Source organism: Mesorhizobium sp. AA23, from assembly GCF_001672435.1.
In the GTDB taxonomy this organism is placed as follows: Bacteria; Pseudomonadota; Alphaproteobacteria; order Rhizobiales; family Rhizobiaceae; genus Mesorhizobium.
Map to the genome: position 1 here is coordinate 1 of NZ_LYTP01000031.1, position 56785 is coordinate 56785.

The 56785-nt window shown below is 64.2% G+C and carries 53 protein-coding genes, 1 tRNA gene and 2 riboswitches (1 of these 56 cut by a window edge); of the genes, 35 read left to right on the forward strand and 19 right to left on the reverse strand.

Annotated features, from left to right (window positions below; all coding sequences use genetic code 11):
* The 5 genes from cobG to A9K66_RS25655 all read right to left on the reverse strand — a co-directional run.
* On the reverse strand, positions 1–932 hold a 932-nt coding region (gene cobG / locus A9K66_RS25635; protein WP_067329604.1), incomplete at its 3' end, for a precorrin-3B synthase.
* A complete protein-coding gene (gene cobN, locus A9K66_RS25640) occupies positions 929–4525 on the reverse strand; it encodes a cobaltochelatase subunit CobN (RefSeq protein ID WP_067329160.1) in 3597 nt (1198 codons plus the stop codon). The genes cobN and cobG, both read right to left, overlap by 4 nt.
* 17 nt (positions 4526–4542) lie before the next feature.
* Positions 4543–5580, reverse strand: coding sequence for a cobalamin biosynthesis protein CobW (cobW, locus tag A9K66_RS25645; protein ID WP_067329163.1), 1038 nt, complete (start codon positions 5578–5580; stop codon positions 4543–4545).
* Position 5581: 1 nt separating this feature from the next.
* Positions 5582–6010, reverse strand: coding sequence for a DUF1636 family protein (locus A9K66_RS25650; RefSeq protein WP_067329165.1), 429 nt, complete (start codon positions 6008–6010; stop codon positions 5582–5584).
* 38 nt (positions 6011–6048) lie between these two features.
* Positions 6049–6247: riboswitch (cobalamin riboswitch) on the reverse strand.
* A gap of 29 nt (positions 6248–6276) precedes the next feature.
* A complete protein-coding gene (locus A9K66_RS25655) occupies positions 6277–7476 on the reverse strand; it encodes a winged helix-turn-helix domain-containing protein (RefSeq protein ID WP_067329167.1) in 1200 nt (399 codons plus the stop codon).
* A gap of 334 nt (positions 7477–7810) precedes the next feature.
* Here A9K66_RS25655 and A9K66_RS25660 point away from each other — a divergent pair, with 334 nt between their 5' ends.
* From A9K66_RS25660 to A9K66_RS25770, 23 genes are all read left to right on the forward strand, one after another.
* Positions 7811–8176 (forward strand): NADH-quinone oxidoreductase subunit A, encoded by a 366-nt coding sequence (locus A9K66_RS25660; RefSeq protein ID WP_027169002.1) that lies wholly within the window; start codon positions 7811–7813, stop codon positions 8174–8176.
* Positions 8167–8748, forward strand: coding sequence for an NADH-quinone oxidoreductase subunit B (locus A9K66_RS25665; RefSeq protein WP_013531090.1), 582 nt, complete (start codon positions 8167–8169; stop codon positions 8746–8748). Before A9K66_RS25660 ends, A9K66_RS25665 begins: the two co-directional genes overlap by 10 nt.
* A gap of 4 nt (positions 8749–8752) precedes the next feature.
* Entirely contained in the window at positions 8753–9358 is a 606-nt protein-coding gene (locus A9K66_RS25670; protein WP_066998762.1) for an NADH-quinone oxidoreductase subunit C, read from the forward strand.
* Between the two features lie 9 nt (positions 9359–9367).
* The gene (locus A9K66_RS25675; protein WP_067329169.1) at positions 9368–10558 is read left to right on the forward strand and encodes an NADH-quinone oxidoreductase subunit D; all 1191 of its coding nucleotides are present in this window, start codon (positions 9368–9370) and stop codon (positions 10556–10558) included.
* Positions 10559–11863, forward strand: coding sequence for an NADH-quinone oxidoreductase subunit E (locus A9K66_RS25680; protein ID WP_067329171.1), 1305 nt, complete (start codon positions 10559–10561; stop codon positions 11861–11863).
* A 10-nt stretch (positions 11864–11873) separates the two neighbouring features.
* Positions 11874–13178, forward strand: coding sequence for an NADH-quinone oxidoreductase subunit NuoF (gene nuoF / locus A9K66_RS25685; protein WP_066998771.1), 1305 nt, complete (start codon positions 11874–11876; stop codon positions 13176–13178).
* Positions 13179–13250: 72 nt separating this feature from the next.
* Positions 13251–13931 (forward strand): NADH-ubiquinone dehydrogenase, encoded by a 681-nt coding sequence (locus A9K66_RS25690; protein ID WP_067329173.1) that lies wholly within the window; start codon positions 13251–13253, stop codon positions 13929–13931.
* A gap of 72 nt (positions 13932–14003) precedes the next feature.
* On the forward strand, positions 14004–16085 hold the full coding sequence (gene nuoG / locus A9K66_RS25695) for an NADH-quinone oxidoreductase subunit NuoG (RefSeq protein ID WP_067329175.1): 2082 nt from the start codon (positions 14004–14006) through the stop codon (positions 16083–16085).
* Positions 16086–16087: 2 nt separating this feature from the next.
* The gene (gene nuoH / locus A9K66_RS25700; protein ID WP_066998780.1) at positions 16088–17131 is read left to right on the forward strand and encodes an NADH-quinone oxidoreductase subunit NuoH; all 1044 of its coding nucleotides are present in this window, start codon (positions 16088–16090) and stop codon (positions 17129–17131) included.
* Positions 17131–17622 (forward strand): NADH-quinone oxidoreductase subunit NuoI, encoded by a 492-nt coding sequence (gene nuoI, locus A9K66_RS25705; protein ID WP_066998784.1) that lies wholly within the window; start codon positions 17131–17133, stop codon positions 17620–17622. Before nuoH ends, nuoI begins: the two co-directional genes overlap by 1 nt.
* 236 nt (positions 17623–17858) lie before the next feature.
* On the forward strand, positions 17859–18479 hold the full coding sequence (locus tag A9K66_RS25710) for an NADH-quinone oxidoreductase subunit J (protein ID WP_067329177.1): 621 nt from the start codon (positions 17859–17861) through the stop codon (positions 18477–18479).
* A gap of 1 nt (position 18480) precedes the next feature.
* Complete coding sequence (gene nuoK / locus A9K66_RS25715) at positions 18481–18789, forward strand: NADH-quinone oxidoreductase subunit NuoK (protein ID WP_066998791.1); 309 nt, start codon at positions 18481–18483, stop codon at positions 18787–18789.
* An 11-nt stretch (positions 18790–18800) separates the two neighbouring features.
* Complete coding sequence (gene nuoL / locus A9K66_RS25720; protein WP_067329179.1) at positions 18801–20774, forward strand: NADH-quinone oxidoreductase subunit L; 1974 nt, start codon at positions 18801–18803, stop codon at positions 20772–20774.
* Complete coding sequence (locus A9K66_RS25725; protein ID WP_067329181.1) at positions 20774–22279, forward strand: NADH-quinone oxidoreductase subunit M; 1506 nt, start codon at positions 20774–20776, stop codon at positions 22277–22279. The genes nuoL and A9K66_RS25725 overlap by 1 nt, the downstream gene beginning before the upstream one ends.
* Before the next feature lie 13 nt (positions 22280–22292).
* Positions 22293–23729, forward strand: a complete 1437-nt coding sequence (nuoN, locus tag A9K66_RS25730; RefSeq protein ID WP_067329183.1) for an NADH-quinone oxidoreductase subunit NuoN — start codon at positions 22293–22295, stop codon at positions 23727–23729.
* 4 nt (positions 23730–23733) lie between these two features.
* On the forward strand, positions 23734–24555 hold the full coding sequence (locus tag A9K66_RS25735) for a biotin--[acetyl-CoA-carboxylase] ligase (protein ID WP_067329185.1): 822 nt from the start codon (positions 23734–23736) through the stop codon (positions 24553–24555).
* 49 nt (positions 24556–24604) lie between these two features.
* On the forward strand, positions 24605–26275 hold the full coding sequence (locus tag A9K66_RS25740; RefSeq protein WP_067329187.1) for a ribonuclease J: 1671 nt from the start codon (positions 24605–24607) through the stop codon (positions 26273–26275).
* Positions 26276–26367: 92 nt separating this feature from the next.
* Positions 26368–26772, forward strand: a complete 405-nt coding sequence (gene mce, locus A9K66_RS25745) for a methylmalonyl-CoA epimerase (RefSeq protein WP_067329189.1) — start codon at positions 26368–26370, stop codon at positions 26770–26772.
* Positions 26769–27053, forward strand: coding sequence for a DUF1467 family protein (locus tag A9K66_RS25750; protein ID WP_067329192.1), 285 nt, complete (start codon positions 26769–26771; stop codon positions 27051–27053). Before mce ends, A9K66_RS25750 begins: the two co-directional genes overlap by 4 nt.
* A gap of 577 nt (positions 27054–27630) precedes the next feature.
* A complete protein-coding gene (gene proS, locus A9K66_RS25755; protein WP_067329194.1) occupies positions 27631–28956 on the forward strand; it encodes a proline--tRNA ligase in 1326 nt (441 codons plus the stop codon).
* On the forward strand, positions 28956–30239 hold the full coding sequence (locus A9K66_RS25760) for a lipoprotein-releasing ABC transporter permease subunit (protein WP_067001237.1): 1284 nt from the start codon (positions 28956–28958) through the stop codon (positions 30237–30239). Before proS ends, A9K66_RS25760 begins: the two co-directional genes overlap by 1 nt.
* Entirely contained in the window at positions 30236–30919 is a 684-nt protein-coding gene (locus A9K66_RS25765; RefSeq protein ID WP_197507520.1) for an ABC transporter ATP-binding protein, read from the forward strand. The genes A9K66_RS25760 and A9K66_RS25765 overlap by 4 nt, the downstream gene beginning before the upstream one ends.
* A gap of 513 nt (positions 30920–31432) precedes the next feature.
* Positions 31433–32683, forward strand: a complete 1251-nt coding sequence (locus tag A9K66_RS25770; protein ID WP_067329198.1) for an SRPBCC family protein — start codon at positions 31433–31435, stop codon at positions 32681–32683.
* Positions 32684–32693: 10 nt separating this feature from the next.
* Here A9K66_RS25770 and lipB read toward each other — a convergent pair whose 3' ends face one another.
* Positions 32694–33437: a lipoyl(octanoyl) transferase LipB gene (lipB, locus tag A9K66_RS25775; protein ID WP_067329200.1), complete on the reverse strand. Its 744-nt coding sequence runs from the start codon at positions 33435–33437 to the stop codon at positions 32694–32696.
* A 240-nt stretch (positions 33438–33677) separates the two neighbouring features.
* Here lipB and A9K66_RS25780 point away from each other — a divergent pair.
* Positions 33678–33762, forward strand: a tRNA-Leu gene (locus A9K66_RS25780).
* 146 nt (positions 33763–33908) lie between these two features.
* On the opposite strand, the gene A9K66_RS25785 is transcribed toward A9K66_RS25780, so the two are convergent.
* The 7 genes from A9K66_RS25785 to A9K66_RS25815 all read right to left on the reverse strand — a co-directional run bounded on the left by A9K66_RS25785 (position 33909) and on the right by A9K66_RS25815 (position 42726).
* Positions 33909–36575, reverse strand: a complete 2667-nt coding sequence (locus A9K66_RS25785) for a phosphoenolpyruvate carboxylase (protein ID WP_067329202.1) — start codon at positions 36573–36575, stop codon at positions 33909–33911.
* A 66-nt stretch (positions 36576–36641) separates the two neighbouring features.
* The gene (locus tag A9K66_RS25790; protein ID WP_067329204.1) at positions 36642–37610 is read right to left on the reverse strand and encodes a D-glycerate dehydrogenase; all 969 of its coding nucleotides are present in this window, start codon (positions 37608–37610) and stop codon (positions 36642–36644) included.
* Between the two features lie 88 nt (positions 37611–37698).
* Positions 37699–38598: a succinate--CoA ligase subunit alpha gene (sucD, locus tag A9K66_RS25795; protein ID WP_067001220.1), complete on the reverse strand. Its 900-nt coding sequence runs from the start codon at positions 38596–38598 to the stop codon at positions 37699–37701.
* Between the two features lie 13 nt (positions 38599–38611).
* Positions 38612–39799, reverse strand: coding sequence for a malate--CoA ligase subunit beta (locus A9K66_RS25800; protein ID WP_067001218.1), 1188 nt, complete (start codon positions 39797–39799; stop codon positions 38612–38614).
* Between the two features lie 17 nt (positions 39800–39816).
* Positions 39817–40779, reverse strand: a complete 963-nt coding sequence (locus tag A9K66_RS25805; RefSeq protein ID WP_067329206.1) for a CoA ester lyase — start codon at positions 40777–40779, stop codon at positions 39817–39819.
* 10 nt (positions 40780–40789) lie between these two features.
* Positions 40790–41980, reverse strand: coding sequence for an aminotransferase class V-fold PLP-dependent enzyme (locus A9K66_RS25810; protein WP_067329209.1), 1191 nt, complete (start codon positions 41978–41980; stop codon positions 40790–40792).
* A 122-nt stretch (positions 41981–42102) separates the two neighbouring features.
* Positions 42103–42726, reverse strand: a complete 624-nt coding sequence (locus tag A9K66_RS25815; RefSeq protein WP_067329607.1) for a response regulator transcription factor — start codon at positions 42724–42726, stop codon at positions 42103–42105.
* Between the two features lie 385 nt (positions 42727–43111).
* Here A9K66_RS25815 and mgtE point away from each other — a divergent pair, with 385 nt between their 5' ends.
* On the forward strand, positions 43112–44530 hold the full coding sequence (gene mgtE, locus A9K66_RS25820; protein ID WP_067329211.1) for a magnesium transporter: 1419 nt from the start codon (positions 43112–43114) through the stop codon (positions 44528–44530).
* Positions 44531–44674: 144 nt separating this feature from the next.
* Positions 44675–45061 carry a MerR family DNA-binding transcriptional regulator gene (locus A9K66_RS25825; protein ID WP_040969921.1) on the forward strand — a complete coding sequence of 129 codons (387 nt, stop codon included), beginning with the start codon at positions 44675–44677 and terminating at the stop codon, positions 45059–45061.
* 204 nt (positions 45062–45265) lie between these two features.
* Here A9K66_RS25825 and A9K66_RS25830 read toward each other — a convergent pair whose 3' ends face one another.
* Both A9K66_RS25830 and A9K66_RS25835 read right to left on the reverse strand, forming a co-directional pair.
* Positions 45266–45745: an isoprenylcysteine carboxylmethyltransferase family protein gene (locus tag A9K66_RS25830; RefSeq protein WP_067329213.1), complete on the reverse strand. Its 480-nt coding sequence runs from the start codon at positions 45743–45745 to the stop codon at positions 45266–45268.
* The gene (locus tag A9K66_RS25835; protein ID WP_067329215.1) at positions 45742–46743 is read right to left on the reverse strand and encodes a DUF1624 domain-containing protein; all 1002 of its coding nucleotides are present in this window, start codon (positions 46741–46743) and stop codon (positions 45742–45744) included. Before A9K66_RS25835 ends, A9K66_RS25830 begins: the two co-directional genes overlap by 4 nt.
* A gap of 226 nt (positions 46744–46969) precedes the next feature.
* Here A9K66_RS25835 and A9K66_RS25840 point away from each other — a divergent pair, with 226 nt between their 5' ends.
* Positions 46970–48169 carry an MFS transporter gene (locus A9K66_RS25840; RefSeq protein WP_067329217.1) on the forward strand — a complete coding sequence of 400 codons (1200 nt, stop codon included), beginning with the start codon at positions 46970–46972 and terminating at the stop codon, positions 48167–48169.
* Here the strand turns inward: A9K66_RS25840 and A9K66_RS25845 are convergent.
* On the reverse strand, positions 48138–49337 hold the full coding sequence (locus tag A9K66_RS25845) for an aromatic ring-hydroxylating dioxygenase subunit alpha (RefSeq protein WP_067329611.1): 1200 nt from the start codon (positions 49335–49337) through the stop codon (positions 48138–48140). The genes A9K66_RS25840 and A9K66_RS25845 overlap by 32 nt on opposite strands.
* Positions 49338–49478: 141 nt before the next feature.
* On the opposite strand from A9K66_RS25845, the gene A9K66_RS25850 reads away from it, so the two are divergent.
* The 5 genes from A9K66_RS25850 (at position 49479) to cobO (ending at position 52608) form a co-directional block, all read left to right on the forward strand.
* On the forward strand, positions 49479–50165 hold the full coding sequence (locus A9K66_RS25850; RefSeq protein WP_067329219.1) for a gamma-glutamylcyclotransferase: 687 nt from the start codon (positions 49479–49481) through the stop codon (positions 50163–50165).
* A 70-nt stretch (positions 50166–50235) separates the two neighbouring features.
* Positions 50236–50434: riboswitch (cobalamin riboswitch) on the forward strand.
* A 36-nt stretch (positions 50435–50470) separates the two neighbouring features.
* Positions 50471–50650, forward strand: a complete 180-nt coding sequence (locus tag A9K66_RS25855) for a CbtB domain-containing protein (RefSeq protein ID WP_067329221.1) — start codon at positions 50471–50473, stop codon at positions 50648–50650.
* 15 nt (positions 50651–50665) lie between these two features.
* The gene (locus tag A9K66_RS25860; RefSeq protein ID WP_067329223.1) at positions 50666–51463 is read left to right on the forward strand and encodes a CbtA family protein; all 798 of its coding nucleotides are present in this window, start codon (positions 50666–50668) and stop codon (positions 51461–51463) included.
* Positions 51456–51977 (forward strand): bifunctional adenosylcobinamide kinase/adenosylcobinamide-phosphate guanylyltransferase, encoded by a 522-nt coding sequence (cobU, locus tag A9K66_RS25865; RefSeq protein WP_067329225.1) that lies wholly within the window; start codon positions 51456–51458, stop codon positions 51975–51977. The genes A9K66_RS25860 and cobU overlap by 8 nt, the downstream gene beginning before the upstream one ends.
* Before the next feature lies 1 nt (position 51978).
* Positions 51979–52608 (forward strand): cob(I)yrinic acid a,c-diamide adenosyltransferase, encoded by a 630-nt coding sequence (gene cobO, locus A9K66_RS25870; protein WP_066999565.1) that lies wholly within the window; start codon positions 51979–51981, stop codon positions 52606–52608.
* A 6-nt stretch (positions 52609–52614) separates the two neighbouring features.
* Here the strand turns inward: cobO and cbiB are convergent, their stop codons facing one another.
* Positions 52615–53604, reverse strand: coding sequence for an adenosylcobinamide-phosphate synthase CbiB (gene cbiB / locus A9K66_RS25875; RefSeq protein ID WP_067329227.1), 990 nt, complete (start codon positions 53602–53604; stop codon positions 52615–52617).
* Between cbiB and cobD the strand changes: the two genes are divergently transcribed.
* Both cobD and A9K66_RS25885 read left to right on the forward strand, forming a co-directional pair.
* Positions 53603–54652 carry a threonine-phosphate decarboxylase CobD gene (gene cobD / locus A9K66_RS25880; protein ID WP_067329229.1) on the forward strand — a complete coding sequence of 350 codons (1050 nt, stop codon included), beginning with the start codon at positions 53603–53605 and terminating at the stop codon, positions 54650–54652. The two genes, cbiB and cobD, sit on opposite strands and share 2 nt — an antisense overlap.
* Before the next feature lie 2 nt (positions 54653–54654).
* Positions 54655–55164, forward strand: coding sequence for a tyrosine phosphatase family protein (locus A9K66_RS25885; protein ID WP_067329232.1), 510 nt, complete (start codon positions 54655–54657; stop codon positions 55162–55164).
* Positions 55165–55179: 15 nt separating this feature from the next.
* Here A9K66_RS25885 and A9K66_RS25890 read toward each other — a convergent pair whose 3' ends face one another.
* A complete protein-coding gene (locus A9K66_RS25890; RefSeq protein ID WP_067329234.1) occupies positions 55180–55977 on the reverse strand; it encodes a creatininase family protein in 798 nt (265 codons plus the stop codon).
* A gap of 65 nt (positions 55978–56042) precedes the next feature.
* Entirely contained in the window at positions 56043–56426 is a 384-nt protein-coding gene (locus A9K66_RS25895; protein WP_067329236.1) for a RidA family protein, read from the reverse strand.
* 254 nt (positions 56427–56680) lie between these two features.
* On the opposite strand from A9K66_RS25895, the gene A9K66_RS25900 reads away from it, so the two are divergent.
* Positions 56681–56785, forward strand: partial view of an ABC transporter substrate-binding protein gene (locus tag A9K66_RS25900; protein ID WP_067329238.1) — the beginning only. It continues 900 nt past the right edge of the window; 105 of the gene's 1005 nt are visible here — the first part of the coding sequence; its start codon is at positions 56681–56683; its stop codon lies off the right edge, out of view.

Here is a 56785-nt window from a genome sequence, read left to right on the forward strand (position 1 = left end):
GCTTGGAGGGGAGGGCAGGCGGATGCGGTGAGGCCGAGGAAAAGCAGGGCGCGGCCTGGGGCCAGGCGGATTTCGGTCGAGTCCAGATCTGAGGCCCGGGCGACGAGGCCGATGAGGTTCTGGGCCGGCATGCTGCCGAAGGGCAAGCCGAAGCCGAGGGCTTGACCTTCGCGTAGGTCAAAGAGGCCGATCGGTGAGCGATGGCGCTCTAAGGCGCCCCCCTCTGTCCTGCCGGACATGTCCGGCAGGACAGAGGGGGGCGCGAAGGAATGCCAGCCTGCGAGAGAAGCCAATTGCCGCTCCGACAAATCCCGTGTGTGCGCCTCGCGGCCTTTCTCGGCGACCATCCTGAGCGCTGCGAGGGCGATGTCGCGTGCGGCATCCGCATCGACTGTCGCGAGCGGTCTTGCATCGTGCGCGTCGCCCGCAACGGACATGCCCCATTTCACGCCAGCAGCAGTGTGCACTGCCTTCAACCGCACATCAGCTGTCACTGCGTCCAACGTCAACTGCCCGCCGCCGTCGACGACCACGGACACCTTCGGCCCCAACCGTCGAGTCAGCCCGGCCTCTTCAACCGCCGCCCTGATCCGTTCCGCCAGCGGGCGCGAATCTGCAATCTCCTGCGGGTCGATACCCGCGAGCGGCCCGGTCTCCACCGGCACGCCCGTCCGCACGGCGATGCCCAGCGCATCCACTTCCGCCGCCAGCAGCCCAGCGCTGTCTGCTGTCAGGCCCCGGATCTGCAGGCTACCGCGAGCGGTCACTTCCATGATGCCGTTGCCGTGGCGCAAGGCGGATTCGCAAAGACCGATCAGCGACTTGGGTGCAAGCCCTCCAGCAACCGGATTGAGCCGCACCAGCAGGCCATCGCCGGTCTGCATCGGCGCGCTCAACGCGGGGCAGGCGCCGCGGCGCGAGAAGGCGTTCATGCCGCCACCTCGCTTGCCTGTGCCTCGGCGATCAAGGCCGTGAGATCGTCGTCGATGGAATTCCTGAGTGGATGCCAGAGACCGCGCCGTCGCGCAGCAAGGAATCGCTCGGCGATGACCTTCGCGGCGGCGGGATTTTCGCGCAGCAGGAAGGCTCGGACTTCCGTGTCGCCGACGTAGGCGTCGTGCACCGCCTCGATCAGCGCGCCCGATATGGCATGCGTGGTCTCGGCGAAGCCGACCAGGCGGTCGACCGTCTCGGCGAATTCCGAGGCGCCGCGGGGGCCGTGGCGCATCTGCCCGGCAATGAAGCGTGGATTGACGGCGCGGGCCCGCACCACGCGCGACACGGCTTCGCCGACCGATCGCGGCTTCGGCTTCTTAGGGTCAGTCGTGTCGAGCACTATGACATCGGCATTCCTGCCAAGCGCGGCCAGTGCGGCCGAAAACCCGCCGATGAAGGCGACATCGGCCGAACCTTCGAGGATGTCGCGGCCCGGGTCGTCGCCGGTGTGGACAAGCAGGTCCGCCTCGGCGATGCGGCCCTCGAAGACGCCGGGCGCGGAGATGGCCTCACCTTCGGCGCCGCCATAGGCATGCGAGGTTGCTTCGAGATAGGCGCGGCCGATCTCTTCGCGCGCGCTCCACTCGCCGCGCGACAGCAATTCCTCGACCCCGGCGCCGTAAGTGCCGGGCGAGGTGCCGAAAATGCGCAGACCGATTTTGCCTTGGGCACGGGTCGCGGCGGCAAGCGGATTTTCCGAATCGTCCTCGTCGCGGCCGGCGACGGCGCTGGCGGCGGCGTCGATCAGCGCAATCTGGGTCGGGAACATGTCGCGGAACAGGCCGGAGATGCGCCAGGTGACGTCGACGCGCGGGCGGCCGAGCGAAGCCGGCGGCAGCACCTCGATGCCGGTGACGCGACCCGTGGCGGCATCCCATTGCGGCCGGCAGCCCATCAGCGCGAGGCCTTGCGCGATCTCCTCGCCGCCGGTGCGCAACGACGCCGAGCCCCAGAGGTCGATGACCAGCGAGCGCGGCCAATCGCCATGGCTCTGCATGTAGCTGCGCACGACTTCTTCCGCCGCCGCCTGCCCGAGATCGCAGGCCGTCGGCGTCGGCATGGTGCGCGGATCTGAGGTGAAAAGGTTGCGGCCGGTGGGCAGCACGTCGGAACGGCCGCGCGCCGGCGCGCCTGCCGGTCCGGCTTTGATGTGACGGCCGTCGAGCGCAGCGAGCAGGGCGCTTTTTTCGGTCTCGGCGCTTTGGCGGCGCAGCGGATCGGCTTCGTCATCGGGCGCGCGGCCATAGACATGCAGCCCGTCCTTGACGGCAAAATCCTTGAGGTCGCACAGCCACGCGTCGATGCGGCGCAGCGCCTCGTCCGGCGCATCGGTTCCGGCAACTCCGGCTTCAGAAGCAAGGCCTGTCTTCTGCGCCGTTTCGACGATCAGCCTTGCAAGTCGGTCGCGGCGGCGGCGGTCGAGCCCGTCGGCTTGTGCGTATTCGTCGACCAGCCGCTCAAGCTTCTGTTGCGCCTCGTCGAGCCCGGCGCCGGTCAGCGGCGGCGGCAGATGACCGAGCGTGACGGCCGCGATGCGGCGTTTGGCCTGCGCCGCCTCGCCGGGATTGGAGACGATGAAGGGATAGATGACGGGCAGCGAGCCGGTGACGATCTCAGGGAAGCAGTTGTCGGAGAGCGCGACCGTCTTGCCGGGAAGCCATTCGAGCGTGCCATGCGCGCCGACATGGACGATGGCGTGGACGCCGAGCGACTTTTGCAACCACAGGCCGAAGGCGATCAGCTCGTGGCGCGGGGGAAGGGTCGGGTCATGGTAGTCGGCGCGGCGGTCTGCGGAGCGACCACGGTCGGGGGCCAGCGCCACGGTGACGTTGCCGAAGGCGGCGGCGCGGAAGGGGAAGCTTGCGGAAGGAGGCGCTTGAACACCCCCCTCTGTCCTGCCGGACATCTCCTCCTCAAGGGGGGAGATTGGCAGTTTCGCTGACGGCGCTTCTCCTCCAGCGTTGATGATTGGCGAAAGCATCGATGCAGGCGCAATCTCCCCCCTAGAGGGGGAGATGTCCGGCAGGACAGAGGGGGGCGCATTGACGTGAGCTTTGTCGTTGGCTCTCCCCCACGCTGCCTCAACCGTGTCGCGTGCACCTTCGGGAAGCGCTGCCGAAAAGGCGAGATATTCCTGTAAGGTGAGACCAAGTCCACCCACCTCCAACACATCCAGCAATCCGCGTGGCGATTGTGGAATCCCATCAACCGCATAGCCCTGTTCCTTGAGGTCGTGCAGCATGGCGAGCACGCTCGACGGCACATCCAGGCCGACAGCATAGCCGGTGCGTCCGGGCGCGCCTGGATAATCCGGAATCAGAATCGCCAGCTTGCGTTCCGCCCGTTGCGTCCGTTGAAGGCGGAGGAATGCGGCGATGCGGGCGGCGACCTGGGCGACGCGATCCGTTTCCGGTCGGTTGGCGAAGGCGCGGAAGGCCAGCGCCGGATCGGCGTCGATCTCGCCCTTGAAGGAGATCGCGCCGGCGAGGATACGGCCATCGAGCTCGGGCAGCACGACATGCATGGCAAGGTCGGCGGGCGCCAGGCCGCGCTGGTTTTTCTCCCAGACTTCGCGCCGCGTCGTGGCGACGATGACCTGGAACACGGGCACGCCGGCACGGTCGAAGAGCGTTTCGGCACCCGGCTCGGCACCGGAGGCGAAGGCGGTTGCAGTGACGATGGCGGACGGGTTCAGCGAGGTGATGGCGGTTTCGACGAAAGCCAGCGATACCGGGTCCTTGAGGCTCGAAACGAAGATCGGCACGGGCATGATGCCCTGCGACCGCAACGCCTCCGTCAGGGCATCGATTGGGGCGACGTCGGCGGCGAGCAGCATCGAACGGTAGAAGAGGATGGGGATGACGGGGGCACCGACGCTGTCGATGTTGAGCTCTGTCACACCCCCCTCTGTCCGGCAGGACAGAGGGGGGTGTGAAGGACCGCCGACATCGATGATCTCAGGCTCCTCTACAACCCCCAATCCAGCCTGGTAATACCCCGCCTTCGGCACGCTCACCGGCTCGGCCACGGCCGTATCCGACCCGGCGAGCCTTGCCAGGCTTTGCACCAGCGCGCTCATGTTCGCTGGGCCGCCTTCGCGGAAATAGCCGAGCAGGGCGTCGAGTTCGGCGCGCGGCAGGGTCGAGCCTTCGATCAGCCGCAGATCCTCGTCGTGGCTTTCGCCCGGCAGCAGCGCCAGTTTGATATTTCGCTCGCGCGCAACCGCTGCGAGCTGGTCGCAGCCGTAGCGCCACCAGTCGTAGCCGCCGAGAATGCGGACCAGGACGACCCTGGCATGGCGCGCGACACTGTCGATCCAGAGATCGACCGACATCGGATGGCGGAGATCGCGAAGTGCTGCCAGCCGCATCGACGGCAGCCGAGCGGCGTCGGCCTTCCAGGCAGCGGCGAGGCCGGCGAGATCGCTGTCGGTGAAGGACAGGGCCACGACATCCGCAGGCGTCTGCCTGAGGTCGATCGGCTCGGCGAGATCGTCGAGCGAGGCGGATGTCGTGGTGAGGATGTGCATCGCGGTTCGGTCTTGCCTCAGCCGGCGAGGATACGCTCGATCGCCGGGCGGTTCAGCCCCTTGAGGCCGATGACGACGAGCCGCGATCGGCGGTCGTCGTCCGGCGTCCAGGCGCGGTCGTAATAGTGGTTGACGCGCGGGCCGACGGCCTGGAGCAGCAGCCGCATCGGCTTGCCACCCACCTCGACAAAGCCTTTGACGCGCAGAACGTTTTCCTGCTCGGCGGCGAGAGCGACGCGCTTTGCCAGCTCATCCGGACTGGCGATGGACGGGATATCGAGGACGAAGGAGTCGAAATCGTCATGCTCATGGTCGAGCTCGTCATCGTGATGGGTCTTGCGGTTCTCGATGTCGTCCTCGACGGCGAGGCCAAGACCGAGCAGCACCGACGGGTCGACCTTGCCCTGTGCGGTCGGCACGACCTTGACCGCGCGCGCCACGTGCTCGCCGATGACGGCATTGGCGCGCTCCGAGCCGGCCGCGTCCATCAGATCGCTCTTCGACAGGATGATGAGGTCGGCGCAAGCGATCTGGTCCTGGAACACCTCTTCGACCGGATCATCGTGGTCGAGCGAGTCGTCGGCGGCGCGCTGCGCCTGCAAGGCGTCTAGGTCGGAGGCGACGCGGCCGTCGGCCAGCGCCGGACCGTCGACCACGGCGATGACGCCATCGACCGTGACGCGGCTCTTCACCGTCGGCCACTGGAAGGCCTGGACGAGCGGCTTCGGCAAAGCGAGGCCGGAGGTTTCGATCAGGATGTGGTCGACCTTCGGCGTGCGCGACAGGATCCGGTCGAGCGCCGGCACGAAATCGTCGGCGACGGTGCAGCAGATGCAGCCATTGGCGAGCTCGACGATATTTTCCTCTGGGCAGGTGTCGATGCCGCAGCCTTTCAGGATCTCACCGTCGATGCCGACATCGCCGAATTCGTTAACGATGATCGCCAGCCGCTTGCCCTTGGCGTTTTCGAGCAGGTTGCGGATCAGCGTGGTCTTGCCGGCGCCGAGAAAGCCGGTGACGACAGTGCAGGGAACACGGGAGAGGGATGCGGTCATGTCAGTCCTTCAGCAGGTCGAGGGGAGGGAGGCGGGCAACCAGGCCGCGCTTGAGGGAATCGGGCCGGCCTCGCCAGGGGATGAGGCCGTCGGTCGAGGTGGCAAAGAGCTTTGCGCCGGTGACGAGGTCGGCCCCGCTGGTCGTTTCCAGGTCACCGAAGACATAGCTCCAGCAGCCGTCGCGCAGCAGCGCCGCGCTCAGGCGGCGTTTGCAATTGCCGAGACACTCGACGGTGCGGATGCGGATTTTCTCGTCCGGCGCGGCGCGGCGCGCGTCTTCGGCAAGGAGGGCGCCGGCGCGCGGATGCGCGTCCGAACCGGTCTCATCGCGGCAGGAGGAGCAGACGATGACGGTCACTTCCGATAGCGCGTCGCGGGGTTCGGACGAAATGTCCGCGGTACTAGCCGGAAAACTGACGTTGCAATCCAAAACCAGGCTCCTTGCCCGGAAAACCCGCCGAGCGATCGGATTCTCATGTCTCAGACGGCAGGTCTCCTGGCTCGCGGGTCGTCGCCTTACGCCGCCTTCCCGGGAACATCCCAGTGGTTTTCGGCTGAGGCTCGTCGCTCACAGTTGCGGGGACAGCCGCGGATTTGGGTTTTCCCGCACCGCATTCCCTCTGGCTCCTCCCCTTGCCGGGAGGAGACCGTCTGCGGCGGATTTAGGCTTAGAGGTGCTGGCATGTCAACGCGCGGCTACGACACCGAAATGTCGGTCAACGCCGGCCCAAGGTCGCCGGCCGGCGTCACCTCGATGGTTTCCAAGCCGAGCCATGCCTGCATCTGTTTCAACTCACCGAAGAGCTGTGCGGCCGTTTCGGCGGGAGCGCCGGCTTCGGCAAAAGCCGCATGGACGCGCAGCACGCCGGCCGGCCGGTCAGCTCTCAAATCGACCCGGGCAACGATCCGGTCGCCGAGCAGGAAAGGCAGCACGTAGTAGCCGTACTGGCGCTTCTCGGCCGGCGTGTAGATCTCGATGCGGTAGCGGAAGCCGAAGAGTTTTTCCGTCCGGGTGCGTTCGAATACCACCGGATCGAAGGGCGCGAGCAGGGCGCGGGCCTCGATGCGGCGCGGAAAGCGGGCGTCCTTGTGGAGATAGGCGGGCTTGTCCCAGCCTTCGACCTTCACCGGCAGCAGTTCGCCCATCTCGACCAGTTCCTCGATTCTGGCTCTCGTATCGCCAGGCGCCAGGCGGAAATAGTCACGCAGATCGCCATAGGTGGCGATGCCATGGGCGCGGGCGGAAATGCGCAGCAATTGGCGATGCGCGTCCTCGACCGAGGGCACCGGCAGGTCGAGGATGGCCGGCGGCAGAACCCGCTCGGGCAGGTCGTAATAGCGCTCGAATCCTCGCCGGTAGGCGGTGGTGATGCGCCCGGCCCAGAACAGCCATTCGAAAGCGTGCTTGGCCTCGCTCCAGCCCCACCATCCGCCATTGCCCTTGTGGCCTTCGATGTCGGAGGCGGCGATCGGCCCGCGTTCCGCGACTTGCCCGTAGATCTCCTCGATCATCGCCTTGCGCTCGCGGCCCCATTTGGCGAGGCCGAGATACATTTCCTCGCCTTTCTCGGCCCGCTGCATGCGCCAGCGCATCAACGGATAGGTCTCGACGGGCAGGAAGGAAGCCTCATGGGCCCAGTATTCGAAGACGGTTCGCTTGCGCGTGACGGCCGCGTTGTCGAGCAGCGCAAGGGGGTAGGGGCCGAGGCGCGAGTAGAGCGGCATATAGTGGGCGCGCACCACGGCGCTGACGGAATCGATCTGCAGCAGGCCAGTTCGGGAAAGCACACGGGCGAGATGGCGACGATCGGGCGTGCCGGCCGGCCGCGCATCGGTAAAACCCTGCGCGCCGAGCGCAATGCGCCTTGCTGCGGCGAGCGAGATCTTTTCTTTCATCCAGCTACCTTGCCCTGATCCTTTGCCGGGATTTCCAGTCGGTGATTCCGGCCATGCTAACAGGCAAATGGCGGGAGATATGTCAGGATAGAAAAGTGGAGTGAAACATGAAGGAAATCAAACAGGAGCGGATCGGACCAGTTTCTTCCGATATGGCGTCCAGGGCCGGATTTTGAACAAGGTTTGACTTGCGTCGCCGAAACCGCTGCGCTAACCCTCGCCGCGTCGCAGCATAGGCCACCTAAAACGGTTCAGCGGGTTAAACTGTCACGCTTCCGCCTTAGAGTCCGTTGCTGTAATCAAAGTGAACTGGCCGCCGAAGGAAAGTCGCCGCATGAGCGCACTCCTAAGTTCGTATCTGCCCATCGTGCTCTTCATCGCAGTGGCGATGGTTGTCGGCCTGGCGCTGATCGTTGCGCCGTTCCTGGTTGCCTACCGCAATCCCGATCCGGAAAAGCTTTCCGCCTATGAATGCGGGTTCAACTCATTCGACGACGCCCGCATGAAGTTCGACATCCGCTTCTACCTGGTGTCGATCCTGTTCATCATCTTCGATCTCGAGGTCGCCTTCCTGTTCCCGTGGGCGGTGTCCTTCTCCAAGCTCGGCATGCTCGGCTTCTGGTCGATGATGGTGTTCCTGGCGGTGCTGACCATCGGCTTTGCCTATGAATGGAAAAAAGGAGCGCTGGAATGGGATTGAACGACAGTTCAGGCACCCTCGTCGCGCCGAAGCCCAAGGGCATCATCGATCCCAACACCGGCAGGCCGGTGGGGGAGGACGATCCCTTCTTCCTCGAGATCAATAATGAGCTGGCCGACAAGGGCTTCCTTGTCACCTCGACCGAGGCGCTGATCACTTGGGCGCGCAGCGGCTCGCTGATGTTCATGACCTTCGGTCTCGCCTGCTGCGCGGTCGAGATGATCCACACCTCGATGCCGCGCTATGACTCGGAGAGGTTCGGCGTCGCGCCGCGCGCGTCTCCGCGCCAGTCCGATATCATGATCGTCGCGGGTACACTGACCAACAAGATGGCGCCGGCGCTGCGCAAGGTCTACGACCAGATGCCGGAGCCGCGCTACGTCATCTCGATGGGTTCGTGCGCCAATGGCGGCGGCTATTATCACTATTCCTATTCGGTGGTGCGCGGCTGCGACCGCATCGTGCCGGTCGACATCTATGTCCCCGGCTGCCCGCCGAGCGCCGAAGCGCTGCTCTACGGCATTCTCCTGTTGCAGAAGAAGATCCGCCGCACCGGCACGATCGAACGGTGAACCAATGGCCTTGGCGTTGCACGAACTCTCCACCTATCTCGGCGAGAAGCTCTCCGGCCGCATCGGCGAAACGGTGCTTGCTTATGGCGAACTGACGGTTTGCGTCGAGCCGGGCAACTTGACCGAGGTCGCGACCTTCCTGCGCGACGACCCGCGCTGCCAGTTCGTCTCGATCATCGACATTTGCGGCGCCGACTATCCGTCGCGTGCCAAGCGCTTCGACGTCGTCTACCACCTGTTGTCGCCGAAGCAGAACGTCCGCATCCGCCTCAAGGTCCAGGCCGACGAGGAGACGCTGGTGCCGTCGCTGACCGGCGTCTATCCCGGCGCCGACTGGTTCGAGCGCGAGACCTATGATCTCTACGGCGTGCTCTTCTCCGGCCATCCGGACCTGCGCCGCATCCTCACCGACTACGGCTTTGAAGGGCATCCGCTGCGCAAGGATTTCCCGCTGACCGGCTTCGTCGAGGTTCGATACGACGACGAGGCCAAGCGAGTCATCTATGAGCCGGTGGAATTGAAGCAGGAATTTAGAAACTTTGACTTTTTGAGCCCATGGGAGGGAACGGATTACGTCCTTCCGGGCGATGAAAAGGCGAAGCCAAATTGAGGCGCCACAATGGCTGAAACCTCCGTCCGCAATTTTAACATTAACTTTGGGCCTCAACACCCTGCTGCCCACGGCGTTTTGCGTCTCGTGCTGGAGCTGGACGGCGAGGTGGTCGATCGCGTCGATCCGCATATCGGCCTGCTGCATCGCGGTACCGAGAAGCTGATCGAGGCCAAGACCTATCTGCAGGCGGTGCCCTATCTCGACCGGCTCGACTATTGCGCGCCGATGAACCAGGAGCATGCCTTCGCGCTCGCGGCCGAGCGCCTGCTCGGCATCGAGGTGCCGAAGCGCGGCCAGCTGATCCGCGTGCTCTATTCCGAAATGGGCCGCATCATGTCGCACATCCTCAATGTGACGACGCAGGCGATGGACGTCGGCGCGCTGACGCCGCCGCTGTGGGGCTTCGTCGAGCGCGAGAAGCTGATGGTGTTTTATGAGCGCGCCTCCGGCTCGCGCATGCATGCGGCCTACTTCCGGCCAGGCGGCGTGCATCAGGACCTGCCGCAGAAGCTGATCGAGGATATCGGCAAGTGGATCGATCCGTTCCTGAAGTCGGTCGACGACCTTGACGCCTTGCTCACCGGCAACCGCATCTTCAAGCAGCGCAATGTCGACATCGGCACGGTGTCGCTCGCCGACGCCTGGGCCTGGGGTTTTTCGGGCGTGATGGTGCGCGGCTCGGGTGCCGCCTGGGACCTGCGCAAGGCGCAGCCCTATGAATGCTATTCCGAGATGGATTTCGACATCCCGATCGGCAAGAACGGCGACTGCTACGACCGTTATCTCGTGCGCATGGAAGAGATGCGCCAATCGGCCAAGATCATGCGCCAGTGCGTCGATCTTCTGCTCGGCAAGGAGAGCGCCGGACCGGTGTCGAACCTCGACGGCAAGGTGGTGCCGCCGAAGCGCGCGGCGATGAAGCGCTCGATGGAAGCGCTCATCCATCATTTCAAGCTCTATACCGAGGGCTATCGCGTGCCGGCCGGCGAGGTCTATGCGGCTGTCGAGGCGCCGAAGGGCGAGTTCGGCGTCTATCTCGTCTCCGACGGCACCAACAAGCCCTATCGCTGCAAGCTGCGCGCGCCGGGTTTTGCGCATCTGCAGGCCATGGATTTCCTGTGCCGCGGCCACATGCTGGCCGACGTCACCGCCGTGCTTGGCTCCCTCGACATCGTGTTTGGTGAGGTCGATCGCTAAATGTCAGTCCGCCGTCTCGCAGATGCCAGCGTCCAGCCAGCCTCCTTCGCCTTCAACGAGGCGAACGCCGCGGCGGCGCAGCAGTGGATCGCCAAATACCCGAAGGGACGCGAGCAGTCGGCCATCATCCCATTGCTCATGATCGCTCAGGAACAGGAAGGCTGGGTAACGAAGGCGGCGATCGAGACGATCTCGGATATGCTCGGCATGCCGCGCATCCGCGGCCTCGAGGTGGCCACCTTCTACACGCAATACCAGCTCAATCCGGTCGGCACCCGCGCCCATATCCAGGTCTGCGGCACCACGCCCTGCATGCTGCGCGGCTCGGAAGCGCTGATGGATGTGTGCCGCTCGAAGATCCATCACGACCAGTTCCATACCAACGACAAGGGTACGCTGTCGTGGGAGGAGGTCGAATGCCTCGGCGCCTGCGTCAACGCGCCGATGGTCATGATCTTCAAGGACACGTTCGAAGACCTGACGCCGGAGCGCCTTGCCGAGATCATCGATCTCTATGAAGCCGGCAAAGGCGCCGAGGTGAAGCCCGGTCCGCAGAACGGCCGCATCGGTTCGGAGCCGGCCACGGGCCTGACGACGCTGAAGAGCGAGAAGGCAATCCTGAAATCCACCCGCGACAAGGAAGCCAAGGCCGCCGCGAAGGCAGCCAGGCAAGCCGCTGCCGCAGCGCCGGCTACTGCCTCCGCCGCCGTCGTCTCGCAAGCGCCTGCCGCGCCGCCCTCGGCCCCTGTCGGGCCATCGAAATCCGGCAAGCCGAAAACCGACGCGCCCGAAACCAGTCCGGCACTAAGGACACCATCGCCGGTCAAGGTTTCGCCCGCGACCGAGAAGGCGGCCAGCGTCAGGGCGCCGCGCCACTCCGCAGCCAATGCCAACCAGGCTTCTCCGGAAGTCGAGGCGGTTTCGAAGCCGCGCAGCGGGCCGAAGGCCAAGGCCGAGCCGGCGTCCGCCTTCAAGTCGCCGGAAGCGAAGCAACCTGCGACCAAGACGGCCAAGCCTTCGCTAGAGGACAAGAACCGCCCGGCCGGGATCGCGCGTCCGGCAACGGTCGACGATCTGAAGCTGATCTCCGGTGTCGGTCCGAAGATCGAAGGCGTCCTGCATTCGCTTGGCATTTATACTTTCGCGCAGGTCTCTGCGTGGAGGAAGGCCGAGCGCGAATGGGTCGACGGCTATCTCAATTTCCGCGGCCGTATCGAGCGCGACGACTGGGTGAAGCAGGCCAAGGCGCTCGCCAAGGGCGGCGTCGCCGAGTACATCCGCGTCTTCGGCAAGAAGCCGGTCTGAGGGACGAACAATGCTTCAGGACAAAGACCGCATCTTCACCAACATCTACGGCCTCTTCGACAAGTCGCTGGCCGGAGCGCAGGCGCGCGGCATGTGGGACGATACACCCGGCCTGATCGCCAAGGGACGCGACTGGATCATCAACGAAATGAAGGCAAGCGGCCTGCGCGGCCGTGGCGGCGCCGGCTTCCCGACCGGCCTGAAATGGTCGTTCATGCCCAAGCAGAGCGATGGCCGGCCGAGCTATCTGGTCATCAATGCCGACGAATCCGAGCCTGGCACCTGCAAGGACCGTGACATTCTGCGCAACGATCCGCATACGCTGGTCGAGGGCGCGCTGGTCGCCGGTTTCGCCATGGGCGCGGTCGCTGCTTACATCTATGTGCGCGGCGAGTTCATCCGCGAGCGCGAGGCGCTGCAGCGCGCCATCGACGAGGCTTATGCGGCCAAGCTCATCGGCAAGAACAACACCTCCGGCTACGACTTCGACGTCTATATGCACCACGGCGCCGGCGCCTATATTTGCGGCGAGGAGACGGCGCTGCTCGAAAGCCTCGAGGGCAAGAAGGGCCAGCCGCGACTGAAGCCGCCATTCCCGGCCAATGTCGGCCTTTATGGCTGCCCGACCACGGTCAACAACGTCGAATCCATCGCCGTGGCGCCGACGATCCTGCGCCGGGGTGCTGCCTGGTTCTCGTCCTTCGGCCGGCCGAACAATGCCGGCACCAAGCTCTTCTGCGTGTCCGGGCACGTCAACAATCCGTGCACCTTCGAAGAGGCGATGTCGATCCCGTTCCGCGAACTGATCGAGACGCATTGCGGCGGCATTCGCGGCGGCTGGGACAATCTGCTCGCGGTCATCCCGGGCGGCGCTTCGGTGCCGCTGGTGCCGGCCGAGCAGATCATCGACGCGCCGATGGATTTCGATGCATTGCGCGACCTCAAATCCGGCCTCGGCACTGCGGCTGTCATCGTCATGGACAAGTCGACCGATATCGTGAAGGCGATCGCCAGGCTTTCCTACTTCTACAAGCATGAGAGCTGCGGCCAGTGCACGCCGTGCCGCGAAGGCACCGGCTGGATGTGGCGGGTGATGGAACGGCTGGTGCGCGGCGAAGCGCAGAAGCGCGAGATCGACATGCTGCTCGATGTCACCAAGCAGGTGGAAGGTCACACGATCTGCGCGCTGGGCGATGCCGCGGCCTGGCCGATCCAGGGCCTGATGCGGCATTTCCGTGGCGAGGTGGAGCGCCGCATCGACGAGTTTTCGCGCAACGCGCACCGGGTCGAGCCGGTGATGGCGGCGGCGGAATAGATTTGCAAGACGGGCATTGCCCGGGACGGAAAGCAGGGGCGGGGCGTACGAAGAAACGACCAGGAGATGTCTATGGCGCCGTATTCGATAGCCTACCCGCTGATGCCTTATTTGGACGAACTCGAGAAGATGAACCCGGACCTGACCAAGATGATGCCGAGGGAGATGGCCAGCGCCGTCAACCTGATGGCGCATCCTGTCGCGGGCGTGGCTGCACTATCGGCGGTAGGCATCGGTTTCGCCAACCATGCCCTGGGTGTCTGGATGGGCGCGTTCTCCGGCGCCGTCGAAGCCTCGCAGCGCATGCTCCAGCCGTTCCTCGACGATCTCGAGGCGCGGACCGAAGCCGCCAACAATTCGTCCAAGGCGCGCAAAGCGACCGAGACGCTGATCGCCGAGGCGCAGACCTTCGCCAGGGATGTGACCGACATCGCGGCGAACGCCAGCGCTGAGAAGGCGCTCGACGCGAGAGGTGACACGGTAGCCGGAACGGCCGCGACCGGTCTGATGCCGGAAGATTTCAGGCAGCCCAAGGCGATCGACAAGCCGGCAAAGCCGTCCGACCTGAAGGCGATATCGGGCATCGGGCCGAAGCTGGAGAAGGTGCTGAATGGTCTTGGCATCTGGTCCTACGACCAGATCGCTGCCTGGACCGCGGAAGAGATCGCCTGGGTCGAGGATTACCTGTCGCTCGCCGGCCGCGTCGGCCGCGACGACTGGACTGGCCAAGCGGCGGCGCTGGCCGCCAAGTAGTGAGATGAAATGCCGGGCGCAGTCGCGCCCCGGAACGAAAGATTGCGGGAAATCCGCGAGGGTTTGAGGCGAATGGCAAAGCTCAAGGTCGACGGGAAAGAGATCACGGTACCCGACCATTACACGCTGCTGCAGGCGGCCGAGGACGCCGGCGCGGAAGTGCCGCGCTTCTGCTTCCATGAGCGGTTGTCCATCGCCGGCAATTGCCGCATGTGCCTGATCGAGGTGAAGGGTGGCCCGCCCAAGCCGCAGGCCTCCTGCGCCATGGGCGTGCGCGACCTGCGCCCCGGCCCGAACGGCGAAGCGCCGGAAATCTTCACCAACACGCCGATGGTCAAGAAGGCCCGCGAAGGCGTGATGGAGTTCCTGCTGATCAACCATCCGCTGGATTGCCCGATCTGCGACCAGGGCGGCGAGTGCGACCTGCAGGACCAGGCGATGGCCTTCGGCGTCGACTCCTCGCGCTACCATGAGAACAAGCGGGCGGTCGAAGACAAGTATATCGGTCCGCTGGTCAAGACGGTGATGAACCGCTGCATCCACTGCACGCGCTGCGTCCGCTTCACCACCGAGGTCGCCGGCATCTCCGAACTCGGCCTGATCGGCCGCGGCGAGGATGCCGAGATCACCACCTATCTCGAACAGGCGATGACCTCGGAGCTCCAGGGCAACGTCATCGACCTTTGCCCGGTCGGCGCGCTGACCTCCAAGCCGTTCGCCTTCCAGGCGCGGCCGTGGGAGCTGACCAAGACGGAGTCGATCGACGTCATGGACGCCGTCGGCTCGGCGATCCGCGTCGATAGCCGCGGCCGCGAGGTGATGCGCATCCTGCCGCGCGTCAACGAGGCCGTGAACGAGGAGTGGATCTCGGACAAGACGCGCTTCATCTGGGATGGCCTGCGCACCCAGCGCCTCGATCGTCCCTACGTTCGCAAGAACGGCAAGCTTGCTCCGGCAAGCTGGGCGGAAGCCTTCGCGGCGATCAAGGACGAGGTGTCGAAGACCGCCCCTGAGCGCGTCGGCGCCATCGCCGGCGACCTCGCCGCGGTCGAGGAAATCTATGCGCTCAAGCTTTTGATGGCGGCGCTCGGCTCCAAGAACATCGACTGCCGCCAGGACGGCGCTGCGCTCGATCCATCGCTCGGCCGTGCCAGCTACATCTTCAATCCGACCATCGAAGGCATCGAGCAGGCCGACGCGGTGCTGATCGTCGGCGCCAATCCGCGCTTCGAGGCCTCGGTGCTCAACGCCCGCATCCGCAAGCGCTGGCGCGTCGGCAACCTGCCGATCGGCGTCATCGGCGAGATCGGCGACACGCGTTATGACTACGAGCTAATCGGCGCCGGCCCAGAGTCCTTGAAGGACTTGGCCGACGGCAACGGCAAGTTCTTCGAGGTGCTGAAGAATGCAGCGCATCCGCTGATCATCGTCGGCCAGGGCGCCCTGGCGCGCTCGGACGGCGCGGCAGTGCTCGGCCAGGCGGCAAGGCTGGCGGTGGCCGTCAATGCCGTCACGGCCGAGTGGAACGGCTTCGCGGTGCTGCACAACGCGGCGGCCAGAGTCGGCGGGCTCGACGTCGGCTTCGTGCCGGGCGAGGGCGGCAAGAATGTCGCCGGCATGCTGGGCGCGACGGATCTCCTGTTCCTGCTTGGCGCCGACGAGATCGACATGGCCAAGACCGGCGGCGCCTTCGTCGTCTATATCGGCACGCATGGCGATGCGGGCGCGCACCGCGCCAATGTCATCCTGCCGGCTGCTGCCTACACCGAAAAGTCCGGCACCTATGTGAACACGGAAGGCCGCGTGCAGCAGACCAACCGCGCCGGTTTCGCCCCGGGCGAAGCGCGCGAGGACTGGGCGATCCTGCGGGCGCTGTCGGATGTGCTCGGCAAGAAGCTGCCGTTCGATTCGCTGGCGCAGCTGCGCGCGAAGCTCTATGGCGAATACCCCCATCTTGCCCGCGTCGATCATGTCGCGGCGGGCAGCGCCGACGGCGTTGCCAGGGCGGCGAAGCTCGGCGGACGCTTGAACAAGGGCACCTTCACCTCGCCGGTGAAGGACTTCTATCTCACCAACCCGATCGCGCGGGCCTCGGCCGTGATGGCTGAGTGCTCGGCGCTGGCCAAGAGCGGCTTCAAGCAGGCGGCGGAATAAGCATGGACACCTTCTTTTCCTTCTACGTGCTGCCGGCGCTGCTGATCCTGTTGAAGTCGGTCGTGCTGATCGTCGTTCTTTTGATCTTTGTGGCTTACGTGCTTTATGCCGACCGCAAGATCTGGGCTGCGGTGCAGCTGCGCCGCGGCCCGAACGTGGTCGGTCCCTGGGGCACGCTGCAGGCCTTCGCCGACCTTTTGAAATTCGTCTTCAAGGAGCCGGTGATCCCGTCGGGCGCCAACAAGGGCGTCTTCCTGCTGGCGCCGCTGGTCTCAGCCGTGCTCGCGATCTCGGCCTGGGCGGTCATTCCGGTCAATCAAGGCTGGGCTATCGCTAACATCAATGTCGGCATCCTTTATGTTTTCGCCATCTCCTCGCTCGAGGTCTACGGCGTGATCATGGGCGGCTGGGCGTCGAACTCGAAATATCCGTTCCTGGGCGCGCTGCGCTCAGCCGCGCAGATGGTGTCCTACGAGGTGTCGATCGGCTTCGTCATCGTCACCGTGCTGCTTTGCGTCGGCTCGCTCAACCTCTCCGACATCGTGCTCTCGCAGCAGGATGGCCTCGGCACCAAGCTCGGCCTGCCCAACACCTTCCTCGACTGGCACTGGCTGTCGCTGTTCCCGATGTTCATCGTGTTCTTCATCTCGGCGCTGGCCGAGACGAACCGTCCGCCCTTCGATCTGGTGGAAGCGGAATCGGAACTCGTCGCCGGACACATGGTCGAATATTCGTCGACGCCGTTCCTGCTCTTCTTCCTGGGCGAGTACGTCGCCGTCGTCCTGATGTGCGCGCTGGCCACCATCCTGTTCCTCGGCGGCTGGCTGCCACCGTTCGATTTCGCGCCCTTCACCTGGGTGCCGGGCCTGATCTGGTTCGTGCTCAAGGTCTGCCTGGTGTTCTTCATGTTCTCGATGGTGAAGGCGTTTGTGCCGCGCTACCGCTATGATCAGCTGATGCGGCTAGGCTGGAAGGTCTTCCTGCCGATCTCGCTGTTCATGGTCGTCGCCACCGCGGCCTTCCTCAAGATCACGGGGTTTGCGTGATGTCCGCTCTTGCCCAAGCCGCAAAGGCCCTGTTGCTGAAGGATTTCGTCAGCGCCTTCTTCCTGTCGATGCGCCAGTTCGTTGCGCCGAAGGAGACGATCAACTATCCGCACGAGAAGGGACCGACCAGCCCGCGCTTCCGCGGCGAGCACGCGCTGCGCCGCTACCCCAATGGGGAGGAGCGCTGCATCGCCTGCAAGCTTTGCGAGGCGATCTGTCCGGCACAGGCGATCACCATCGAAGCCGGCCCGCGCCGCAACGACGGTACGCGGCGCACCGTGCGCTACGATATCGACATGGTGAAGTGCATCTATTGCGGCTTCTGCCAGGAAGCCTGCCCGGTTGACGCCATCGTCGAGGGGCCGAATTTCGAATTCGCGACCGAGACGCGCGAGGAGCTTTACTACAACAAGGAAAAGCTGCTCGCGAACGGCGATCGCTGGGAGCGTGAGCTGGCGCGCAACATCGCGTTGGACGCGCCCTATCGCTGACATTTGACGCATGGACGGGGCGAGGGCCTCGTCCAAAGGATGGTCCCCGAAAAGTTGCAGACTTTCGGACCAGATCATCCTCCGGAATGAAAAGAGTGTCGCATGTTTCTTTCGATCGGGTCTTTCAACCCGATCGGAACATGCGATAGGAACACGCAACTTTGCCAGCCGGAGGCGGCGGCGACATCGAGCAGGGGCGCTGAGCCAGTGTTCGGACAGGAACCCGAGGGAACCCCATGCTGAGTGGACTAGAGGCGGTCTTTTTCTACCTCTTCGCCTTTATCGCCGTGGCGTCGGCTTTCATGGTCATTTCGTCGCGCAACCCTGTGCATTCCGTGCTGTTCCTGATCCTCACCTTCTTCAATGCCGCTGGCCTGTTCATGCTGACCGGCGCCGAGTTCCTGGCGATGATCCTGCTCGTCGTCTATGTCGGCGCGGTGATGGTGCTGTTCCTGTTCGTCGTCATGATGCTCGACGTCGACTTCGCGGAGATGAAGCAGGGCGCGCTGCAATATGCGCCGATCGGCGCGCTGGTCGGGCTGATCCTGGCGGCGGAGCTGATCGTCGTGCTCGGCGGCTACAGCTTCGCGCCGCAGCTTGCCTCGACGGTGGCCAAGGCAACGCCGGACCTCGCCGCGCGCTCCAACACGGCGGCGCTCGGCGACGTCCTCTACACGGACTATCTCTATTATTTCCAGATCGCCGGCCTCGTGCTTCTGGTCGCCATGATCGGTGCCATCGTGCTGACGCTGCGCCACAAGGAAGGCGTCAAGCGGCAGTCGATCGCCGCGCAGGTCGGCCGCACGCCGGCAACGGGCATGGAAATCCGCAAGGTCAAGTCGGGCGAGGGTATCTGAGATGGTCGTCGGCATCGCGCATTATCTGACCGTATCGGCGATCCTGTTCACGCTCGGCGTGTTCGGCATCTTTTTGAACCGCCGCAACATCATCGTCATCCTGATGTCGATCGAGCTGATCCTGCTCGCGGTCAACATCAACTTCGTCGCCTTCTCGGCGGCGCTGCATGACCTCGTAGGGCAGGTATTCGCCCTGTTCGTGCTGACGGTCGCCGCGGCGGAAGCCGCGATCGGACTTGCCATTCTTGTCGTCTTCTTCCGCAACCGCGGCTCGATAGCGGTCGAAGACGTGAACCAGATGAAGGGTTGACGGGAACAACCATGTACCAGGCCATCGTCTTCCTTCCGCTGCTCGGCTTCCTGATTGTCGGTCTGTTCGGCAATTCGCTCGGCGCCAAGGCATCCGAATACATCACTTCCGGCTTCCTGGTGATCGCGGCGGTGCTGTCGTGGATCGCCTTCTTCACCGTCGGCTTCGGCCATGGCGAAGTGTTCACCGTGCCGGTGCTGCGCTGGATCCAGGCGGGCGGGCTCGACGTCGCCTGGGCGCTCAGGATCGACACACTGACGGTGGTGATGCTGGTCGTCGTCAACACCGTGTCGGCGCTGGTCCATATCTATTCGATCGGCTACATGCACCACGATCCGAACCGGCCGCGCTTCTTCGCCTATCTGTCGCTGTTCACCTTCGCGATGCTGATGCTGGTGACGGCCGACAATCTGGTGCAGATGTTCTTCGGCTGGGAAGGCGTCGGCCTCGCCTCCTATCTGCTGATCGGCTTCTGGTACAAGAAGCCCTCCGCCAACGCCGCGGCGATCAAGGCCTTCGTCGTCAACCGCGTCGGCGACTTCGGCTTCGCGCTCGGCATCTTCGGCGTCTTCGTGCTGTTCGGCTCGGTCAATCTCGGCACAGTCTTTGCCAACGCAGCCTCCTTCCTTCCGGCCGAAGGCGCGCCGGAGGGCGCCGCGGTGCTCACCTTCCTCGGCCATGCGCTCGACAAGCACACGGGGCTAACGGTGGTCTGCCTGCTGCTGTTCATGGGCGCCATGGGCAAGTCGGCGCAGGTGCCGCTGCACACCTGGCTGCCCGATGCCATGGAAGGCCCGACGCCCGTCTCGGCGCTGATCCATGCCGCGACCATGGTGACGGCCGGCGTGTTCATGCTGGCGAGGCTCTCGCCGCTGTTCGAGCTGTCGCATTCGGCGCTGACCGTCGTCACCTTCATCGGCGCCTTCACCGCCTTCTTCGCTGCCACCGTCGGCCTTGTCCAGAACGATATCAAGCGCGTCATCGCCTATTCGACCTGCTCGCAGCTCGGCTATATGTTCGTGGCGCTCGGCGTCGGCGCCTATGGCGCGGCGATCTTCCATCTGTTCACGCATGCCTTCTTCAAGGCGCTGCTCTTCCTCGGCTCGGGCTCGGTCATCCACGCCGTCTCCGACGAGCAGGACATGCGCCTGATGGGCGGGTTGAGGACGCTCATCCCCAAGACCTACTGGATGATGGTGATCGGCACCCTGGCGCTGACCGGCGTCGGCATCCCGGCGACGGTGATCGGCACCGCCGGCTTCTTCTCCAAGGACGCCATCATCGAAGCGTCCTTTGCCAGCCACAACGCGGTCGCGGGCTTTGCCTTCGTGCTGCTCGTGATCGCCGCCGCCTTCACAAGCTTCTATTCCTGGCGACTGATCTTCATGACCTTCCACGGCGAGCCGCGCGCCAGCCACGAGGTCATGCATCACGTGCATGAATCGCCGCCGGTGATGCTGGTGCCGCTCTACGTGCTGGCTGCCGGCGCGCTGTTTGCCGGCATCATCTTCCACGGCGCCTTCATCGGCGAGGGCTATGCCGAGTTCTGGAAGGCCTCGCTGTTCACGCTGCCGGACAACCACATCCTGCACGAGATCCACGAATTGCCGTTGTGGGTGGAACTGGCTCCGTTCATCGCCATGGTCATCGGCTTTGCGGTCGCGTGGAAGTTCTACATCCGCTCGCCGGAACTGCCCCGGAGCGTCGCCGCCAACCATCGCCTGCTCTACGGCTTCCTGCTCAACAAATGGTATTTCGACGAGCTCTACGACTTCCTTTTCGTGCGGCCGGCGAAGCGCCTCGGCCGGTTCCTATGGAAGACGGGTGACGGCGCCATCATCGATGGGCTCGGCCCCGACGGCATCTCGGCGCGCGTCGTCGACGTCACCAACCGCGTCGTCAAATTGCAGACCGGCTACCTCTACCACTATGCCTTCGCCATGCTGATCGGCGTGGCCGCTCTCGTCACCTGGATGATGCTCTGATGACCGACTGGCCAATCCTCTCGCTGGTCACCTTCCTGCCGCTGGTTGGTGTTCTGCTCATTCTGCCGATCAGCGACGACAGCGAAAACGCGCGCCGCAACATCCGCTCGATCGCCTTCATCACGACGGCGTTCACCTTCGTGGTGTCGCTGTTCATCTGGAAGGGCTTCGATAATTCGCAGGCCGGCTTCCAGTTCGTCGAGAAGCACGACTGGCTGGATTCGGGCATCTCCTACCATATGGGCGTCGACGGCATCTCGATGCTGTTCGTCATCCTGACCACCTTCCTGATGCCGCTCTGCATCCTGGCCTCGTGGGATGCGATCGAGAAGCGCGTCAAGGCCTACATGATCGCCTTCCTGATCCTCGAGACGCTGATGATCGGCGTGTTCTGCGCGCTCGACATCGTGCTCTTCTACGTCTTCTTCGAGGGCGGCCTGATTCCGATGTTCATCATCATCGGTGTCTGGGGCGGCAAGCGGCGCGTCTATGCCTCGTTCAAGTTCTTCCTTTATACGCTTGCCGGCTCGGTGCTGATGCTGCTCGCCATCATGGCGATGTTCTTCCAGTCCGGCACGACCGACATCACCACGCTGCTGACGCATAACTTCCCGGCCGACATGCAGACCTGGCTGTGGCTCGCCTTCTTCGCCTCCTTCGCGGTGAAGATGCCGATGTGGCCGGTGCACACCTGGCTGCCCGACGCGCATGTCGAGGCGCCGACGGCGGGTTCGGTCATCCTGGCCGGCATCCTGTTGAAGATGGGCGGATACGGCTTCCTGCGCTTCTCGCTGCCGATGTTCCCGCTGGCGTCGGAGATGTTCGCGCCGCTGATCTTCACGCTCTCGGTCGTCGCCATCATCTACACCTCGCTGGTGGCGCTGATGCAGGAGGACATGAAGAAGCTCATCGCCTATTCGTCGGTCGCCCATATGGGCTTCGTCACCATGGGCATCTTCGCGATGAATCAGGAGGGCGTGCAGGGCGCGATGTTCCAGATGCTCAGCCATGGGCTCGTCTCCGGCGCGCTGTTCCTGTGCGTCGGCGTCATCTATGACCGCATGCATACGCGCGAAATCGACGCCTATGGCGGGCTGGTCAACAACATGCCGAAATACGCGACCGCGTTCATGATCTTCACCATGGCCAATGTCGGCCTGCCGGGCACCAGCGGCTTCGTCGGCGAGTTCCTGACCATGCTCGGCGTGTTTCGGGTCAACACCTGGGTGGCGTTCTTCGCCGCTACCGGCGTGATCCTGTCGGCAGCCTATGCGCTCTGGCTCTACCGCCGCGTGATCTTCGGCGCGCTGACCAAGGAGAGCCTGAAGAACCTGCTCGATCTGTCGACGCGCGAGAAGGCGATCATCTACCCGCTGGTGGTGCTGGTGATCTTCTTCGGCGTCTATCCGGCGCCTGTGTTCGATGCCACCACGCAGTCGGTCAAGGCGCTCGTCACCAACGTCACCGCATCCATCAATTCCGCGCAGACCGCGGCGGCGAACTGACCGGGGAAATACCATGACGCCGGACCTTCTCTCCAGCCTTTCGCTCTCGACGCCGGAACTGATCCTCGCCATCGGCGCGCTGGCGCTTCTGATGGTGGGTGCCTATTCGCGCTCCAACAACACCACGACGGTGACCGGGCTCGCGGTCGCGGTGCTTGTGATCGCCGGCCTCTGGCTGGCTTTCTCCGGCGGCGAGGGGTCTGCCTATGGCAGCGCTTTCGTCCAGGACTCCTTCGGCCGCTTCATGAAGATGCTGGCGCTGATCGGCTCGGCCGTCACGCTCGTCATGTCGATGCGGTTTGCCAGGCAGGAGCATTTCGACAAGTTCGAATATCCGGTGCTGATCGTGCTGTGCACGCTCGGCATGATGCTGATGATCTCGGCCAACGGCATGATCGGCCTTTATCTCGGGCTCGAGCTGCAGTCGCTGGCGATCTATGTGCTGGCGGCGATCAACCGTGACAATGTCCGCTCGACCGAGGCCGGCCTCAAATATTTTGTTCTCGGAGCGCTGTCGTCGGGCATGCTGCTCTACGGCATCTCGCTGGTCTACGGTTATACCGGCAACACCGGCTTTCACGAGATCGCGACGGCGCTGGGCAGCGGCGAACGTCAGCTCGGCCTTGTTTTCGGCCTGGTCTTCGTGCTCGCCGGCCTCGCCTTCAAGATCTCGGCGGTGCCGTTCCACATGTGGACGCCGGACGTCTATGAGGGCGCACCGACGCCGATCACCGCCTTCCTAGCCGCCGCCCCGAAGATGGCGGCGATGGCGCTGATCGTGCGCGTCACCATGGGCGCCTTCAAGCCGATCGCCGCCGACTGGCAGCAGATCGTCGTCTTCATCTCGATCGCCTCGATGGCGCTCGGCGCCTTCGCCGCGATCGGCCAGACCAACATCAAACGGCTGATGGCCTATTCCTCGATCGGTCATATGGGCTACGCGCTGGTCGGCCTTGCCGCGAACAGCCAGGCCGGCGTGCGCGGCGTGGCGATCTACATGCTGATCTATCTGGTGATGACGCTCGGCACCTTCGCCTTCATCCTCGCCATGCGGCGCAAGGAGGGCAATGTCGAGCAGATCGGCGATCTGGCGGGCCTCGCCTCGATCAATCCCATCATGGCCACCATCCTCACCATCCTGATGTTCTCGCTGGCCGGCATTCCGCCGCTCGCCGGCTTCTGGGGGAAATGGTACGTGTTCCTCGCCGCCATCAACGCGCATCTCTATGCCCTGGCGATCATCGGCGTGCTGGCTTCGGTGGTGGGCGCCTACTATTACCTGCGCATCATCAAGATCATGTGGTTCGACGAGCCTGTCGGCGGCTTTGTGCCGATGGCCAGCGAATTGCGCCTCGTGCTCGGCGTCAGCGGCGCCTTCGTGCTGTTCTATGTGCTGATCGGCGGGCCGATCGGCAGCTATGCCGAAGCCGCCGCCAAGACCTTCTTCTGACGGGATGGCATTTCGGCTGGCTCCAACCGCGGCGTCGGAGGGGTTCCGGCTCGAGGCCCATGACAGCGTCGGCTCGACCAACGCGCTGGCGCTGGAGCACGCGCGCGCGGGCGATCCGGGAAAACTCTGGGTCGTCTCGAAGAAGCAGGAAAGCGGACGCGGTCGGCGCGGCCGCGCCTGGGCGACGCCTGAAGGCAATCTGGCGGCGACGCTGCTTCTGGTTCCGAATGGCGAGCTGCGGCTCGCCGCGACGCTTGGCTTCGTCGCCGGGCTTGCATTGGCCGACGCGCTCGATGCCGTCGTCCCGCAAGGCCGGATCGCCGTTGGCCTGGACGGAGCCAGCGAAGGACGCAACCGCTTCGAGCTGAAATGGCCGAACGACGTGCTCGCCACCGGCGCCAAGCTTGCCGGCATCCTGCTGGAATCGACCCTGCTCGAAGGCGGCCGTTTCGCGGTTGCCGTCGGCATCGGCGTCAACGTCGTGGCATACCCCGAGGATCTGCCTTATCCGGCGACGTCGCTGCAGGCACTTGGCGCCAATTGCGATGCCGAGATGCTGTTCCTGGCGCTCTCGGATGCCTGGAGCGAGAATTTCAGATTGTGGGATGACGGGCGGGGACTTAGCGCGATTAGGAAACGCTGGTTGGCTCGCGCCGCGGGGCTCGGCGGCGAGGTTGCTGTCAGAATTGACGGCAATGTGGTGCGCGGCGTCTTCGAAACCATTGACGAGGACTGCCGTTTCGTGATCCGCGACGATGACGGAACTGTTTTGACGATCGCGGCCGGCGACGTGCATTTCGGCGCGGTCGCGTCGGCCCGTCTTTGACGACTTGATTTGATTGGCTTGGCCTGACTGGCCAGGAAGGAAAGGATTTATGGCGAATACTGAGAACGCCGAACTCGTCTTCGCGCCGCTCGGCGGCGTCGGCGAGATCGGCATGAACTTCGCCCTCTATGGCTACGGGCCCGCGGACGCGCGCGAATGGATCGTAGTCGATGTCGGAGTCACATTTCCGGACAGCGCGCATCCGGGCGTCGATCTGATCCTGCCCGACACACGCTTCATCGAGGAGAACCTCGACGGCTTGCGCGGCGTGGTCATAACCCATGCGCATGAGGACCATTACGGCGCGCTGCTCGATATCTGGCCGAAGCTCAAAGTGCCGGTCTGGATGACGCCGTTCACCGCCGGCTTGCTGGAGGCCAAACGGCAGGGCGAGCAGAACGCGCCAAAAATCCCGGCAATGATCTACAGGGCCGGCGAGACGTTCACTATCGGGCCGTTCGAGATCGAAGCCATCCCGGTTGCGCATTCCATTCCCGAGCCGATGTCGCTGGCGATCGCTACGCCCGCCGGCACGGTAATCCACACCGGCGACTGGAAGATCGATCCGGCGCCGACGATCGGCCCCAAGACGGATGAGGCGCGCTTCCGCGCTTATGGCGACAAGGGCGTGCTGGCGCTGATCTGCGATTCCACCAATGCGCTGCGGGAAGGGGAGTCGCCGTCGGAAGTGGCGGTCGGCGAGGGTCTTAAAGGCGTCATCGAAAACGCCAAGGGCCGCGTCGCGGTCACCACCTTTTCCTCCAATGTCGGGCGCATCATTTCGATCGCCGAGGCTGCGCGCGATGCAGGCCGGCAGTGCCTTGTGCTCGGCCGCTCGCTGAAGCGCGTGATCGATGTCGCGACCGAACTCGGCTACATGGACGGCCTGCCGGAATTCATTGCCGAGGAGGATTACGGCTACATCCCGCGCGAGAATCTGGTGGTCATCTGCACCGGCAGCCAGGGCGAACCGCTGGCCGCACTTGCGAAGCTGTCGCGCGACGAGATGAAGTCGGTGGCGCTGACGGCCGGCGACACGGTGGTGTTTTCCTCGCGCACCATTCCCGGCAACGAGAAGGCGATCCTAGAGATCAAGAACCGGCTGATCGACCTCGGCATGAAGATCATCGAGGACGGCGACGCGCTGGTGCATGTCTCCGGCCATCCGCGCCGCAGCGAATTGCGCAAGATGTATGAATGGGTGAGGCCGCAGATCGGCGTGCCGGTGCACGGCGAGGCGGCGCATCTGGTGGCGCAGGGCTCCCTGATGTCGATGTCGGGCATCGGGCAGGTGGCGCAGGTGCGCGACGGCGACATGCTGAGGCTCTGGCCCGGTCCGGCCACGATCATCGACCAGGTGCCGTTCGGCCGCCTCTACAAGGATGGATACTTGATCGGAACCGACCAGGCGATGGGCATACGCGACCGGCGCAAGCTGTCCTATGCCGGGCATGTCGCGGTCAACGTCGTGCTCGACGAGAAATACGAGCTAGCCGGCGATCCCGATCTGGTGGCGATCGGTGTCGCCGAGGCCGATGCCAGCGGCGAGGCGCTGGAGGACTTGATGCTCGATGCGGCAATCGGCGCGGTGGACTCGATCCCCCGCCAGCGCAGAAAAGACCTCGACCTTGTGCAGGAGGCCGTGCGCCGCGCCGTCCGCGGCGCCGCCAACGAAGCCTGGGGCAAGAAGCCGCTGGTGACGGTGTTTGTCACTAGATAAGGGAGTAGGGGAGTATGGGAATAAGGGAGTAGGGAATAGCAAATAGCTCGGAGTTTTTCCTACCCCCTACTCCCCTAACTTTCGGAACGCTTATGCTCGGACGCCTAAATCATGTCGCGCTTGCCGTGCCGAACCTGGCTGCGGCGACAGCTGCGTACCGCGATACGCTGGGCGCTCGGCTGAGCGAGCCGCAGGCGCTGCCGGAACATGGCGTCACGGTTGTGTTCGTCGATGTCGGCAACACCAAGATCGAGCTGCTGGAGCCGCTGGGCGACGCTTCGCCGATCGCAGCTTTCCTCGCGAAGAACCCGTCGGGCGGCATGCATCATGTCTGCTACGAGGTCGACGATATCCTCGTCGCGCGCGACCATCTCGAGGCGAGCGGCGCGCGTGTTCTCGGCGACGGCAATCCGAAGATCGGCGCGCATGGCAAGCCGGTGCTGTTCCTGCATCCCAAGGATTTCTTCGGCACGCTGGTCGAATTGGAGCAGGCATGAACTGGGTTTCCTTTGTCGCACTGTTCTTCGTCACCTGGTGGCTGGTGCTGTTTGCGGTGCTGCCCTTCAGCCTGCGCACCCAGGATGAGGACAAGGACGTGACGCTCGGCACGGTCTCGAGCGCGCCGAAGGGACCGCACATGCTGCGCGCGGCGATCCGCACGACGATCGTCACCGCGATCGTGATCGGCATTTTTTACGGCCTGACAAGGGGGCTTGGTTTCGGCTTCGACGACATTCCGCACATCGTGCCGGACTTTGCTCATGCTGCCGGCCGCTAGCGCCCTGCCCAGTTTCCGCAAGTATTGATCAGCCCGCGCCCGTGCTGGTTGAAACTGGAAGCCGGCTTCCGATTCCAAGGGCTGGCGCAGCATAATGCTGTTTGGCAGGTTGTGACTGCTAAGCAGATGATTGCACAAAAAAAATGCAAGGCACGAGGCCTTGCAATTTAAACGCGTCCGATCTGTTTCCGGTGTCCGGCGGCAGCGAGTAACCGCGCCTAGATCGCATCCTCCCAAGACTTTGACCGCGTAGGAGAGCAGATTTTTCTCCGCCCTCTCGGTTATCGGCGCACACTAGACCAAGGCAGGTGAAAATGTCACGAAGAATTTTGCCCCCAAATAGGCAATATCGTGCTGCACTGCACAATAGTGGGGCAGGGCTTGCTTGTGAATCGATCAAAAGGCCAGATGCGGCACTTTGGTGGCCAAAACGGGCCCTTTTGATCATGCGCAGAACGCCGCAACACTTTGGAGCGCTCGGGTTTCAATTCGGTCATGAAATGGCTATGAAGCCCGGGCAAGCAGCCTCGGTTGCGCCGATTCCCGCGCCGCCATTTTTTCATTCACGGACCAGTCCATGCGTTTGTCGCGCTACTTCCTGCCCATTCTGAAAGAAAACCCCCGTGAGGCCGAAATCGTCTCGCATCGGCTGATGCTGCGCGCCGGCATGATCCGCCAGCAGGGGCAGGGCAGCTTCTCCTGGCTGCCGCTCGGCAAGCGCGTGATGGACAAGGTCTGCCAGATCATCCGCGAGGAGCAGAATCGAGCCGGCGCGCTGGAAATCCTGATGCCCACGATCCAGTCGGCGGATCTGTGGCGCGAGAGCGGCCGTTACAATGACTACGGCAAGGAGATGCTGCGCATCAAGGACCGGCAGGACCGCGACATGCTCTATGGTCCGACCAATGAGGAAATGGTCACCGAGATCTTCCGCGCCTACGTCAGGTCCTACAAGGACCTGCCGCTCAACCTCTATCACATCCAGTGGAAGTTCCGCGACGAGGTGCGCCCCCGCTTCGGCGTGATGCGCTCGCGCGAGTTCCTGATGAAGGACGCTTACTCCTTCGATCTCGATTTTGAAGGCGCCAGAGCCGCCTATAATCGCATGTTCGTCTCATACTTGAGGACGTTCGCGCGCATGGGCCTGCAGGCCATTCCGATGCGCGCCGATACCGGCCCGATCGGCGGCGACCTCAGCCACGAATTCATCATCCTGGCCGAGACCGGCGAGAGCCAGGTGTTCTGCGATCGCGCCTATCTGTCGCTCGACGTGCCCGGCGCGGACACGAACTTTTCCAACGATGCCGAGATCGGCGGCATCGTGACGAAATGGACGACTCCTTACGCCGCCACCGACGAGATGCATGACGAAGCGGCATGGGAGAAGGTGCCCGAAGGCGAGAGGCTCTCGGCGCGCGGCATCGAGGTCGGCCATATCTTCCATTTCGGCGAGAAGTATTCCAAGCCGATGAACGCGAAGGTCACCGGTCCCGACGGCAAGGACCATTATGCTTCGGGCGGCTCCTACGGCATCGGCCCGTCGCGGCTGGTCGCGGCGATCATCGAGGCGAGCCATGACGAGAACGGCATCATTTGGCCGGAAGCGGTCGCGCCGTTCGATATCGGTCTGATCAACATGAAGGTCGGCGACGCCGAATGCGACCGCGTCTGCGACGAGCTCTACGCAGCGCTGACCTCGGCCGGCAAGGACGTGCTTTATGACGACACCGACCAGCGGCCGGGCGGCAAGTTCGCAACCGCCGACCTGATCGGCCTGCCCTGGCAGGTGATCGTCGGACCGCGCGGGGTGGCTAGCGGCGAGGTCGAGATCAAGAACCGCCGGAGCGGCGAGCGCGAGACGCTGCCGATCGCGGAGGCCCAGAAACGCCTGGGTATCGCGTGATGGGCGAGGCGGCTGCAGCTCGATCGCCGGCAGGCGCCTTTTCAGGCTTCGAGCGCATGGTGGCGTGGCGCTACCTGCGTTCGCGGCGCAAGGAGACGGTCATCTCGGTCATCGCCTCGATCTCGTTCCTCGGCATCATGCTGGGCGTCGCCACGCTGATCGTGGTCATGGCAGTGATGAACGGTTTTCGCGCCGAGCTGCTCACCCGCATCCTTGGCGTCAACGGCCATCTGATCGTGCAGCCGCTCGATTCGCCGCTGGAGGACTATGCGCAGGTGGCGAGCCGCATCAACGGCGTTGCCGGCGTCAAATACGCTATCCCGCTGATCGACGGGCAGGTGCTGGCGCAAGGCAATGTCGGCGGCGGCACCGGCGCGCTGGTGCGCGGCATTCGCGCCGAGGATCTCAACAAGATCTCGATTGTGTCCAGCAACATCAAGCAGGGCACGCTCGACGGTTTCGACACCGGCGATGGCGTGGCGATCGGCAAGCGCATGGCCGAGAATCTCGGGCTGGTGCTCGGCGACACCATCACGCTGATCTCACCCGAAGGCGACGTTACCCCGCTTGGCACCACGCCGCGCATGAAGGGCTACAAGGTGGCGGCGATCTTCGAGGTCGGCATGTCGGAATATGACAGCTCGATCGTCTACATGCCGTTTTCGGAAGCGCAGCTCTATTTCAACATGGACGGACGGGCGCAGACCATCGAGATCTATGTCGACAATCCGGACAATGTGGATGCGCTGAAGCCGTTGGTCGAGCAGGCGGCACAGCGGCCGGTCGACCTCGTTGACTGGCGCCAGCGCAACGAGACCTTCTTCTCGGCGCTGCAGGTCGAGCGCAACGTCATGTTCATGATTCTCACGCTGATCGTGCTGGTGGCGGCGCTCAACATCATCTCCGGCCTCATCATGCTGGTGAAGGACAAGGGCCACGACATCGCGATCCTGCGCACCATGGGCGCGTCGCGCGGCGCGATCCTGCGCATTTTCCTGATGACGGGGGCTGCGATCGGGGTCACCGGCACTATCGCCGGCGTGCTGCTCGGCGTCGTCATCTGCCTCAACATCGAATCGATCCGCCAGTTCTTCTCCTGGATGACCGGCAGGATCCTGTTCAATCCCGAGCTCTATTTCCTCAGCCAGTTGCCTGCGAAGATGGACCCGCGCGAGACCACCTATGTCGTCATCATGGCGCTCACCCTGTCTTTCCTGGCCACGGTGTTTCCGGCTTGGCGCGCAGCCCGGCTCGATCCGGTCGAAGCCTTGAGGTACGAGTGATGGCCGAAGCCATTATCGAGCTTAAGGGCGTCGAGCGGCACTATATCCAGGGGCCGCGCAAGCTGACAATTCTGAACGGCGCCGACTTCTCGCTTAGGCGTGGCGAGATGGTGGCGCTGGTGGCGCCGTCGGGCACCGGCAAGTCGACGCTGCTGCATACGGCGGGGCTGCTCGAGCGGCCGGACGCCGGCGACGTGATCCTCAGCGGCCGCGCCTGTGGCCGGCTGTCGGATGACGAGCGCACGGCTATCCGCCGCAACGATGTCGGCTTCGTCTACCAGTTCCATCATCTGCTGCCGGAGTTCACCGCGCTCGAAAACATCATGATGCCGCAGCTGATCAAGGGGCTCGGCCGCAAGGAGGCATCCGAGCGGGCGGCGCAGCTTCTCGACTACATGCAGATCGGCAAGCGGGCGCAGCACCGGCCGGCCGAGCTATCCGGCGGCGAGCAGCAGCGCGTGGCGATCGCGCGCGCGGTCGCCAATGCGCCGCTGGTGCTGCTGGCCGACGAGCCTACCGGCAATCTCGACCCGGCCACCGCCTCTTACGTGTTCGATGCGCTGGAGGCGCTGGTCAGGCAGTCAGGGCTGGCGGCGCTGATCGCCACCCACAATCACGAACTGGCCTCGCGCATGGACCGGCGGGTCACGCTGGCAGAGGGCAAGGTGGTGCCGCTTTAAGGCAAGCCGATATTAGGCTGGGGCCGGCCTATCGACCGCAGCTTCTGCGCTTCCGTACTCACCTACGAACAAGTACCCGCCGTTCCGGTTCTCAAAAGCCGCCATCCTCGGCTCGGCCTGATCTCGACTTGCCCTCCGCGCGCTCAAAAGAGCCTATCGTCTCGTCAATCTTTCCTTAACCGTGCCCAAACGGATCGCCTGAATTCACTCGGCATGCCGTTCTTCGATCGTTGACATTCGAACAAAATTAGAACAAATTGCGAACATATTAACAACAGGAGAGAGTTATGGCCGATCTGGTTCAGGATGTCGTCTCGCTGGTCTGCATGAGCACCTTTCTCATTTCCATGGCGATATGGATTGGCGCCATGTGAGCAGGGGGCTTCGCGCCGCCGCCTTGGACGGACGAAGGGTGCGCTCTCTGTTTGGGACGGGCACGAGCCCGCCCGTTGTTAAGCTTTTCTTGGCCGCACCCCCGCTAGCTTGCCCCGCAAAGACAGGGAGCAAAGGGCAGTGTCGGTCATCGCCACGGTCACACTCGTGGCCGGAAATCTCGGACTGATCTTTCTCTTGATGACGGTGCCGCTCGGGCTGCGCACGGTTACGGTCAGCCGCGTGATCGAGGCTGACCGGAATCGCCTGTGGCAGGCGCTGTGGCCGTTGGGCAGCGACGCCGGCTGGTCGGGTGAAATCCTTTCCGTCGAACCGCTGGACGGCGAGGGGACGGCGCTGATCAAACTGTCCTGGGAAGGGCGCGACGGGCGGCCGATCGAACGCAAGGCGCGGTTCGACGATGTGGTGGAAGGCAGCCGTTTCTCGATGCGCGTCGTTGAGGACACGGCTCTCGATCCCTCGTTCTGGGCCGACTATCGCGAAACCACCGCGCTCGCGCCCGAAGGCGATGCGACGCGCGTTACGCTCACGCAAACCGACCGCTATCGCGGCGTCGCCTTCCTGATCTTCCGCTACTTCGCCATGCGCCGCGAGCTCGCCAAGTTGCAGGTCTGGGCGAGAACCGGAACGTATCGCAGGGGCGGCTGGTTCGAGCATCCGGTGAGCCAGATAGGCTTTGCCGTGCTTTCGGCCTTCATCCTGTGGCCGTTCTTCGGCCTCAACCTCGGGGGACTGGCGCTGGCTGTCATCCTAACTTCGGTGGTGGCGCTGCACGAGCTTGGCCACATGGCGGCATTCCGCCTGACGGGGCATCGCCGGGTGCGCATGATCTTCATTCCGTTGCTCGGCGGTATCGCCATGGGCGGCAGGCCGTATGACAGCCGCTTCGAGGTCGCCTTCGTGGCGCTGATGGGTGCGGGCTTCTCCGCTTTCCTGGTGCCTCTGCTGATCGCCGCCAGCGGCCTTGCCGGCAGCGAAGGACACCGCCCGGCGGCAGTGCTGCTGGCGACGCTTGCCGGCTGCGCGTCGCTGTTCAACATCGCCAATCTGGTGCCGGTGTGGAAGTTCGACGGCGGCCAAGTGCTGCGCCAAATCTGCCCGGGCCCGATCGCGCTGGCGCTGGCCTCCTTCCTGCTGCTGTTCGCGTTGCTGGCGCTCGGCTGGCGCGCCGGCTTCTCGCCAAGCTTCCTGCTCGTCGCCGGCGCGGTGTTCTCGGTCCTCAGCCTGCTCACGGTCGGCAGCGGCGTGAAACCGCGTCACGAGCTGAAGCCGATCCACGCCTTCGATCGCCTGGCCATGGCCGGCGCGCTGCTGGCGGTCTTTTCCATTCACGGCTATGGCGTGCTCTGGGCCTCCGCGCAACTGATGTAGCCGCGCCGGATTACCCTGCCTTTCGGGCCGGCTCGGCGACCGGGGCCGCGGCAGGCCCGAACACGTCCTCGAAGGCGGATTTCAGCGCGAGATCGAGATCGGCCATGGTGACCGGAAGGCCGAGATCGACGAGGCTGGTCACGCCATGGTCCGAAACGCCGCAGGGCACGATGCCACCGAAGTGGGAAAGCTCCGGCTCGACATTGATGGCAATGCCGTGAAAGCTTATCCAGCGCCTGAGCCTGATGCCGATGGCGGCGATCTTGTCCTCGGCGGGCCTGCCGTCAGGCATGGCAGGGCGATCCGGCCGCACCACCCAGACACCGACGCGATCCTCGCGGCGCTCGCCGCGCACGTTGAAGGCGGCAAGCGTGCCGATGATCCACTCTTCGAGCGCGGCAACGAAGGCGCGAACATCCTCGCGCCGGCGCTTCAAGTCGAGCATGACATAGGCGACGCGCTGGCCGGGGCCGTGATAGGTGTATTCGCCGCCGCGTCCCGCGGCAAAGACCGGAAAGCGGTCAGGGTCGATGAGGTCCTCGATACGGGCGCTGGTGCCGGCGGTGTAGAGCGGCGGATGCTCGACCAGCCAGACCATCTCGCCGGCAGCGCCATTGCGGATGGCCTCGGCGCGCGATTCCATGAAGGCGAGCGCGTCGGGATAAGACGTCAGGCCGGGCTCGATGACCCACTCGACCGGCGCCGAACCGGGAAGGGGCAGGAACGACGTGGCGATCTGGCTGCGTTCTGTCATGGAACTTTCTCGATGCTCCCCTCATATGGCGGCAATTGGCTGAAACGTCCAGTTTCGCCCGGCCCGTGTCGAGGCTGTGGAGCATTGCGCCAGGAGCTTTGTCTGAGCATGTCGTTCTCCCAAAAACCGCCACGCACTTTTGGGCGACATGCATTAGCGAATATTCCGCACGGCACCCTTGTTTCGCCGGAAACGATTTGCTACAGGCCCCGGGCCGGACGGTTCCGGCTCCTACCACGTGCGGTCGTGGCGGAATTGGTAGACGCGCAGCGTTGAGGTCGCTGTGGGGCAACCCGTGGAAGTTCGAGTCTTCTCGACCGCACCATTCTCCCCCAAAAAGGCACTGCTTGGATGAGCCCGTGAGGCGGCGCGTCCGACGTTCTGCGGGCCAAAACAAAAGCGGCGCCAGATCCTGAGGACCGCACCGCCGCTTTGGGTTTCAAGCCCTTCAGTTCTGACAAAAAACCGGGCCTATCCCGTCCAGCCAAGGCCGGCCGAGATGCAATTGATCGAGACGAGCAGAGCGTCGGTCGTCCGCCTTCGATCCGCCGTGCCGGGACTGGTCCGAACCTCGCGCAGCAGATCGACCTGCAAGCGGTGGATGTCGTCCATCTGTCGTCGCAGATTGTCGAAGCGCCGCTTGAACATCGGAAAGCGCGCGGAAAGATCGCCTCCGGTGAGGTCACCGATCAGGCGTCGCGTCAGCTCGTATTCGGCTCCGATGCGGCCGTAGATTCGCCAAGCTGCATCGGCGTCGGCTACCAGGCCGGCGTAGAGCTGCGCGATCTCCATGTCGGACTGGTAGAGCGTCTTCTCGGCCTCGTCGACGATCAGACGGAAGAAGCGCGAGCGCTCGAACATGCGGGCCAGAAGCTCGCGCCCGGCCTCGCCGCGCACCGTGACGAAGGCGTTCAGCGCGCTGCCGATGCCATACCAGCCGGTCAACAGATGACGGTTCTGGCTCCAGGCGAACACCCATGGAATGGCGCGCAGGTCGGCAATGCCGCTGGCGCCGAAACGGCGATCCGGCCGTGAGCCCATCTTCAGCAGCGCCAGTTCCGCAACGGGGCTCGCCTGGTTGAAATAATCGAGGAAGCCGGGCTCGGCCATCAACCGGGCATAGGATGCCTGCGACATGCCCGCCAGAGCCTCGAGCGCTTCGTCGAACTCCGGCGTTTCCTTCGGCCCGACATCAGCGGGCGATCCGACACTGTGGGCCAGAACGCCGGCGGCGAGAACCTCGAGCTGGTTGAGGCCGGTGCCGCGATTGGCGAATTTCGAAGAAACGACCTCGCCCTGCTCGGTTACCCGCATCCTGCCGGCGACAGTGCCCGCCGGCTGCGCCGCGATCGCCCGGCCGGTCGGCGCGCCGCCGCGACCGTGAAAGAAACTGATCCTGACCTTGTGCTTGCGCCCGATCGCGGCAAGGCGCTTTTGTGCTTTCGCCAGTTCCCAATTGGAGGCGAGGAAGCCGCCGTCCTTGTTGGAATCCGAATAGCCAAGCATGATTTCCTGGCGCGCGCCAAAATCGCGCACAGTCCGCCGCACCAGCGAAACACCGAGCAAATCATTCAGGACGGCAGGAGCGGCCTGCAGATCGGCGATGGTCTCGAACAATGGCACGATGCGCAGCCTGATCGTGCCGCTACTACCAGGGGCGGTCGAAAGTCCGCAATATTGCGCCAGCAGATACACCGCGAGCAGGTCGTCGGCCGAGCGGGTCATGCTGAGCACGAACGAGCCAACGGTGTCGGTATCCGCGCCCGAATTGTGCCTGGCGATGACAAAGAATGTCGAAAGCAGTTCGGCCGCCTCAGGCGAGAGCCGGCCTGCGCCGATCTCCGGTTGCTCGCCCTGGCTGAGGCTTGAGCGGAGGTGCGCCGACCATCGCGGCGTGCCGGGTGAGACCGGGTCGGCCGGATCTGTCAGCGCAAACAGCTCGGCCAGCACCCGGTTGACGACCGTGGAGTTCTGCCGGATGTCGAGCGAGACCGTACGGAAGCCGAAGCTTCCGGCTTGCCAGATGAGAGGCTGGACGAAGCGCCTGGCGACCGCGCGCCCACCGATCGCTTCGAGAACGGAAGACAGTGCGTTGAGATCGGCACGAAACGCCTCCGCCGAGAGATATGCCGCCGCGCCGCCGTCGCGCGTCGCCGCCAGCCGGGCAAGCATGGCCGAAGCGAATTGGCGAAGCGGTTCATCGGGGTTGCGGGCGGCAATCGCTTGCGCCTGTCCGCTTTTATCAAGCGCCGTTTGCAGCACCGGCTTAAAGCCCGGCGGCAGGTCGATGACGTTGGAGCTGGCGCTGAGCACCGTCACCAGCCGCTGCACCTGCGTCAGGTAACAGCCCATGCCAGTATTGCGGTATTCGGCCAGGGCATGAGCGGTGACTGCGGCCGTCACATTCGGATTGCCGTCGCGGTCGCCGCCGATCCACGAGGCATAGCGCATGAAGGACGGGATTCTGATCGGCTCTCCCGGATAGTGGCGCTCGAACGCGCCTTGAAGCTTGCCGTAGAGCTGCGGCGTTGCCTCGAAGATGACCTCGCGAAAGAAGTGCAGGCCCCAGGCGATTTCGCCCTCGACCGTCGGGCGCTCAAGTCGCAGCTCGCCCGTCATCCACAGAAGCTCGATCTCGCTTTCCAGATCGGCGACCAACAGGTCGCGTTCGCGCGGCGCCCAGCGCGGCTGGTCGAGCTCGGTCAACTTGCGATAGATGCGGCGATGGATCTCCAGCACCGTGACGCGCTTGGCCTCAGTGGGGTGCGCGGTCATGGTCGGCCCGACACATAGCTCATCGAGCGTGGCCTGGACTTCCCCCGCCGAGCGGCCGTTCGCCGCCATCTGCGCGACTACGCTGGCGAAGGACCCGGTCACCTCGTCGGCGCCCGCGCCTTGTTCGAGTTCGCGCCGCGCCCGCATGGCAAGCAACTCGTCGGCAATCGTCAACAACTGGAACCACACGCCGCTCGCCTGAAGCGCCGGGATGCGTTGTTCCGCGGCAAGCGAGACAAGCGACCGACGCCCGCTCAGTACGGCGGCGACCTCGGGCTCACGAGCGCTTGCGACCTGAAGCAGCAGGCGCAACAGGAGGCTGCGCTCGTCCTCGCGAAATTTGATGCGTCTGCTCTGTTCCAAACCGCTTTCCTCGGCTGCATCGATTGCAACTGCAGCAGCGCCTTGAATGGAGGGCGGCGCCGGCTGTCAGGCGACCCGATCGGGGACGGGGCGGCCTTCGAAGAAGGCGGTCAGGTTCTGCACCACCTTCATGCCCATCGCCACCCGCGTTTCCTCGGTCGCGCTGCCGAGATGCGGCAACAGCACGACGTTCTCCAACTGCTTCAGCGCTTCCGGAACGGCGGGCTCGTCGGCAAAGACGTCGAGACCTGCACCTGCGATCTCGCGCCGTTGCAGTGCACCGATCAGGGCATCCTGGTCGACGACGTCGCCGCGCGCGGTGTTGATCAGGAAGGCGCCGCGTTTCATCAACCCCAGGCTTCGAGCATCGATGAGATGGCGGTTTTCCACGCCGCCCGGACAGTGCAGCGAGACGAAATCGGATGCCGTAAGCACATCGTCCAAAGTCGGCAACTGCTCCGCGCCCATAGCGCGCGTCTCGTCATCATCGACCGGCGACCGGTTGAAGAATACGATCTTCATGCCGAAGCCGAAATGCGCGCGCCTGGCCGTCGCTTTGCCGATGCGCCCCATGCCGACAATACCCAAGGTCTTGCCCGACACTTTTGCCCCGGCCATGTGGGTTGGCGACCAGCCTCGCCACTCTCCGGCTCGCAGCTGCCGCTCGCCTTCGCCGGTGCGGCGCGCGACGGCCAGCATCAGGCTAAGCGCAAGGTCGGCGGTGCAATCCGTCAGCACGCCAGGCGTGTTGGTCACCACGATGTCGCGGTCGCGGGCTGCCGCGACATCGATATGGCTGAAGCCGACGCCGAAATTGGCGATGATGCGGGTGCGGGCGGCGGTCTCGGGGAACACCGCAACCGGCAAGCGGTCGCTGACCGTCGCCAGGATCGCGTCGAAATGCGCGAAGGCGCAAGTCATTGCGGCAGGGCTCAGCGGCTCGTCGCTGTCGTTGAACGTCATGTCGAAGCGCTCGGCCAGGATCGCTTCGACGGCGGCCGGCCATCTGCGGGTGACAATCAAACGCGGTTTCATCGAGTTTCCTGCTGATCGACGGGCCGCCGCGGCGTTTACGGCGGCCCAGACTTCACATTTTGTGGACTATGCGGCCGTCGCCCGGCCGTCACGCCGCCTTCTTGGTCCGCGCCAGCGTATCAGCCACGACTTCGCCGAAGGAGGCAGGCGTCGGCACGATGACGACGCCTGCGTCTTTCAGGATCTCGACCTTTTCCTGCGCCGACTCGCCGAAGGCGGAGATGATGGCGCCGGCATGGCCCATGCGGCGGCCCTTCGGCGCCGAGAGCCCGGCGATGTAGGCGATCAGCGGCTTTCGCATGTTGTCGCGCGCCCAGATCGCGGCTTCGGCTTCCTGTGGTCCGCCGATCTCGCCGATCATCACCACGGCGTCGGTGTCCTCGTCGCGCTCGAAGAGCTGAAGGATATCCTTGAAGGACGAACCATTGATCGGATCGCCGCCGATACCGACGCTGGTCGACACACCGATCCCCAACGCCTTCATCTGCGAGGCGGCCTCGTAGCCCAGCGTGCCCGAGCGCCCGACGATGCCGACGCGTCCGGGGAGATAGATGCTGCCGGGCATGATGCCCATCAGCGCCTGTCCGGGCGTGATGACGCCGGCGCAGTTCGGGCCGACGAGCCGCATGCGGTCTTCGAAGCGGTATCGGCGCATGTAGCGCTTCACCTGCATCATGTCCTGGGAGGGGATGCCGTCGGTGATGCAGACGCAAAGCTTAATGCCGGCGTCCGCCGCCTCCATGATCGAATCGGCGGCGAAGGGCGGCGGCACGAAGACGATGCTCGCCTCGGCGCGGGTCTCGCGCACAGCACCCTTGACGGTGTTGAAGACGGGCAGGCCGAGATGCGTCTGGCCGCCTTTGCCGGGGGTGACGCCGCCGACCAGCTTGGTGCCGTAGCGCTTCATGTCGTCGGCGTGGAAGCTGCCGATCTTGCCGGTGAAACCCTGGACGATGACGCGCGTGCTGCGGTTGAGCAGGATTGCCATTTCTCGACCTCCCTCAGGCTGCTTTCTTGTTCTTGGTGGCTTCGCGCCAGGCGGCGACGGCCTTTTCGGCGGCTTCGGCCAGCGTGTCGGCGACGATCACCGCCTCGCCGGAGTCGGCCAGGATCTTGCGTCCTTCCTCGACCTTGGTGCCGGAGAGGCGCACCACCAGCGGCACGTCGACGCCGACCTCGCGGATCGCCTTGATGACGCCTTCGGCGACCCAGTCACACCGGTTGATGCCGGCGAAAATGTTGACCAGGATGGTCTCGACATTCTTGTCGCCGAGCACGGCGCGGAAGGATTTCGCCACCCGCTCGGGCGAGGCGCCGCCGCCGATGTCGAGGAAATTGGCGGGCTCGCCGCCGGCGATCTTGATCATGTCCATCGTCGCCATGGCGAGGCCTGCGCCGTTGATGATGCAGCCGATATTGCCGTCCAGCCCGACATAGGAGAGACCGCGATCGCTCGCAAAAGTCTCGCGCGGGTCTTCCTGGCTCTTGTCGCGCAGTTCCGAGATTTCCGGGCGGCGGAACAGCGCGTTCTCGTCGAACGACATCTTGGCGTCGAGCGCGACGAGGCTGCCGTCGCGGGTCACCACCAGCGGATTGATCTCCAGCATCGAGGCGTCGTAGTCGCGGAACACCTGATAGCAGCCGAGGATGGTCTCGGTCGCCTTGCCGATCAGGTTGCTTTCAAGTCCGAGGCCGAAGGCGATCTCGCGCGCCTGGAAGCCCTGCATGCCGACGCCCGGATCGACGGTGGCGCGGATGATGGAATCCGGCTTCTTTTCGGAGATGTCCTCGATCTCCATGCCGCCGGCGGCCGATGCCACGATCATGACGCGCTCTTCCTTGCGGTCGAGCACGAAGCCGAGATAGAGCTCCTGCGCGATGTCGACGGCTTCCTCGAGATAGAGGCGCGAGATCAGCTTGCCGCGCGGGCCGGTCTGCTGGGTGACCAGCTTGCGGCCGAGCATTCCCTCAGCGGCGTTGGATATCTCCTCGTCGTTGGAGCAGAGCTTGATGCCGCCGGCTTTGCCGCGCGCGCCGGAATGGACCTGCGCCTTCAGCACCCATTTCGAGCCGCCGATCTCGCGCGCCCGGTAGGTCGCCTGCTCGGGGCTGTAGGCAAGGCCGCCGCGCGGGACATGCACGCCGTGGCGGGCGAGCAGTTCCTTGGCCTGGTATTCGTGAATGTCCATCTTGTCCTCCCGGTAATCTAATGCGCTGCGCTATGCGCCTGGCTGGCGCGCTCGATCGCCTCGCTCACCACCAGAACATTGCGTGCCATGCGTTCCGAGGCAGCGTCGATCATCTTGCCGTCGAGCGCCGCCGCGCCCTTGCCGAGCGCCTCCGCTTCCTTGAGCACTTCAAGGATGCGGCGAGCGCGGGTGACCTCCTTTTCCGGCGGCGAGAACACGTCGTTGGCCAGAGCGATTTGCGACGGATGGATCGCCCATTTGCCTTCGATGCCGAGTGCGGCGGCGCGCCTGGCGGCTGCTGTGAAACCTTCGGGGTCGGAGAAATCGCCGAACGGTCCGTCGATGGCGCGCAAGCCATAGGCGCGGCAGGCGACAGTCATGCGCGACAGGGCGAAATGCCACTGATCGCCGGGATAGTCAGGGTTGAGGCCGCCGATGTGGACGGTGCGCGCCTTGTTGCTGGCGGCGTAATCGGCGACGCCGAAATGCATCGCTTCGAGCCGGCCGGGCGTGGCGGCGATCGCCTCGACATTGGCCATGCCGAGCGCGGTTTCGATCAGCGCTTCGAGACCGACCCGGGTCTTGAAACCCTTGGCCATCTCGATCTGGTTGACCATGGCCTCGACCATATAGAGGTCCGCCGGCACGCCGACCTTCGGCACCAGGATAGTGTCCAGCCGGTCGCCGGCCTGTTCCATGACGTCGACCACGTCGCGGTACATGTAGTGGGTGTCGAGGCCGTTGATGCGCACCGACACGGTCTTGCCCTTGGCGCGCCAATCGATGTCGTTCAGCGCCTGGATGATGTTCTTGCGCGCGCGCTCCTTGTCGGGCGGCGCCACCGCGTCCTCGATGTCGAGGAAGACGAAGTCGGCGGCGCTGTTCGCCGCCTTGTCGATCATTTCCGGGCTGGAGCCGGGAACCGCCAGCTCGCTGCGCTGGAGCCTGAGCTTCTTGAGGTGGTTGATGGTGTGGCTCATCGTCCGTTCCTCACGCCGCCTCGGCGACCGGCATTGCGGCCGTGCGCCGGAAATGCTCGATCGCAGCCGCCACGCCCGAGCCCGGCGCCAGGCGCACGCCGCAATCAAGCAGCGCCATTTCGGCCGCCGACAGCGAGGCGCAGACCATCACCTCGTTCAGCCAGCCGAGATGGCCGATGCGGAAGACCTTGCCGAAGACCTTGTTGAGGCCGCCGCCGAGCGATGTCTGATAGGTGCGGTAGGCACGCTTGACCACGTCGCCGCTGTCGATGCCTTCCGGCACCAGGATCGCGCTCACCGTATCGGAGTGCCATTGCGGCGCCTTGGCGCACAGCTTCAACCCCCAAGCGTCGACCGCCTTGCGCACGCCTTCGGCGAGGCGATGGTGGCGGGCGAAGATGTTGTCTAGCCCTTCCTCGGCGATCAGGTCGAGCGAGGCGCGCAGGCCGCGCAGCAGCTGCGTGGCGGGTGTGTAGGGGAAATAGCCGGCGTCGTTGGCGCGGATCATGTCATCGAAGGAGAAGTAGCAGCGCCGGTGGGTCGCGACTCGCGACGCCGCCAGCGCCTTCTTGCTGACCGACAGGAAGCCGAGGCCGGCGGGCAGCATGAAACCTTTCTGCGAGCCGCTTACCGCGCAGTCGACGCGCCATTCCTCCTGACGGAAGTCGATCGAGCCGATCGACGAGACGCCGTCGACGAAGAGGAGCGCTGGGTGGTTCACTGCATCGAGCACCGCGCGACAGCCGGCGACGTCGCTGGTAACGCCGGTGGCGGTCTCGTTTTGCGTGCAGAAGACCGCCTTGATCTGGTGCGCCTTGTCCGCCCGCAGCCTTTCGGCATAGAGGTCGAGCGGGACGCCGGTTCCCCATTCACAATCGATGACGTCGACGTCGAAGCCGAGGCGCTCGGCCATGTCGACCCACAGATGCGAGAACTGGCCGAAGCGCGACATAAGCACCCGGTCGCCCGGGTTGAGCACGTTGGTCATCGCCGCCTCCCAGGCGCCGGTGCCGGACGACGGATAGATGAAGACGCGGCCGGTCTCGTTCTTGAAAACCTTCTTGATGTCCTCGAACAGCGGGAGCGTGAGATTGGGGAAGGAGGCGGCGCGCATGTCTTCCATCGGCAGGTTCATCGCCTGCCGGACCTCTTCAGGAATGTTGGTGGGTCCAGGGATGAAAAGATGGGTAAACCCGGCCATGCGCAAACTCCTCCTGCGTTTTTGGGATGCTGGAGGAAGTTTCATGTCGATGGCGCCGAGCGACAACACCTTGCCGGGTAAGTTGTCGCCACGCGTGGGTAGGTCGAGCCTACCCGATCCGCCTACCCGAAAGGCGATTTGGAGCCGCGTCGCTTCTCGTTGGCATAGAGCGCGACAGCCATGGCGCGGTTGCGCACGTCAAGCTTGTCGTAAAGATTTTTGAGATGGTACTTCACCGTGTTCTCGGAGATCCCGGTGCGGGTCGCGATCTGGAGATTGGTCCAGCCATCGGAAAGAACCGCAAGCAATTCGCGCTCGCGCACGGTGAGTTGCGACAGCGGCGTATCGTTGACCTTGTTGATGTCGATGTAAGGGATGCAGATCCGCCCATGCGCGACCGCCAGGATCGTCTCGAATATGATCGAGGGATCGTCGAACTGAAAGCAATAGCCCTGGGCGCCGAGCCGCACGCACTGCTTCAGGATGCCGATGTCATGATCATTGGAAAAGACCGTGATGCGCAGGTCGAGCTTGCGGTTCTGGATTTCCGCCAGGACATCGGCGCCATCCATGTCGGCGAGCTTCCAGCCGATGACGGCGACGTCGAACCTGGTGTTCGCCGCCAATTCCAGGAATTGCTTGCCGCTCGGCACGGAGCTCAACAGCTCGAAACGCCCGTCGCATTCCAGCATCTCGCGAAGCGCAGACACGACAAGCGGATTGCGCTCGGCGACGATAACACGCACGCGCTGCTCGCCAACTGCTTCGTTCGTTTTCCGGGACTTGAGGTTCAAGGCCTGCCGATTGTCCTGTCGATCTTGCCGATCCACCTGGACCTGCATCATGGCAATTCTGCCCCAACAGCAAAAGGGCGCTCTTTCCGCAGCGACATGCGCTGTCGCGGCGGCTGAACCCGCAAATGCGGCGCGACCCGCCTTTACCGGGAGGCGTCGCGGGGACATTTCTCTGAGTATTCCGCGCGCTACGGCTATATTTTCTCAGGACGAATCGTGTCTCGACCCTATCTGCCGCATAAGCATCGGATTTCCCGAAATGCGGTTTCCACTTTTCGGGCTCATGCTCTAGACCTGATTCACACCCTTTCCGGATTGCTGTTGGCGGGAGGCGCTGGTGGAAGGCCAGGACAGAGAGACGACCGGCGCCAGGACCGTCGAGGAAGGCGGCGCCGACATCTATGGCGAGGACGGCGCCGTCCGTTCTGCCTTCCTTGCGCAGATCGGCGCGGCCATCGCCGATCGCGACACGCTCATCTTAAAACGCGAAGTCGACGACCTGCATCAGTCGGAACTCGGCGATCTGCTGGAAGCACTCCATCCCGAGCAGCGCCGCGCACTGGTCGAATTGCTTGGCTCGGATTTCGACTTTTCGGCGCTGACCGAGGTCGACGAGGCGATCCGGCTCGACATCGTCGACAATTTGCCCAACGAACAGATCGCGCAGGCGGTGCAGGAACTCGATTCCGACGACGCCGTCTACATCCTGGAAGACCTCGACCAGGAGGACCAGGACGAGATCCTGTCGCAACTGCCGTTCACCGAGCGCATCCGGCTGCGGCGCGCGCTCGACTATCCGGAAGAGACGGCCGGCCGGCGCATGCAGACCGAGTTCGTCGCCGTGCCGCCGTTTTGGACCATCGGCCAGACGATCGACTACATGCGCGAGGACAAGAACCTTCCCGATCGCTTCAGCCAGATCTTCGTCATCGACCCGAGCTTCAAACTGCTCGGTGCCATCGATCTCGACCAGATCCTGCGCACCAAGCGCGCGGTGAAGGTCGAGGAGGTGATGCATGAGACGCGCCATGCCATCCCCGCCACCATGGACCAGGAAGAGGCGGCGCGGGAATTCGAGCAGTACGACCTGCTCTCGGCCGCCGTGGTCGACGAGAACGAGCGTCTGGTCGGCGTGCTCACCATCGACGACGTGGTCGACGTCATCCAGCAGGAGGCAGAGGAGGACCTTCTGCGCATGGGCGGCGTCGGCGACGAAGAGCTATCCGACACCGTGCTTGCGACCTCGCGATCGCGTGTGCCGTGGCTGCTCGTCAATCTGGTCACGGCGTTTCTCGCGGCCTCGGTGATTGGCCTGTTCGACCAGACCATCGAGCATATCGTGGCGCTCGCTGTGCTGATGCCGATCGTTGCCGGCATGGGCGGCAATGCCGGCTCGCAGACGATGACCGTCACGGTGCGGGCGCTGGCGACCAGGGATCTGGACATCTACAACGCCGCCCGGATCATCCGCCGTGAGGTGGGAGTGGGCTTCATCAACGGCATCGTCTTTGCGGTGCTGATCGGCATGGTTGCTGGACTGTGGTTCCACGACCCCAACCTGGGCGGCATTATCGCGGCGGCGATGATCATCAACATGTTCGCGGCGGCCCTGGCAGGCATTCTCATCCCGCTGCTGCTCGACCGCTTCAAGATCGACCCGGCGGTAGCCTCCGCCGTCTTCGTCACGACCGTCACCGACTGCGTCGGCTTCTTTGCATTCCTCGGATTGGCCACGTGGTGGTTTGGCGTTCCCTGAGACAGTGCTATAATTGACTTTTACGTAAATGCCGTGCGACGTTGCCCTGGGGTCAGATGCCGATTCCGGCACAGACGGGGTTGATTGGAGAAAGGGCGACGCTTCTGCGTGGCGATGCCTGGACGTTTGGGCGTGGGAGCGAGAATGCGGGAATATTACACGATCACAGAGCTGACGCGCGAATTCGACGTGTCCACCCGGACGTTGCGGTTCTATGAGGACGAGGGGCTGGTGCAGCCGATCCGGCGCGGGCGCACGCGGCTGTTTCGCCCGTCCGACCGGCATCTGATCCGCCAGATCATGCGCGGCAAGCGGCTCGGCTTCTCGATCGCCGAGATCCGCGAAATCATCCAGATGTACAAGGAACCGCCCGGCGAGGTCGGCCAGCTCAAGCTGATGATCAAGCGCATCGAGGAAAAGCGCGAGGACCTGCGCCAGAAACGGCGCGACCTCGAGGAGACGCTTGCCGAGCTCGACCAGGCCGAGGAGTCCTGCGTGGAGCGGTTGGCGGAGCTGGGCGTGAACACGTAGCCCGCTGACAGCCAAAGAATTCAGCTAGGCTAACCGTCGCAGACGTTCGAGATTGGCCGGAGCTTTCGAACTTCGTCATCCCACGGCGGAGCAGCCGCGAAGCGGCGTCGCGGCTTGCTTCGCCCTAGGATGTCACGGATGCTTCTGCTAATCGCCGAGGTGCGGGCCTGCTCGCACCCAGCAACCTTCATTGTCGATACAGCCTCAGATCCAGCGCCGGACCCGCTTGGCGTAATCGCGGTATTTCTTGCCGAACTTTGCCGCCAGTATCTTTTCCTCCTTCTCGATCGCCATTTTCTGCGTCGCGAAGGCAGCGAGGAAGGCAAACAGCAGGAACCATACGATACCGGTGATGAAGGAGACGCCGATCAACAGCAGCGTATTGGCGAGATACATTGGGTTGCGGGTGATGCCGAAGGGCCCCGATGTCACCAGATGGTCGGGCTCGGCATTGGGATTGAGCGTTGTCCTGGCGCGCACCATCGCGCGGATCGCGGTAACCCAGAGCGCTGCCACGCCAAAGAGCGCTACCCAGCCGGCGCCGACGAGGATAGCGCCGAATATGTCCCCGATCCAGGGCAGCGGGTAGAGCATGCCGAGCACGACGCTCAGTGCGATCGCCACGACATAGATCACAGGTGGCCAGGGGATGATCCCGTGTCCGGGCTTTGCGATGCCTGTCATTGCTGCCCTCCTTCCATCTCGTCCTCGGTCGCGGCGGTACAAGTGCTCGCCAGATCGGCCAGATGCGATTTCCAGGCGCTGGACTGGTCGTTGCTGTAGAGCTTGTCGAGAGACCCTTCGCCCTTCAGCGTGTCCAGCATGCAGCCACAATAGCTGGAACAGAACTTGCTGTCCCGTTGCTGTTCGCACTGCGCCTGGCAAGCCGACAGGAAACCAGCGTCCTTGTCTTGTGGCGCGGCCGGCATGACCTGCGAGAACAGCCACACCGCGCCGAACAGAAGCGGCTGGTGGATGAGATAGAAGGCGAGGCTGTGCCGGCCGATAAAAGTCAGCGGGGTCGACCAGCGGCCGGGCATCCAGGTCGCCAGCCGGGCGAGAAGCCCGGATGCCGAAGCGAGCTTGACGACCGCGATGCCGGCAAGCACTGCGCCGAACCATGGAAACAGCGGCACATAGTCGTTCGAGCGCGGGTTGGTCGGCGACAGTCCGACCCACCACAGCGCCGGATGGTCGAAGACTTCCGACCGCAGATAATAGGGCGCCGCAATCACGGCCGCGGCGACGATCGCCGTCAGCAATGTCGGCAGCCTGAGAAAAGCCAGGCCGAGCAGGCTTGCCAGCGCGATCTCGTGCAGGATGCCGAAGAAGATGAAGCCGTCCGGCGTGGCGATATAGGTGACGACCGAGATGGCGATCGCCGCAATCGCAACCATTGCAAAGCGCTTCCAGAAGCCAGGCCAGCGGATATGGCGGCCATGTGCGAGGAAAAGGCTGACACCGACCAGGAACAGAAAAGTCGAGGCGATGCAGCGGGCGTAGAGCTTCCACCAACCAAAGGCGGTGAGGCCCGGCGAGGTGTAGCCGAAGTTTTCGAGATCCCAGGTGAAATGATAGCTCGCCATCGCGATCAGCGCGATGCCGCGCAGGACGTCGATGGCGACGATGCGGCCGTGTTTCGGCGCGTCTTGAACGGCGACGCCGGTCGTCTGAAGGGTCATTGATCTCGCAATCCGATTCAGTCGTGCCAAACGACTATCACGGTTCGGGCGAACAACAGAGGGTGGATCGGCTGCTGCCATTCAGGCGGCATGGCAAGCCGCTTTAGGCCAGCGGCGGAAAGCCTCTGGCCGGCTTCGCTTTTCGGCCTCTCGGAGTCGGTTTCCTGCTACCGGTCCGCGACTGGTCTGGCCAGATTTGGCGAGCGATTCACTTTTCGGAGGGCCGATGTCCACCCATGTGCGCCATCCGATCTGGCTTCCGGCTCTCAGGCCCGCCGATGCGCGCACCTTCGCTTCGCTCTATGCGGTCGAATCCTTTGCTCGCGCCACCATCTCCAGCGTCATCCCGATCCAGGCCTACGAAATCCTGCACAACGAGCAGATCGTCTCGATCCTCTACACCATCGTGTCGCTGCTCGGGCTGTCGGTGACGCTGTTCATGCCGATGCTGATCCGCCGCTTCGCGCGGCGCTGGGTCTACACGGCCGGCTGCCTGATGCTGGCGATCGGCTCGGTGTTCTTCGTCACCCACACGCTGCCGGGACAACTCGCCGGGATGCTGTGCCGTGTCATGGGGGCGAGCGCGCTGTCCATCACGCTTAACCTCTACATCATGGACCATATCCGCAAGACCGACTTCATGCAGGCGGAATCGCTGCGCATGGCTTGGTCGATGTTCGCCTGGACCGGCGGGCCGACGCTCGGCATTTTCCTCTATACGCGCTTCGGGATTTATGCCGCAAACGGCGCGGTCGTGGCTTTCGCGCTGGCGCTGCTGGCGTTGTTCTGGACCTATCGGCTGGGCGACAACCCTTCGATCCGTCCCGGCAAGAGCCGTCCGATCAACCCGCTCGCCAATATCGGCCGCTTCGTCGCGCAGCCGCGGTTGCGCCTCGCGTGGCTGATCGCCTTCGGGCGCTCGTGTTTCTGGACGACCTTCTTCGTCTATGGCCCGCTGTTCATGGTGATCACGGGCGAGGGCAAGCTTGCCGGCGGGCTGCTGGTTTCGGCCGGCAATGCGCTTCTGTTCATGGCGATCTTCTGGGGCAGGGCGGGAAAGCGCTTCGGCGGCCGTCGGACCATGGCTTTCGCCTATTTCGCCATGGCGGCGATGCTCTTCGTGGCCGGCGGCGTCGGCGCCGCCGCGCCGCTGCTCACCGCCGCCTTCCTGCTCGGCGGCGCCTTGTTCACCATTGCGCTCGACGCGCTGGGCTCGACAGCCTTCATGCGCTCAGTGCGTTCCTATGAACGAGCGCAGATGGCGGCTGTCTACCGAACCTATCTCGATTTCTCCGAGCTGACGCCGCCGCTGGTCTATTCGGTGGTGCTCTCCTTCTTCGGTCTCGGCTCGGTGTTCGTCACGCTCGGCCTGTTGGCCGCCTTCTGTGGCTTCTTCACCTGGCGCTATCTGCCGAAGTCGTTTTGACCGGCTGCAACGCGGCATGGCGCCCACGCACCCACTCGTGGAAGCGGCGCAAATCGTACTCCTCGGGCATCAGCACGCCGGCCTGGTGGCGGATCGAGTGCATGCCCTTCTGGTTGATCTCGCAGATCGCGGCGTCCTCCTCCAGCACCTGCGCGCCGAAGGCGACGATGTTGTCGATATCGGTTTGTGCCAGGGCATCGGGCGCGAACAGCCATTCGGCGGTGAGTTCCGTCTGCTCCGGCCCGAGCGGGGCGAGACGCACCGTGCGGACATAGTCGACATGGCCGACGACGAACATCGAGGGCAGCGAGGTAGCGTAGGTCTGGCCGGCGGCTCGCTCGGCCGGCGTCAGCCCGGCAAAGACCGGCCCATGGACGCGTCCGTCGCGCGACCAGGTCTCGGCGCCGGCGCGTAGGCCGCCGGAAAACTCCGGCGCATCATTATCCGCATAGCGCGCCCATTCCGGATCGTCATGCCTCGCCATCAGGCCGCGCCCATAGATCGGCACCAGCCGCGACAGGTCCTTGTGCACGCCCGGGCAATGCAGGCATTCGTTGAAGTTCTCCCAGAAGATTTTCCAGTTGCAGTTCATCACCTTGGTGAGCCGGTGTCCGGGGACGAGCGTCTCCAGCGGCCAGTTCGAAAGATCGCGGGAGGCGGAGTCGAAGGAGGCTTCCGCCGAGCCATCGGGCTCCACTGCGAGATTGATGAAGACGAAGCCGCGCCACACTGACAGCGCCACCCGGTAGAGCGGATAATTGTCCTTGTCGAAGCCTTCGGGCAGCGATTTCGATGGGACACGGACGAGATCGCCGCGCAGCGAATAGGACCAGGCGTGGTAGGGGCAGGTGAGCAGCCTTGCCTTCAGCCGCCCTTCGCTTTCCTGGCAGAGCTGCGAGCCGCGATGCCGGCAGGTGTTGTGGAAGGCGCGCAAGCTCCCGGCCTCGTCGCGCAGCACGACGACCTGCTGCGAGCCGATACGCGCGGTTCGAAAGGCAAGAGGTTCCGCGAGATCGGCTTCGCGGCAAACCATGAGCCAGCTCCGATACCAGATCGCTTCGAGATCGAGCCGGTAAGCGTCGGCTTCCCGATAGGCGCTTGCAGGCAACGTCGGCTCGAGGCTGGTGAGGCCATTGTAGCGGCTGTGTTCGCTAGGATTTGGCTGCATGAGCGGCTCCCCTTGGCTGATGACAGCCGACACCCGGGCAGGACCGTTGTCAATTGCGCGGCCATTGTCGCTTCCGGGTGCTGCCCTTAAGGTCACTTCGTAATCGCCTGCGGTTTCGCCGGCTGCCCAGGATTGCAAAGTATGCCTGCAAGAACGATGTCGCTGACCGTGGAACTGGTCGCCCGCTGTTTTCGCGCGGTCGATGACCCGGGGCCCGACCCGGATGCCGAGCATCTCGTGGACAGCGACTATGAAGCCATGCTGGATGCATTCGAGGCCGAGCTACCTGCAACCGAGCCTCTCTGGCTGTTCGGCTACGGCTCGCTGATCTGGAAACCGGAAATCGAGCATTTTGAGGAGCGCGTCGCCGTGGCTCGCGGCTGGCATCGCTCCTTCTGCATGAAGATGACGCGCTGGCGCGGCACCAAGCAAAGGCCCGGCCTGATGATGGCGCTGGATCGTGGCGGCCAATGCAAGGGCGTTGCTTTCCGCCTGAACGGTGGTGACCGCCGGCAGGCGCTGGACAGGCTTTTTCGCCGCGAGATGACGCTGAAGCCGACCAGCTACCGACCGCGCCTGCTGCAACTCGCAACCGACAAGGGGCCGTTGAGAGCGCTTGCCTTCGTCATCAATCGCAAAGGCACGACCTATGCCGGCCCACTCAACGAAGACGAGGTGGTCGAACGGCTGGCGACCTCGTGCGGCCACTGGGGTTCAGGCGCCGACTATCTCTACAACACGGTGAAGAACCTCGAACAGCGCGGTATTCACGACCGCCATTTGTGGCGATTGCAGAAGCTCGTCGCCGAGCGGATCGCCGGATCTTAGTCCGAAACCGGTGCCGCAATCACGCTGCGGCGTGACGGAATTTGGTTTGCCGGTCGCGACGATTCTGCCTATAGTCGCTGGCGTCGTCGGTTCCGTTTTTGGAGCCAAGAGGGAATGCGGTGAGGGTGGAGTCTTTGCCCTAAGCCGTGGCTGCCCCCGCAACTGTGTGCGGTAGTCCTCTCCATAGACCACTGAGGTTTGTCCTCGGGAAGGTGGGGAAGGGTGCGAATCCGCGAGCCAGGAGACCTGCCGGCGACAGGAAAGTTGACTTCGATGCCCTCGGGTGGAGGGCGAAAGGACAAGACATGAATACCGCTTCCGTCGCCCTCGGCGCCTCCGTCTCCTCGCAGTCGCGCATCATGCAGCTGGCTCTCGCCGCGCTGCTCGGCATTTTCGTCGTCGGTTTCGTCGGCTTCTCGCACATCGATGCGATCCACAACGCTGCCCACGACTATCGTCACTCGATGGCTTTTCCCTGCCACTGACGAAGGCCCGATATCATGAATCTGTTTCGCAACGTCGTGTTCGTCGCGGCGATCGCAGGGCTCGTGGCGGGCATCGCGCTTGCCTGCATGCAGGCCTATGCGACCGTGCCGCTGATCCTCAAAGCGGAAGTCTATGAAAAGGCGGGCGGCGGTCATCACCACGACCATGCCGCCAACACTGGAACTGGCACTGCCATGAGCTCGGCCGAACCGGCGGGCAATGCGATGAGCAGCGCCGCTCCTGCGTCGACGGAAGCGGCGGCTCCGACCGAGGACGAGGGCTGGGCTCCGGCCGACGGCTTCGAGCGCTTCGCCTTCAACGTTGTCGCAAACATCGTCACCGGCATCGGCTTCGCGCTGATCCTGGTCGCGGTGTCGGAATTCGCCGGTGGCATCGGCAGCTGGCGCCAGGGCGTGTTCTGGGGCCTTGCCGGTTTTGCGGTTTTCACGCTCGCGCCCGGCCTCGGCCTGCCGCCGGAACTGCCGGCCATGCCGGCGGCGGAACTTCTGCCGCGCCAGATCTGGTGGATTTCGACGGTGGCCGCAACCGCGGTCGGCCTTGGATTGATCGCCTTTCGCAAGTCGCTGCCCTTGGCAATTCTGGCGGTCGTGCTGATCGTCGCTCCGCACGTAGTCGGCGCGCCGCAGCCCGTCAGCTTCGAGACGGCGATTCCCGAAGGGCTGCACCATCAGTTCGTGGTGGCGGTGACCCTCACCGACCTGGTCTTCTGGCTGGTGCTCGGTGCGGCCGTCGGTGTGGTGCGCGGGCGCTTCACCGGTACATCGACCAGCCTGCGCGACAGCTTTGCCTGATCGCGCGGACGGCCATCTGACTTTCATCATCGGCGGTGCGCGCTCCGGCAAGAGCGCGCATGCCGAGTGCCTGGTGGCGGCAAGCCCGTCGCCTTGGGCCTATATCGCCACCGCGCAGGCCTATGACGAGGAGATGCGCGAGCGCATCGCGCTGCATCGCTCGCGCCGCGGCAAAGGCTGGGTCACCGTCGATGCGCCGCTCGACCTGGTCGGCGCGATCGACGCCTTGCCCGATCACCAGCCGGTGCTTATCGATTGCCTGACATTGTGGCTGAGCAATCATATGCTGGCGGACCACGATATCGAGGCCGAGTGCCGGCGGCTCTCGGATGTGCTTTCGCAGCCGCGCGGACCGTGGTTTGTGGTGTCTAACGAAGTCGGGCTCGGCATCGTGCCGGACAATGCGCTGGCGCGCCGGTTCCGCGACGCCGCCGGGCGGCTCAACCAGCAGGTCGCGGCTGTCGCCGACAGCGTGCTGATGATGGTGGCGGGGCTGCCGCTCAAGGTGAAGTGACATGGGCGAGATCAAAGACACGATCATCGACGACAAGGATGCCGAACGCCATCGAGCCAAGATGGCCAAGCGCAAGGCGGTGCAGGATGCCGAGGTGGCCGGCAAGACGATCGAGAAGGGACTGCTGATCGTCAATACGGGGCCGGGCAAGGGCAAGACCACGGCTGCGTTCGGCCTGGCGCTGAGGATGCTCGGCTACGGCAAGCGCGTCGGCGTCGTCCAGTTCATCAAAGGCAAATGGCACACGGGCGAGAAGGATGCCTTCGCCGCCTTTGGCGATCGCGTCGTCTGGCACGCGATGGGCGAGGGCTTCACCTGGGAGACGCAGGACCTGAAGCGCGACATTGCCGCCGCCGAGGCTGCCTGGGCGAGGGCGCTCGAGCTGATTGCCGACCCGTCGATCAGCCTCGTGGTCCTCGACGAGCTCAACATCGCTCTGCGCTACGACTATCTCGAGCTGGAAAAGGTGGTCGCGGCGCTGAAGGCGCGTCGCGAGGGCCTGCATGTCGTCGTCACCGGCCGCAATGCTAAGCCGCTGCTTGTGGAGGCCGCCGATCTCGTCACCGAGATGGGGCTGACCAAGCACCATTTCGCGGCCGGTGTGAAGGCGCAGCAGGGGATTGAATTCTGAGGCGCCTTAGCCGCCGATCAAAATGGTCAGGTAGATCACCGTCGCCGACAGAATCGCGAACAGGCCGATCAACAGCCCGTCGGCGACGCGATAGAGTTCCAGCGCCTGCCTTATGTCGGTGCTTTCGGCCTCGCGCCTGCCGCCTTCGCCCATGAAGGCATCCTCGACGACCTCGCCGCCATAAGTGCGCGGTCCGGCCAGGGCGAGCCCCAGCGCGCCGGCCATGGCGGCTTCCGGCCAGCCGGCATTGGGCGAACGGTGCTTCTTCGCGTCACGCCGCATGACCTGCCAGGCATTGCGGGGGTCGGCGCCCTTGACGATGAAGGCCGCCAGCACAATCAGCAGGCCGGTGAGCCGCGATGCCGGCAGGTTGACCAGGTCGTCGAAGCGAGCGGCCGCCCGGCCGAAGGCCTCGTATTTCGGCGTGCGGTGGCCGATCATGGAATCGGCGGTGTTGGCGGCCTTGTAGGCAGCACCCCCGGCCAAACCACCGACACCGGTCCATATGGCGGGCGCGACGATGCCATCGGAGAAATTCTCGGCCAGGCTTTCGATCGCGGCGCGGGCAACGCCCGCCCTGTCGAGCTTGTCCGGATCGCGGCCGACGATGCGCGAAACGGCGATGCGGCCGAGCGTCAGGCCACCGGTCTCCAGCGCATCGGCGACATCCTCGACATGCTCGGCGAGGCTCTTCTGCGACAGAAGCGAGGAGCTGAGAATGGCCGCGATGACCAGGCCGGACGGAAAGATCAGCCAGAGCAGGACATGCAGCGTCAGGCCGATGGCCGCCGGCACCAGCAGGATGACCAGAAGCGCCTGGACGCCGCGGCGGCGACGCAATTCGTCGGAATCGGTGGCGCGGTTGAGCCTGCGATCGAGAAAGGATATCAGCCTGCCGATCCAGGTTACCGGATGACCGATGGCGTTGAACAACCAGTCCGGATAGCCAAGGGCACGTTCGATGGCGAGTGACAGGAAAGCGATCAGGATCGACATGAAGCTTCTAAGCGGAGCGGTTGCAGCGGTTGATCACGGCGGCAGCCTTGGCCGGGCAAGCGCGCTCTTCCCTCATGCGCCACAGCCTTTCCTTGACCTCTCGACAGGTATCAATCCGCACTCCTATCCGCTTTTTGATCTGCCCGCCACCGCCCTGTCACGATTGCCGGAGCCAGGACGACTGCGCGAATTGGCCGAAATTGCGGCCAAGGCGTATGGCGCGCGGTCGGCGGCGCATGTCGTGGCCGCGCCCGGCACGCAGATTTTGTTGCCGCGGGTCGCTTCGCTGGTGAAACCAGGCAAGGCACTGGTGCTGGGTCCAACCTATGCCGAGCACGCCAGGGTGGCCGCGATTGCAGGCCACGCGGTTGTGGAGGCGGGCGACTTCGACGCCTTGGCGGACGCGGACCTTGCCGTGCTGGTCAACCCGAACAATCCGGATGGGCGAGTGATCGAAAGGGACCGCCTGGTCGGCCTTGCTGCGCGGCTTCGCGCGAAGGGCGGCCTGCTGGTGGTCGACGAAGCCTTCATGGATGTCGGCCCGGTCCAACACAGTCTGGCTGGCGATGTGGGCCAGGGTGGTATGGTGGTGCTGCGCTCCTTCGGCAAATTCTTCGGCCTTGCCGGCGTAAGGCTTGGTTTCGCGCTGGCCGACCAACTGACCGCCGAGCGGTTGGAGGCGCAGCTTGGGCCATGGGCTGTCGCCGGTCCTGCACTTGAATACGGAATCCGCGCATTGGCGGACGCCGAGTGGCAGGATGACATGCGACAGGGCCTGGCAGCCGATGCCAAGCGCCTCGACGCGCTGCTCAGCCGATTCGGTATCGCGGTCGCCGGCGGCACCAGTTTGTTCCGCTATTTGTCTTTCTCTGATGCTGCCTCCCTGTTCTCCGCTCTTGGCGAACGCGGTATCCTGGTCCGTCATTTTGCCGATCGACCGCAGGTCTTGCGCGTCGGTCTGCCCGGCAGCGAAGAGGAGTGGCAGCGGCTCGAGAGCGCGCTTGCAGAGTGGGCCTCGCGGCGCGACGATGCGCCGAAGGAGTGCTGACGATGATCCATGTCTGTTCGCTGTCGAAGGTGGAGGAGACCGTTGCGAGAACCGGCGCGGAGCGCTTGCTGTCGCTGCTCGCCGACGGCACCGGGATGATCCGTCCGGCCTCGATACTGGCCGAAAACCATCTGCATCTCGTCATGCACGACATCGTCGCCGCGCAGGAAGGCATGACCATGCCGGGCGAGGAGCATGTGCGCGCGCTGCTCGACTTCGCCTATCGCTGGGACAGGGCCAAACCGATGGTCGTGCACTGCTATGCCGGTATCAGCCGATCCACGGCGTCGGCTTATATTATCGCGGCGGCACTGGCGCCCAAACGCGACGAGGCGGAACTGGCGAAGACGCTGCGCTTTCTCTCGCCGTCAGCGACGCCCAATCCAAGGCTGATTGCCGTTGCGGATATGTTGCTTGGGCGAGAAGGCCGGATGATCGCGGCAGTCGAAGCAATCGGGCGCGGTGCAGATGCCTTTGAAGGGATTCCGTTCGAACTCAGCATTAGAGATTGAGCTCGCACTGTTCCGCTACGCCAGCCAGTCGGCAAGCCTCGCCTTACGCACATCCCTGGCCAGGGTGATGAAGCCATCGGCCTGATGCTCGGCGGTGAGCCGGCCTTTTTCGGCGGTGGCGATACTGGCGTCGCCGACCACGCCGTTCGGATTGAGGTCGCTGGCGATCCAGGCGAAGGCGTGCGTTCCGGTGTGCCGCAGCAGGGCGAATTCCTTTTCAGCGCGACCGACATTGGAGACGAAGTTGTCGGCCTTGCCCATATCGACGAGATCTGGCCGGAAATGCAGCATCAACGAGGTCTCGACATCGCCGCCATGGATGCCGTGACGGTCCTCGAGCTCGGTATACATGCCAGCGGGACGGCCGAAGCGCTGCCAGCTCGTCTTCACCGCCAGCATCTTTGCGCGCACGCGCAATTCGCGCGTGACAATGCCCATGATCTCCTCGTTGCCGCCATGCGAGTTGACGACGATCAACTTTCTGACCCCGGCGCGGGCGACCGAGAGGCCAAGCTCGGTCCAGGCGTCGACCAGGGTGGTGGCCGGCAAGGTGAGCGTTCCCGGCGCATGCAGATGCTCGTTCGACTTGCCCACCGCCTGCACCGGCAGGAGGCGGATGTCGATGTCCTCGGGCAGGCGCGCAATCACCGTCTCCAGCATGCCCATCATGATCGAGGTGTCGGTCGAGACGGGAAGGTGAGGGCCATGCTGCTCGACCGCGGCCACCGGCAGAACGGCAATCGTCGCTTCCGCGTCGATCGAGGCGTATTCGGTCGTCCGATAGTCGCCCCACCACACACGTCTTGTCGTCACTGTCGTCTCCCGATGGTCTGCTGTTGGCCCGAAGGTCTAAAGCGCCTGGGCATTCCGGGCAACAGCTAGCCTGCTGCCAGAACCTCCACCTCGACCTTGAATTCCGGGCGGGCAAAACCTGAAACGATCATCAGCGTCGAAGCGGGCGCCGGATCGGAAAACAGGCGATTGCGAACGTCCATATAGGCCTGCAGATGCGCGCGATCGGTGACGAAGGCGTTGATGCGCACGACATCGTTCAGCGTCAGCCCGGCTTCGCTTAAGATTGCGGCAATATTCTTGAAGCAAAGCTCGGTCTGCGCGCCGGCATCCTCCGGGACGGCGTCATCCGGCGCGATGCCCAACTGACCCGAACATAGCACAAGGCGCTTTCCCGCTGGAATTTCAACGCCATGGCTATAACGGGCAAAGGGCGGCTTGATCGACTTGGGGGCGAGATAATTGAGCATGGCATTCTCCTGTCGGCAGGCAGACTAAGGCCGGATTCATGAAAGCTTCAAGATGCGGTGCATGCCGCCCGGGCGATTATGGACAGGCGTCCAAAAAATGGGCACGATGCCATTTGTACAGCATGACCCGTCCGGTCTCGGCAATGACTGCCGCGCAAGCAGGCGGCCCAAGGCGGTGGCATGTGTCTTGCTTCTTGAACCAATGGAGTGGAGCCCAGCGCGCAGCGCGCCGGAGCCAAGAGAGGGTGATGTTTATGTACGGAAAAGAAAAAATCCTGGCGGGTGCGATCGCGCTGCTTGCTGCCAGCACGCTGGGCGCTGCGGCCAACGAGAAGGTCACCTTTGGCACCAACTGGCTG

What these genes read in the sequence shown, in the direction of transcription:
- cobN (WP_067329160.1), bottom strand. Translation starts at nt 4,525, where the DNA reads ATGCACATCCTCACCACGACATCCGCCTCGCTCGACGATCTCGCCGAG.
- cobW (WP_067329163.1), bottom strand. Translation starts at nt 5,580, where the DNA reads ATGACCGCATCCCTCTCCCGTGTTCCCTGCACTGTCGTCACCGGCTTT.
- A9K66_RS25655 (WP_067329167.1), bottom strand. Translation starts at nt 7,476, where the DNA reads ATGAAAGAAAAGATCTCGCTCGCCGCAGCAAGGCGCATTGCGCTCGGC.
- A9K66_RS25660 (WP_027169002.1), top strand. Translation starts at nt 7,811, where the DNA reads ATGAGCGCACTCCTAAGTTCGTATCTGCCCATCGTGCTCTTCATCGCA.
- A9K66_RS25665 (WP_013531090.1), top strand. Translation starts at nt 8,167, where the DNA reads ATGGGATTGAACGACAGTTCAGGCACCCTCGTCGCGCCGAAGCCCAAG.
- A9K66_RS25670 (WP_066998762.1), top strand. Translation starts at nt 8,753, where the DNA reads ATGGCCTTGGCGTTGCACGAACTCTCCACCTATCTCGGCGAGAAGCTC.
- A9K66_RS25675 (WP_067329169.1), top strand. Translation starts at nt 9,368, where the DNA reads ATGGCTGAAACCTCCGTCCGCAATTTTAACATTAACTTTGGGCCTCAA.
- A9K66_RS25680 (WP_067329171.1), top strand. Translation starts at nt 10,559, where the DNA reads ATGTCAGTCCGCCGTCTCGCAGATGCCAGCGTCCAGCCAGCCTCCTTC.
- nuoF (WP_066998771.1), top strand. Translation starts at nt 11,874, where the DNA reads ATGCTTCAGGACAAAGACCGCATCTTCACCAACATCTACGGCCTCTTC.
- A9K66_RS25690 (WP_067329173.1), top strand. Translation starts at nt 13,251, where the DNA reads ATGGCGCCGTATTCGATAGCCTACCCGCTGATGCCTTATTTGGACGAA.
- nuoG (WP_067329175.1), top strand. Translation starts at nt 14,004, where the DNA reads ATGGCAAAGCTCAAGGTCGACGGGAAAGAGATCACGGTACCCGACCAT.
- nuoH (WP_066998780.1), top strand. Translation starts at nt 16,088, where the DNA reads ATGGACACCTTCTTTTCCTTCTACGTGCTGCCGGCGCTGCTGATCCTG.
- nuoI (WP_066998784.1), top strand. Translation starts at nt 17,131, where the DNA reads ATGTCCGCTCTTGCCCAAGCCGCAAAGGCCCTGTTGCTGAAGGATTTC.
- A9K66_RS25710 (WP_067329177.1), top strand. Translation starts at nt 17,859, where the DNA reads ATGCTGAGTGGACTAGAGGCGGTCTTTTTCTACCTCTTCGCCTTTATC.
- nuoK (WP_066998791.1), top strand. Translation starts at nt 18,481, where the DNA reads ATGGTCGTCGGCATCGCGCATTATCTGACCGTATCGGCGATCCTGTTC.
- nuoL (WP_067329179.1), top strand. Translation starts at nt 18,801, where the DNA reads ATGTACCAGGCCATCGTCTTCCTTCCGCTGCTCGGCTTCCTGATTGTC.
- A9K66_RS25725 (WP_067329181.1), top strand. Translation starts at nt 20,774, where the DNA reads ATGACCGACTGGCCAATCCTCTCGCTGGTCACCTTCCTGCCGCTGGTT.
- nuoN (WP_067329183.1), top strand. Translation starts at nt 22,293, where the DNA reads ATGACGCCGGACCTTCTCTCCAGCCTTTCGCTCTCGACGCCGGAACTG.
- A9K66_RS25735 (WP_067329185.1), top strand. Translation starts at nt 23,734, where the DNA reads ATGGCATTTCGGCTGGCTCCAACCGCGGCGTCGGAGGGGTTCCGGCTC.
- A9K66_RS25740 (WP_067329187.1), top strand. Translation starts at nt 24,605, where the DNA reads ATGGCGAATACTGAGAACGCCGAACTCGTCTTCGCGCCGCTCGGCGGC.
- mce (WP_067329189.1), top strand. Translation starts at nt 26,368, where the DNA reads ATGCTCGGACGCCTAAATCATGTCGCGCTTGCCGTGCCGAACCTGGCT.
- A9K66_RS25750 (WP_067329192.1), top strand. Translation starts at nt 26,769, where the DNA reads ATGAACTGGGTTTCCTTTGTCGCACTGTTCTTCGTCACCTGGTGGCTG.
- proS (WP_067329194.1), top strand. Translation starts at nt 27,631, where the DNA reads ATGCGTTTGTCGCGCTACTTCCTGCCCATTCTGAAAGAAAACCCCCGT.
- A9K66_RS25760 (WP_067001237.1), top strand. Translation starts at nt 28,956, where the DNA reads ATGGGCGAGGCGGCTGCAGCTCGATCGCCGGCAGGCGCCTTTTCAGGC.
- lipB (WP_067329200.1), bottom strand. Translation starts at nt 33,437, where the DNA reads ATGACAGAACGCAGCCAGATCGCCACGTCGTTCCTGCCCCTTCCCGGT.
- A9K66_RS25790 (WP_067329204.1), bottom strand. Translation starts at nt 37,610, where the DNA reads ATGAAACCGCGTTTGATTGTCACCCGCAGATGGCCGGCCGCCGTCGAA.
- sucD (WP_067001220.1), bottom strand. Translation starts at nt 38,598, where the DNA reads ATGGCAATCCTGCTCAACCGCAGCACGCGCGTCATCGTCCAGGGTTTC.
- A9K66_RS25800 (WP_067001218.1), bottom strand. Translation starts at nt 39,799, where the DNA reads ATGGACATTCACGAATACCAGGCCAAGGAACTGCTCGCCCGCCACGGC.
- A9K66_RS25805 (WP_067329206.1), bottom strand. Translation starts at nt 40,779, where the DNA reads ATGAGCCACACCATCAACCACCTCAAGAAGCTCAGGCTCCAGCGCAGC.
- A9K66_RS25810 (WP_067329209.1), bottom strand. Translation starts at nt 41,980, where the DNA reads ATGGCCGGGTTTACCCATCTTTTCATCCCTGGACCCACCAACATTCCT.
- A9K66_RS25825 (WP_040969921.1), top strand. Translation starts at nt 44,675, where the DNA reads ATGCGGGAATATTACACGATCACAGAGCTGACGCGCGAATTCGACGTG.
- A9K66_RS25830 (WP_067329213.1), bottom strand. Translation starts at nt 45,745, where the DNA reads ATGACAGGCATCGCAAAGCCCGGACACGGGATCATCCCCTGGCCACCT.
- A9K66_RS25835 (WP_067329215.1), bottom strand. Translation starts at nt 46,743, where the DNA reads ATGACCCTTCAGACGACCGGCGTCGCCGTTCAAGACGCGCCGAAACAC.
- A9K66_RS25840 (WP_067329217.1), top strand. Translation starts at nt 46,970, where the DNA reads ATGTCCACCCATGTGCGCCATCCGATCTGGCTTCCGGCTCTCAGGCCC.
- A9K66_RS25845 (WP_067329611.1), bottom strand. Translation starts at nt 49,337, where the DNA reads ATGCAGCCAAATCCTAGCGAACACAGCCGCTACAATGGCCTCACCAGC.
- A9K66_RS25850 (WP_067329219.1), top strand. Translation starts at nt 49,479, where the DNA reads ATGCCTGCAAGAACGATGTCGCTGACCGTGGAACTGGTCGCCCGCTGT.
- A9K66_RS25855 (WP_067329221.1), top strand. Translation starts at nt 50,471, where the DNA reads ATGAATACCGCTTCCGTCGCCCTCGGCGCCTCCGTCTCCTCGCAGTCG.
- A9K66_RS25860 (WP_067329223.1), top strand. Translation starts at nt 50,666, where the DNA reads ATGAATCTGTTTCGCAACGTCGTGTTCGTCGCGGCGATCGCAGGGCTC.
- cobO (WP_066999565.1), top strand. Translation starts at nt 51,979, where the DNA reads ATGGGCGAGATCAAAGACACGATCATCGACGACAAGGATGCCGAACGC.
- cobD (WP_067329229.1), top strand. Translation starts at nt 53,603, where the DNA reads ATGAAGCTTCTAAGCGGAGCGGTTGCAGCGGTTGATCACGGCGGCAGC.
- cbiB (WP_067329227.1), bottom strand. Translation starts at nt 53,604, where the DNA reads ATGTCGATCCTGATCGCTTTCCTGTCACTCGCCATCGAACGTGCCCTT.
- A9K66_RS25885 (WP_067329232.1), top strand. Translation starts at nt 54,655, where the DNA reads ATGATCCATGTCTGTTCGCTGTCGAAGGTGGAGGAGACCGTTGCGAGA.
- A9K66_RS25895 (WP_067329236.1), bottom strand. Translation starts at nt 56,426, where the DNA reads ATGCTCAATTATCTCGCCCCCAAGTCGATCAAGCCGCCCTTTGCCCGT.